Raw genomic sequence first — 42,753 nt, 5'->3', positions numbered from 1 at the left:
GGCGCTTAATCGACGCTGGAGCGTCAAGATCCCTCCTCCGTCGGGACAAGTCTGCTCCCACGCTGGAGCGTGGGGAGCCAGCCAAAAGACACAGCTGACCTGATATAGCCTTAACTGAAGGATGCGTATCCTCTTTAAAAAACGATCACACCGACCTTGGATAGCTGCTCGGGATGTCGACGAGATGCTCCGGCCAGGCCGGAGGGACGGAGAAAGGGCGTGAATGAGACCTATGCGAACTGGATCCTGACCCACCGTTGGTGGGTGATCGCAGCGATTATATTACTGGTAGCGCTGGCCGGCAGCGGCGGCCGGTTGCTGAAGTTTTCGACCGACTACCGGGTGTTCTTCAGCGCCGAGAATCCCCAGCTCACTGCCTTCGAGGCATTGCAGGATACCTACACCAAGAACGATAACCTGCTGATGGTGCTGGCGCCCGCGTCGGGCGACGTCTTCACACCGCGGGTCTTCGCGGCGATCGTCGATGTCACCGAACGGGCCTGGCAGATACCCTACTCGCTGCGCGTCGATTCCCTGAGCAATTATCAACATACCTATGCCGAAGGGGACGATCTGACGGTCATCGATCTGATCGAGGACCCCGCGGCCAAGACCGCGGACCAGATAGACCGGATCCGTGCGATCGCCTTGGGCGAACCCCTGCTGGTGCGGCGGTTGGTCTCACCCCAGGGGCATGTCACCGCGATCAATGTCACCGTCGAGCTGCCGGGGAAAAACCGGGGTGCGGAGGTGCCGATAGCAGTCAAGAAAGCGCGCGAGATCGCCGCTTATGTCGAGCGTACCTATCCAGAAATCAAGGTCTACCTGAGCGGCGTCGTGATGATGAACAATGCCTTCGCCGAGGCCTCCCGGTTCGACATGACGCACCTGTTGCCGCTGGCCTTGTTGTTCATCGTCGTCGCCGTCTTGCTGCAATTGCGCGGCCTGGTGGGCACCCTGGCGACGGTACTGGTGATTTTGTTCTCGGTGATCGCCGCCATGGGGATCGCCGGCTGGTTCGGCGTGCCGCTCACCGGACCCTTGATGTCCGCACCGACCATCATCATGACTTTGGCGGTGGCCGACTGTGTCCATATTCTCACCAACTGGATGCAGGGCCTGCGCCAGGGCCATGAGAAAAAACAGGCCATGGCGGAGAGCCTGCGCCTCAATCTCACCCCCGTCTTTCTGACCTCGGTGACCACCGCGATCGGTTTTCTGACGCTGAATTTCTCGGATGCACCACCGTTCCGGCACCTGGGTACCATCTCTGCGCTCGGCGTTATGATCGCGTTCGTGCTCTCGGTCACCTTTCTGCCGGCACTGGCGACCCTGTTGCCGTCCCTGGTGCGCGAGCGGCGGCGGTCGGACGGCTACCGGATGCTGCGGCTTGCCGACTGGGTGATCCGGCGCCGCCGACAGCTGCTGGTCGGGGTGGGCGCGACCATCGTGACCCTGGTCGCGCTGGTGCCGATGAACGAGAGCAACGACGTCTTCGTGCACTATTTCGACGAACGCATCCGCTTCCGCACCGATAGCGATTTTGTCGTCGCGAACCTGACCGGCGTCTATTTCATCGACTATTCGCTCGACGCGGGGGAGCCGGGTGGCGTTGCCTCACCGGCACGCCAGCGACAGATCGAGGCGCTGGCCAACTGGCTGCGCACTCAGCCGGAGGTGGTGCATGTCAATACGATTACGGATATCTTCAAGCGCCTGAATCGTAATCTGCACGGCGATGCGGACGCCTGGTACCGCTTGCCCGAGCAGCGCGACCTCGCTGCCCAATATCTGCTGTTGTACGAGATGTCGTTGCCCTATGGTCTGGACCTCAATAACCAGATCGATATCGACAAGCGGGCGACCCGCATGAGGGTGACCCTGCACACCCTGTCGACCAAGGAGGTGCTCGCCTTCGAGCGCCGTGTCTACGACTGGATGGAGCGGCATACACCGGAGATTCTCACCTACGGCGCCAGTCCGACGGTGATGTTCGCGCATATCGGGAGCCGCAATATTCGCAGTCTGATCAGTGGCGCAGTCATCGCCCTGATCCTGATCTCGCTGCTGTTGATGGTGGCGCTGAGGTCCTGGCGCTACGGGCTGGTGAGCCTGATTCCGAACCTGGTGCCGGCGGGGATGGCGTTCGGCGTGTGGGCCCTGATCGATGGTGAAATCGGCCTGGGCGTCTCCGTGGTTGCGGCGATGACGATCGGCATCGTAGTCGACGATACGGTTCACTTTCTGAATAAATATCTGCGCGCGCGCCGCGAGCAGGGGCTCGACGCTGCCCAGGCGGTTCGCTACGCCTTCCAGACGGTCGGTGTCGCCCTGTGGGTGACCTCGATCGCCTTGATCGGCGGCTTCCTGGTGCTGGCGACCTCGTCCTTCGAGATCAACAGCGCCATGGGGCTCTTGGTCTCGATTGTGATCGCATTCGCCTTGCTGTGCGACTTCTTATTTCTACCCCCATTGTTGATGCGTCTGGACGGGTGGCTGCAACAGGGGGCACGCGGGCACGGCGATGATGCCCTTAGCCCAACGTCGACGAATGCGTAAGCCAGACAGGTGTATGCCCCGCTTTTTTTCCGGCCCGGATCATGTCCACGACCAGAACTTCAAGAACCTCATCCTTGACTACCCGCACCAGGCGCTGGCCTTCTTCGCTGCGGACGAAGCCGCTGCGATCGGTACCGCCCGGATTACACCCGTGCGCCAAGAGCCCGTAGGGCGGGTCAGGCGCGTGCGCCAAGCGCCGCGATTGCTGCGGCGGTGGGCGCGCCGTCACCCGCCGGATGACGGTGGGTGGCAGCCCGTAGGTCGGGTCAGGCCAGGGCGACGGAAGTGGCTGGCATACGGCGGATGGCGCAAGCTTATCCGCCCTACGCGGGCTACCCCCGCTGTTGATGCGCCTGGATATGTGGCTGCAACGGGGGGAACCCGGGCCTGGGCCTGCGCTCGGCCCGACAACGACGAGTTCGCCTTAGTAAGCAGTGCCGAAGCACTGATCGACTGCTGTGCTAATCTTACCCGCATGACCGCAAAGGTAAGGAAAATAGGTGAGGAGCAAGGTGAGGCACGGATTATGCACCGTCTGTTGAACCGGCTTGATGTTGCGGAAGTTTCCGAATTGCTCGGTCTCTCAGCAGAAGACGTGAAACGCATTGCAGCGGCGGGAAACGATGATAGTTCGGTGCACGGCAGGCATTAATGGGGGGTCGTGCGGACGAAGAAGGTGACGATTTCGGGAAGCCTTATACACGCCCGCCTTGCAATTATCCCCCTTCCATTTGAATGGAGCTGGGCTTCTTTGTGCCCTGATCGATACGGGAGAAAACGATGGCTAGACGACTGGTTCCGATCCTGATCTTGCTGGTTCTCAGCATGCCGCTCGCGGCCGAGACCCCCGCGGAAAAGGGATTACGGGTTGCAAAAGCGGCCGACCGACGTGACAGCGGTTGGAAGGACCAAACCGCCGACCTGATCATGATCCTGCGCAACCGCAGGGGCAACGAGAGTCGGCGCAGAATCCGCACCAAGACCCTGGAAATGCAAAACGACGGCGATAAGAGCCTATCGCTGTTCGACGAGCCGGCCGATGTCAAGGGGACCGCGATGTTGACCTTTTCCCATGGTCTGCGGCCGGACGATCAGTGGCTCTATCTGCCGGCCCTGAAGCGCGTCAAACGCATCACCTCGCGCAACAAATCCGGTCCCTTCGTGGGCAGCGAGTTCGCATTCGAGGATCTGGGCTCGCAAGAGGTCGAGAAGTACCGCTACCAATACCTGCGTGAGGAAGCCTGCGGCAAGGGTTGGCGATGCCATGTGGTAGAGCGCATCCCGGCCTATAAGTATTCGGGCTATTCACGTCAGGTCGGATGGGTCGATACCAAGGAATACCGCCGCGTAAAGTTGGAGTTTTATGACCGCAAAGGCGCCCATCTCAAGACGCTCAAGTGGAAAGGTTATAAGTCCTATCGCCTCTCCACCGGTAACTATTGGCGCGCCGACGAGATGTTCATGCAAAATCATCAGACCGGAAAGTCGACGACTCTGAAATGGTCCAATTACCGCTTTGACACGGGACTTAGCAGCGGCGATTTCAACAAGAACGCGCTGGCGCGCCTGCGCTGATTCCAGGGCGTGTTGACATTTAATAAGGGGTAAACCAACCTTTTGGCTTGTCTCCTAATGGTACAGGATTAACAGGATTTCCAGGATTAACAGGATGTTTTAATTAGGAAAAATAATCCTGTTAATCCTGATCATCCTACCAATCTTGTCCTATTGGCGGTTGGTACGACGATTATGTCAACAGCCCCTAAAGGCGGCACACCCCAATGAATCTCGTGAAAAGGCTGCTGCCAGCGCTGTCGATAACCCTCGCGTCCGCGGCCTACCCCCTGGACTGGTCCGGGAATCTGGCCGTCGAGGCACGTATCTTCCCCTCCGCCGCCCGGTGGTCCGAACAAAAGAACAGTGGCCTGTCGCTCAGCTTTCAGCCCGAGCTCCGCCATCAGTGGCACGACGGCAAGCGAGGGCTCACCTTCATTCCCTTCTTGCGTATCGATAGCACGGATGAGGAGCGCACCCACGCCGATATCCGTGAGTTCAAGTATCTGCACGTGGCCGACGGCTGGGAGATTCGCGCCGGCATCGACAAGGTGTTCTGGGGGGTAACCGAATCCCAGCACCTGGTGGACATCGTCAATCAGACGGATCTGATCGAGAACATCGACGGCGAAGACAAGCTGGGCCAACCGATGGTGCGTGTCACCAGGGTGCTGGGGAACGGCGCCATCGACCTCTTTTTGTTGCCCTGGTTTCGGGAGCGCACCTTTCCGGGCGCCGAGGGGCGCCTGCGCACGCCGCTGGTGGTCGACACCGACCGAGCGCGCTATGAATCCGATTTGGAGCAAAGACACTTCGACTATGCCCTGCGCTGGAATCAGACCATCGGCCCTGTCGATGCGGCGCTCTCCTGGTTCCACGGAACGGCGCGCGCTCCGGATCTGGTGCCCGACACCCAAGCCGGCGCCACCCAAAACGGCGCATCTGGCCTGATACCCTATTATCCCCTGCTGCGGCAGGCGGGCCTGGAATTTCAATACACCGGCGAGGCCTGGTTATGGAAGCTGGAGGCGGTGCACCGTGACACCAAAGGGAAAGATTATCGCGCGGCGGTCGGCGGCTTCGAGTATACCTTTGTCGGCATCCATGACACGCCGCTCGACCTGGGTGTATTGGCCGAATATAACTATGACTCGCGCCGACTCGATGCCAACTCGCCATTTCAGAACGACCTCTTTATCGGTACCCGGCTGACCTTCAACGACACCCAGAGCAGCGAACTACTCGCCGGCGGTTTCTTCGATCTCGATTACCACAGCAGATCGTTTCGAGTGGAGGCAAGCCGCCGCATCGGACAGAGCTACAAGCTCTCCGTCGAGGGACAACTCTTCCTGGACATGGCCTCCCGCGATCCACTGGCGGCGTTCGCAGCGGACGATTTCATCCGGATCGAGCTGACGCGCTATTTCTGATGCCGAAGCGTGGATAGGCGTCTTTAACGCCTAGCCAAAGAGCAAGGATCGTTCCATGCTTTAAACAGTTCCAATCCTTATGGGACGAGGGGAAAACGACCATGGAACGCAAGCTACAAGGACCGCAACCCATTGTATTCCTGAGCAAGGACACCAAGCTGATCGCTGCGGTCTCGGAACGGCTCGTCACGGCAGGCATCGAGATAGTCGCTCTCCCGACTGTCGATGCCCTGACGGCGGATAGGTGTCCGGGGTTGGGAGCGATCCTGGTGCTGGACACCAAGACCCTGCCCGAGGGACAGGACATCGCCTCGCTGATGGGCCATGTGGAGCGACGCTGGGGTAGCCGTCCCATGCTGACCTGCATCGCCCATTCCAGCGCAATCGAGCTGCGGCTGCAGGCCTTGCGGGCGGGCGCGGACGCCTTCTGGACCAGCCCCGTGGCCGCGGACGAGCTGGCCGCTCGGCTGCTCGCGCTCAGCGATACCCCCGGCTCAGATGGCTACCGGATCCTGGTGGTCGACGACCAGCCGGTGGCGGTCAACTTCGCCGTCCGGGTTCTGGAGGATGCGGGAATGCGGACCCACAGTGTCGGTGATCCGCGTCGCGTGCTGGAGATCCTGGAGGCGTTTCGGCCGGATCTCGTGCTCATGGACCTGCACATGCCCGGCGTAGACGGCATCGAGCTGACGGCCCTGATTCGTGAGCACGAAGCGGTCTATGCGACCCCGGTCGTCTTTCTCTCCTCGGAGCTGGATCCGAGTCGGCAGTTGGATACCCTGCGGGTGGGTGGAAACGACTTCATCGCCAAGCCTGTCCACCCGGAGCAATTAGTCGCAACCGTCCGCCGGAACATCCGCACCTTTCGTAGGCGGCAGGGGCGGCAACACCCGAGCGGAGGCGATACCCCGTCCCTACTGACTCGCACTGAGAAGGTCCGTTCAAAGTCAGGCGAACCGGCCGACAACCAGGTCGGCAGCCAGGTCGGGAGTAATCGACCGCCGGCGCCTGCTGACCCCAATCCCGAACGCGTCGCGCAGTTGACCGCACTGGTCCAAGCGGCGCTGCGCTCCGCAGGCCTGCAGTTGGTATACCAGCCCATTATGGCCTTGCGGGGAGAAAGGAAAGCGCTCTACGAGACCGGTCTGCGGCTCAAGCTGCCGGACGGCGAGTACCTACCGGCATCCGCTTTCCTCCCCGCCGCCCGACAGGGTGGTCTGCTGCCGGCCATCGACCGCTGGGTCATGGAGCACGCCCTGGACCGGCTCCGGCAGGAGCAGGCTACCCATCCGCGGCTGCGGCTCTTCCTGCATCAGGGCCTGGAGACCCTGAACGCGGAGGAGTGGCTGCCTTGGTTCCGGAACCGGATCGCCGCGTGGAATCTCATCGAGACGCTGCCGATCCTGCAATTCCAATTCGCTGAGCTCTCCGCCGCGCGGGAGGTCGCCGCAACCCGTTTCGAGGCGCTGCGACACCTGGCGATCGAGACCTGTCTGGATGTGCCCGCAGACGACCCGCAGGTAACCGACCTGATCGACGACCTAGGTATTGCGCTGATACGGTTCCCCCTGCCGCCCACCAGGGCGCCGGACCCGGCGCGCTTAACGGAGCTGGTTACGCGCGTCCACGCGGTGGGGGCCAAGGTCATCGTCGCCCACATCCAAGATCCCCGGACCATCGCCCGCGTCTTCGGCTGCGGCGTTGACTTCATTCAAGGAGACTTCCTGCACCCCCCCTCCGCGGAGCTGGACTTCGATTTCGGTGAAGCGGCCTTGGCCTGACCGAGGCCTACACAGGTAGTGGTTAATATTTAAATGACTTGTTGGGCACGCCACCGTCCCTGGCGGCTTTGCCCAACCTACGAGCTGACCGAGGCCCGCACAAACTAAGGGCTGCTGACATTTAGCTTGGGTGCTGCAGCTCAATGCCACTAAGTTAAGCATTACTGGTCGACAAACAAGAGGAGAAACGACGAATCACGCGAATCCGTGCGAATGGATTCGCGCCGATTCGCGCGCTTCGTGGTTTTCTCCTCCGCATCCTGATCGACCACGACAAGCGGTCAGCAGCTAACTTAATGGCATTGTGTCGCAGCTATACTTAACATTCAGCCACTGTGGTAACAGAGTGAAAAAATTCAACCGCGTCACGGCTGGATGGTCGCAAGGCTACCATTAACCACGAAATGATCAAAACCCCATCTTCTCGCGTACCCAGCTGTACCACTTCTCCAGCAGCAGCGTGGCCTCAGCAGAGCCGATTCACGACAGACTCCCTCTCCGACAGGAAAAACACCCGGCGTTATAATTGACGATGACCACATCATAATTACCGGAGGATTCCGCTGGCATCAAAACGTGCCTTCCAACTATTTGCGCAACGAAATGCCTCTATTTCACCCGCCTTAAACCTAAAGGTGAGTGCTGCTCGCACAACCTGATCCAAATCGTGACCCTCACCCACAAGAAACACCCCCGGTTCGTGCCATCTGTTCACCATCTCACCAAATGATGTAGAGATCACGGGAAGACCAAGCGCCCTGTATTCGTAATACTTGATCGGATCCACCGATGCCGTCAGTGCGTTTTGTTTGAACGGAATAAGCCCTACCGAAAAACCTTGTATTGCCTGGATAGCCTCAGCATGAGAACAGGGAGGACGAAGCTCAACGTTCTCGGGTAAGGGACCGGAGGCAAACTGATGAACGGGGCCAATCAAGCGCAGCAGTATCGTAGGATTGTTGCGAGCCAGTGAAATTACCATAGACCAGTTAAACCAATAACCAATGGTACCCACGTATCCCAAAACTGGCTGTGCAGGACGCTTGGGCAAGGCACTTACAAGTGGTAACTGGTTGATATCACAGCCATTCGGTACCGGAACAACCTCTTTACCCAACGACCTCATGCGGTTAAGGGATGTACTTGAAGAGACAAGAACGTTTCCCACTCGGTGCAACAATAGAGACTCACTCTTTTTCATCGCAGAGCGTGACCAACCTGAATAAAAGGCAGAGAAATCATCCATCACATCATAAAAGGAGGAAATGCCCGGCACGCTGGTCAACACCCGCAAAGCCAGCCGACTGGGTTTGCCTACACCAATCCAGCATGGCCCTTCTGATGCAAACACAGATGTTCGGTCGAACACCTTGCGCCATAACAATGTGTTGATCCTGTTCACCACAGGCAAGGGTTCAATCGGTAAAGCTCGCGGCGTCAAAATTTTCAGCCAACTCGGGGCCTTGGGTGAAACCCCGCGCGATTCCCGGTTTACCCTCAAACAATCCACCACCCGAGGCAAACGAGTAGGGTAAGGATCAACCCACAGCACCTCGCCGGCGGTGCGATCATGAAACCACTCAACAAACTTTTGCGGCCGTTGCGCAAAACTTTGCCAAGGCACCGGCGACAGATAAACCAATCGCATCAGGCAAAATGGTCTCTCAATACGTCTACGATACGTGCCGCTGCATACCCATCCCCATAGGGTGAAATACCACGCGCCATCTCCTTATAAGCACTTTCATCGTCGAGCAACCGCTGTACCTCGGGTACGATGTGTTCTTCATCCAAACCCACGAGTTTAACCACACCCTGCTCAACGGCTTCCGGGCGTTCTGTCTCCTTGCGCAATACCAGAACTGGTTTACCCAATGCGGGCGCCTCTTCCTGTACACCACCTGAATCACTGATAATGAAGTAAGCATGCTTCATAGCCGTCACGAATGGCGCATAGTCCAGGGGCTCACAAAGATGAATATTTGTACAATCCACCAGCCGATCGTACGCAACATCTTTTACATTCGGATTAGGATGCACAGGATAGAGGAATTGCACATCAGGATTGCATTCCGCAAGGGTGCGCAGTGCCCGGCAGATATTGTTGAATGGTTCCCCGAAATTCTCCCGACGATGAGCAGTAACGAGAACCAATCGCTTATCCAAATCCAGATCAATGCCGAGTTCCGGATCCATTGCAGCAGTAATCATCAAGGCATCAATTACGGTATTGCCTGTGACCACAATCTCCCTGTCAGCGATACCTTCACGTAGTAGATTATCGCGTGATCTCTCCGTAGGAGCAAAGTGCCAATAGGCAAGCCTTCCTGCAATGACTCGGTTAGCCTCTTCCGGAAAAGGATTCTGCAGATCCCAGGTGCGTAGTCCAGCCTCGACATGCCCGAAAGGAATCCGGTGGTAGAAGCAGGCCAAAGCTACCGTCATTACCGTTGTTGTATCGCCCTGTGCCAATACTGCATCCGGTTTCTCTGCTAGAAGCACATCATCCAGATCAAGTAGAATGCGGGCCGCCAAGGTTGTCAACGCCTGATTAGGGCGCATAATGTCAAGATCAATATCCGGCCTAATACTAAAGAGATTCAATACTTGGTCCAACATATGGCGATGCTGGGCAGTGGCAAGCACATGGACTTCAGCCCATGGCTCTTTCTTTAACGCCAATATCACCGGCGCCATCTTTATGGCTTCCGGTCGTGTACCTACTACACAGAGAATCTCCTTATTGTTCATTATCAAGTTTCAACTCGATGGCTGGTAGTAGATCACTTGACTACCGGTCGATTCGAATTTGAAGGGGACCTGTATCAACCTGCTAAGTGCTTTCTTGACCGAAGCCTGTTTTTCCGGCTCGACAAAAAGCACCATAAACCCACCGCCACCGGCACCGAGTAGCTTGCCTCCAATTGCCCCTGCCTGTCGTGCTTTCAAGTACAAATCATCTATCTGTGAATTGCTGACCTGATCCGATAGTGAACGCTTGTGTTCCCAGGCGGAATGAAGCATCTCACCAAAATAGCGAATATCCTGCTCCGAAGTGAGAATATCCATGGCATCATCAACCATCGTACGCATGCGATGAAGCTCATCCGATTTCCTCTTAAGATTCGCAACCTTTGATTTTGCGATGCTGGAAGCAATGCGCGAAAACCCGGTAAAAAAGAGCATCAAATGATTATTTAAAAGCACTTTTCGTTCACCCGGCATAATCACCGGGGTAACGTTGATGCCACCATCAGTAGCAAAGAAAATCACATTAAAACCGCCATGAGCCGCCGCAGTCTGATCCTGAGATCCGACCGTCTCTTTCAATACCTCTTGCTCAATCCATATCGCCTCTTGTGTTAGCCACTCTTTGGACACACGTTTGCCTTCGAATGCCTGTAACGAATTAAGTATCCCCACCACGAAGGACGAACTTGAACCCAGACCGGAACGGGCAGGCAGATCGGCATCGCAGTGAATTTCGAGGCCCTGCTCCAGCCCCGACGTCTCCAACACCGCCCGCACGGCCCTGTGCTCGATATCTGCAATTTCGCAGGCATTCTCAATCTTGGAATAGGCGATACGATATTTATGGTCGAAAAATGGCGGCAGCTCACGGCAGGTGATATAGCAATACTTGTCAAACGATGTAGAGAGCACTGCACCCCCATGGCGTTTATACCAATCGGGATAATCGGTGCCCCCACCGAAGAAGGAGATGCGGAAGGGTGTACGTGAGATAATCACGTTGTCGACTCAGGGGAAAGATATGGCATAGACCGAAGAATATGTTCCTTGGGTTCATTAAGAAGGCATGGCAATGAAAGAACCGCTCGCCAGTCACTTTCGGCAAGGTCTATTTTTCCAATCGAATACAACAAAGTCCCCCTGTTATAACGGACCCAAAACTCATCCGCCCCTCTTGCCAACGCCTTATTATAGTAATCCAGTGCCAAGTCAGAATTTTCTCCGCTTTGATGGAGTGCGAGCGCGTAATAATAAATGATCTGACCGTCGTCAATTTTATCAATAAGCGGTTCCAGAATTTCCACAACAAGCTTGGATTCTTGTGCCGACCCTAACGAATTGGAAATTGCCATATTCAATTCAGTAGTCACGTGTTCAATGTCGCTATTCACACGCTCCCGCTGTGCTATTAAAGCAAGATACGTTAGGAGGAAAGTTTTCCTGGGATCGGGCTGCTGCCTTCTATCAGCTATCAAAAAGCTTGCTATTATCTCTATATTCTTCAAGCCTTTGTCACGCATCACTTTGCGATAGCTGCGTACCTTTGCTGAAACATCTGGAAGCCGGTTTAGCAACTTGATAACTGTTTCGGTTAGGCTTCCTCGCAAAGCGCTTTCAAGATCAACCACAAATTCACTAAAATTAGCATCTGTCATTATCGGGCGAACCTTTTTAGAATAAGATAATGCACACACCGGCACACCAGATGCGAGGGACAGTATCACCGAATGAAACCTACATGCGATGACCATATTGCACACCGACAGACCATAAGCTACATTTTCAGGTTCGAGTGGGGAATCCCATATATGCGAGAAATTAGAAATGTTAGCTTTATTGATAACTCTTCGCATAATAGGAATGTCATTTCCCAAGTCTCCGAATTCTTCTGCTGCCTGAAACGGTATGAAAAGAAATTCGCAATTAAATTTAGCCTGGATATCTCTCAGATCACCAGCTAGCCAATCTTCCCAAGCACAACTCTTAGCTGGATACCTCCAGTGTTCATAATCCCAGTGGCGAAGCGAAACGCCAACCAAGAACCTATTATGGTTACGAGCTTCTTGTCTGATATGATCAACATAGTCAGATCGCCGAGTTCTCGTCCTTGATGCTGGACACATCGTTACCGTAGGAAAATTAGCGCTAATGCCGCATGATTTTATTACTTCCAAAGATCCCGAGTCTCTAACTGTCGCTACGGTTGCAAGTCCGAACGCGCGAGCAATGTCTTGTTTTGCAATATCTGAATAAATGGGCTCGACTCCAACACCGCAAATAAAACAGGGGATCTTAGCCAGATTACATAGATAGGGGATCATGGCGCAGAAAACATTGTAGCCCTGAGCATTTCCGAGCCTTGTTTCAGTGCACCACGGATCGTATTCATTGTAGGCACCACCGCCAGCGACTATAACCAAATCACTGGATTTCACGCTTTCAATTACTCTTGACAGATCATCAAATTCAATTGCGTCAATACCAAAACGTTCAGTTGTTCGCTTAGGTCGATAAGATGTAGCTGTTATTTCCACGTTTTGGCCAAAACATTCCTTTAAATCTGCCAACAATGCTGAAAGAATGGCATCATCGCCAACAATCCCATAGCCCCAGTAGCCGACAAGGAACAGCATCTTGCATCTCGTACGCTTATCCTCATATTTGGCTAATTGGTGTGTTAAGCGACCAACCTCCTTGGCATAAACATCTCGTTCTTGATGCAATCGGCGCAGCGCGGGAAATCGCAGCACGAGTTTCTTAAGAACCTGTTTCATCGATCACTTTTCCTGAAAGATAACTACGCACCATTTCTTCCGTTTCCGGTAACTCCACATATCTCGACATTTTCTCTGTCGCGATCTCACATTTTCCTCCTGAACCAGAAACCGCCACCCTCGCCGCAATATCCTTTCCTAAACAGATACTGAACTGGTAAAACAGTTTCAAAACTATCGTTCATCATTAGAAATGCCGCCAGAATGTACTGCTCATTCCAATACAACCTATCACACCGGGAAGGGTAGGGAAACGGGAGAAAAATATCATGCAAGTGAATCATGACGCCCACATTGACTGCAGGTAATATTTCCAAAAAAAACCTAGTCGTGTCAGTCCCGTCAAAAACCAAGTGGCTTCCATCAAGGAATAGAATATCTCCTGCTTGCAAACTCTCAAATTCGCGAAGAGGAATATCCAAAAACGACTTTTTAATCACGCGATCTGCGATATTATCAACATCCAAACGAGGGTTAGGGTCAATGCATACTATTTCACAATCAAGGGCATTGGCCTTGATCGCCTGACGAGCGAATCTCGTGCTATTACCAGAACCGATTTCCAAGTATTTTCTGGGCTTGCAATCTACAATAACTCCCCCCAAAATCTGGCCGTCAGTCTCATTGAAATATGGATTCGGTATATACGGAGATACCCCGTCGTCATAATCGAGAATTTCTCCAATATTTGCATCCATATACGTTTCAAGATTGTTCTTGAAGATTTCAAGCATACTCTCGAAAGAACGAACGAAATGTGGAATACTACCTTGCTCTGAATCTGAGAAGGGTGGGGACAACACATATTCACCGTCAATCGGTACAACTATTGCCGGGTGAGAATAGTCTTCGGGTAAAAAGATACGACCAACTGTGTAATATGGAACCCATGAGTACATACCAGGGAACCTAGTTTTATCATACCTTGTTTCATACTTTCTAATTTGCTGTGTCAGCGAATCTACCGCGTATGATTTCTCCTTCAACACCTGCTGAAGTGCATTATTTTCCGACTCATATTTGGCCGATTGTTGTGTTAATCGCTCAACTTCTTTGGCATAAACAGCGCGCTCATCATAAACTCTTCGCAATGACGGGGATAGAAGCGCTAGTCTCTTAATATATCTCATAAATCACACCTCTTTTTTTGACTTGAATTGGTGATTTCGTATTCTGTCGCGGCATACCCGTGGCAGGACTACCTGTTTTCTCATTGCCTCCGCCGGTTTTTTCCAGAGAAATATTGATCTGAGTAGACATAATCATGACTGATTGTATGCACCAGTCTCATAGAACCACTCAATGGTCTTTCTAAGCCCTAGATCAATCGAACTCAAAGAGTAACTTTGCAACGCTCCACAAACCTTTTCTATGTTAAGACACTTTGATTTAGCACCAACATAACGACTGGTGTCGTATTCAATCTCGTCACTCGGATAGCCGACTTCTTCACAGATAATCCCAGCAAAAGTACGTATGGAATACTCTTCGCCCGCGCCAATATTAAATACCTCGTTATCAAACTTTTCCGTTAATTGCCAAAGTATACGAATGAAATCATCCACCAGAACCAATTCACGCTTCTGATAACCATCACCCCATAGCACTACGAGCTCGCCATACTCCTTGCCACGGATGATCTTGCGGATCAGGTCAAAGATGAAATGCATCTGACGTCCATCCGTGTGATAGCCAGGCCCATATAGGGTGGAAGGCACAGCACAGAGATAACGTAGACCATATTGCTTGCTCAAGGCTCGCGCTCCCTGATACAACATGCGCTTTGTCATTGCATAGGTGTACAGACTATCGATTGGTTCGCTGAGCATGTATTCCGATTCACGCAACCCACCTTCAGGCGCATAGACACAACTCGTGCCCATGAAAACCAATTTGGCCTGCGGTTGCTGCGCTGCCCACCAAGAAAGTGCATTGGTGTTGATCTGCTGATTAATGATCCACTGTTCACCAGGATGCCTAATACAAAAATCTCCCGCCTGAGTCCACGCAGCAAGATGAAATAGCAGATCATATTTCTCGGTCGAGAACGCGTCCAGGCTATCTGCCTTTCGAAGGTCGCAATTGCGAGAGTTCAAACGAACAAGCCGATGACCCATGGATTCCAAATACGAACATAGCGCGGTGCCGAGGAAACCGCTACTTCCGGTCACGATAATCTTCATGCGCACACTTTCGGATTAACCGGAAAATAGAACTCGACCCCCTGGTCCATCAACGCCTTGTTGTTGGCAAGAATCTCTTTCTTAAAGTTCCAGGCCAGCACATAGTAGATATCAGGCAATTCCTTCACCTCATCTTCGATCAGCAATGGAATATGCATGCCGGGTGAGTAAAGGCCCCGCCGCAACTCGTTCTTCTCTACCAGATACTGAATCAGATCAGGCCCGACACCAAGGTAGTTGAGCATCGTGTTACCCTTTATTGGCGCACCGAATCCGTAGACCTTTTTGTCTGCTGCCTTAGCCGCACGCAGATAAGCCAAATTCTCCTCCTTCATCTGCTTGATACGACGATCAAACTTTCGATATGCTGCAACCGAATTACAACCAGAGGCTTTTTCTTCTTCACGCATCGTCAGCAAACGTGGTTCTGGTTCCCGTGTGCCCTCGTGTGAAATAAAGCCAATGATCGAGCCACCATGAATCGGTGCCAGATACGCATCAAACATCGAGAGTCCGTGTCGATTGAGTAAAACCTCGATCGTTTCAAGCGTATAATAAAGCAAGTGTTCATGGTAGATCTGGTCAAATGCCGAGTTTTCCATGATGCTCTTCATATATAAAAACTGCACCACGAAAATACCATCTTGCTTGAGTCCCTGCTTAATGGCCCTGCAAACTGAATGCAGCTCTTCCAAGTGAAAGAAAACACCTGCAGCATTGAAAACATCAAACTGCTTTCCGATCCCTTTCATCGTCTCTTCATTGAAGAAGGCATTTAGAGTCGGAACACCGGCTTTATTCGCAATGCGCGCTGTCGTCTTGGACGGCTCCACCCCCAGAACTTCGTAACCCAAGGCCTGGAAGTGTTTGAGTTGCGTGCCGTCGTTGGAACCGATATCCAGCACCCTCTTGTCGGCGCGCCCCCTCATAAATCGGTTATCCACCTCTTGTGCAATACCGAGGAAGTGCTCGGATAGTGATTTGGTGACACCCGAGAGATAGGTGTGATCACTATACATAACCTCCTTCTTGACTGTGAAGTCCAACTGAGAGGTATGGCAGTCGTGGCAATAAAGAAGACGCAGTGGATAAAACGGCTCTTTACCAACGTCCTCAGGTTTCAGGAAGTTGTTGCACCGGGGTTGCTCACCGAGATCAACGACCAACTCGAGATTTTGAGAATCACATACTCTACAATCCATAGAGACCTCCCTTAACCCACGCTTCGTAAACCACATAGATAGGCATTAAGCATCACCCAAGCAATCCGCCTGAGCCGGAAAAAGCATTTTTTCATTTACCAATCCTTGATATTAAAACGCTTATCAAATTTACTAAACTGAATGTCCCAACATAGCTCCGTAGACGTGGCGTGCTTGCAGTTTTTTAACATCTCATCATACACAGAAGATTCCATAACTCTTTTCGCCTTTCTGATACCATTAATAAGTTGATGCCTCTCCCATCCATCTAAAACCAGACCACATCCATACCGCTCAATGAGCACCTTGATCTGAGGGTGCGGCGCTGAAATGACAGGAACCCCAGCGGCGATGGATTGGAAAAATTTATTTGGTGCGGCATTCAGTAATGCATGTCTTACCGGCAGCCATAACAGCAGAGAGAAGCTGTATTCCGGCAATACCTTATCCAGTGCAACCTTTGGTATCTGTCCATGCCATTTGACTCGATTCCGCTTCCCCAGCCTTTTAAGATGATCTAATTTCTCTTTCATTTTATCTTTTGACGTTCCCTGTAAATCACCATAAACATCTACCGGATAAGGTGCCATTTCCGCATCAAATATATATTTGCCAACAGATATATCGGCATCGAGTGTACCCGCATAAATAAAACGTTCATTTTTATCTTTATTTACTAGGAAGCTATCAGAAGACACATTGTAAAAAATAAAAACCCTCCTCCATTGTATTTCAAGGAGCTCTATATCGTACTGCGCGCGATTCGATTCCGGAAATAACCAAATATCGATTTTTTCTCCCTGCCGCTTCAGTTGCTCAACTCTGCACGAGGCATTTTTTGCCATCGATATCGGCTCTAGGTCTTCCAGTGCCAAATGAATCAATTTTTTTGGTTTGTATTTGAGGCCATCGATAAAATCGAACAAAACATAGTTCGTTATAATGACAATGTCAGGGCGTATCTCATTAACAACTTTTACGCACTTATTAATATACTCGCCACGTCCAACTGCCGTATACGGATGTATGGATGTGGCCACCGTTTCTAGTGTTATATTTGATAAATTCAAATCTATAACAGCGCGCTGTGGTAACAACGGTTGTAAAATCTGACTCGCCGCTTGCAGCTCCCTGCCAATTGATTCTGTCAATTTTGCTATCTGCGGAGATCCATAGCCAAGAACAGTATCCGCGATTGTCATTATACGGAGCATTATTAAATACCCATGCTAAGCCACCTTACAAGGACCTCAGAACTATGGAAATCTCTCCATTGTGTGGTGATTTCTTTAATATCTCTTGAGTAAGCCTTGTATCTTGTTATGACTTCAGCGACGGCAACCGAAAAATCCTCATCGGTGCAATAGAATGCTCCCCCTTTGAAAAGCGGCACCGCTGAGTCAATATCCATCTCATGCACTTGTATCGATATCCCGTACACACTGGCGTCAGATAGGGAGGTAACATTTCCGCGCCCGTCATCCAACTCGAATTCCAAAAGGAATCTTTCTTTTTTTGGTAAACGTAGGAGGCCATAAGAATCCTCGGATCTCAGATCAATTGCAAACTGCCGAAAAAAGACCGCGTTTTGATTTGCCGCCAAAATTGTTTCCGGAGAACTCTTCCAGTGAATGTGTATGTAACATCCAGGCCTTGCGTCTAATTGACTGACCTCGATCAACAGCCAAATAATATCTGACTTCGAATGCGCATAGATCACCGACCTAGAGTATGCCGGAAGCTTTTCCAACGTCACAGACTGCAGTTTTGAATGCGTATAGACTACAGACCTAGAGTGTGCTAGAAGGTTTTCCAACGTCACAGACTGCAGTTTGGGCTGTGTTCTCAGTAGATCGCGATAATACGTTTGATTGACTTCAAACAGTTCCTGAGACATCCATGATTTATCAGCCGCTACGAAAGGTATGCCTGTAACTATTGCTTCAGCGAATATTCCTGAACTTCGTGCATAGTAATTACCAGCATCGTATGGCATCAGGAGGATATCCGCCTGATTGACTAAGTTCGTATACTCCCGACTCTCAAAAGGACCATCAAGTAGGTCAACAAGCCCGTTTGGTTCAGCTGCAAGCACTGCTTTAGCAACCTGTGAACCTGGTTCACCACCAGGAACGTTGAAATTGCTCTGAAACGTGTAATGGATACTTTCTTCAGTAAAACCAGCCGCTCGTAAATCGGCAACCAGGCGAGGCAACAGTGGATACCCCTTTTCGTCCCTTGCATCACCGATGTATGAGACATTGATTGGCTTTTCGTCGCTTTGCGTTAGCCGATTCAATGAATCATCAAGCGGGATGGGAAGGGTCGTAAACTTGAATATTCCAAGACGCCTGTACTGCTCGGTGAGCGCGTCTGTATCGGTGTAAAAATTAAAGATCGCTTTTTTCTCACGAATGATCGATTTGCATAACGAAAAAGTTTGTAATGTCTTAAATCGTGACTCAATCTGATCTTGATAGCTCGGCTCACGTCCATGGAAAATGTCTCGGCGGAATAACAAGTGCCACGAAAGAGATTCCATTGGTGACTTCTTCACAGCCAAGGCGACGCCAACTAGTTCAATATTTCCCAGTGTTGGTATCAATACCAGGTCTCCGCTTCCCGCATTAGCTTGCTTAATCAGTCGCTGAATATCTTTCGCAAACTGTCTTGCATAACTATCTGAACGGAACAGCGATCCGCGCTGATGCACTAAGATATAAGGAAGAAATGGCAGTGAAAGTAGTACGACGACTACAGCGCCAACAGACATGCGCACTAGCCGTACGATCCGTCGTAGCGTTATCAAGATGACCGATGCTGATAGTTTTTTGCGAAATTGGCTGAGTTTAAAGTTAAGTTTAAAAAGAATATACCCAGAAAGAATCGTTCCTGTTGATATTCGTATGCCGGCGGTTATCGTTCTATACCGCTCCAGGATTTCAGGTAGGGAAAAACCCTGTGCCGCTGTCATATACGCGTACCCTAACGAACTATTCATCAGTCCGCATAGCAGTTGATTCTTTGTTGCAATTATCTTTTTTATAAACCTGCGCTTACCTGGAGTAAGGCGAGTGTATTCGCTTTGAAAGTTTTCCCAAAAGGTATAGGAGAACCCTTTTGCAACGACATCGATATGCTCACTGCTAATATCTTCACAGTCCTTGTGCACTCCTAGGATGGTCTTAAAGCCCTCTTTCTTGGCCGCTCTTAAAACGCGCAACGCATATTCAAGATAATGCCCGCCCGGATCTTTGAGTGAGTGGTCGATAAGGATAAATTTTCTCATCTGTCTGAAAATATTGTTGGTTTTAACTGTTCGGCGCCTTGTGTACGAATTGAGAAAAACATTCCCCCTCTAATCTCTAATGAATCTGCGCCCTGTCTACGATCACCTCTGCAAATGCAAAAGCGCTGGTAAAGGCGGGAGATATGGCATTCAGCACGTGGAGCGAGTCATCGGTAGTTGTCAAGATGTAGTCCATCTCCAATCTACTTGTTTTGGTATTAACCAGCTGTGGTCGGATGCCTGCCTTCTTTGTAGGCACCATCTCCTTCGCTAAGAGCGATGGCACGAGTTTACGCGCGGCATTTAGGAAGTTTCGCTTCCAATATTTACTCATTTCGGCATGAACCAGTTTGCGGAAGTTGTCCTCGTTATTGAGGTACATTCCGGCAATTTGGTAGCCGATGTCCAGCGACTCCGCCAAGTTGATACCCTGTAACCAACCATAGTTTTCACGGCCAAAGGCGGGGATGGCGGTTGGTCCTACGTAGACATCTCCGCTAATGACTCTTGTGAGATGAACCCCCAGGAATGGCATATCGATATCCGGCACCGGGTAAATATTGGCTCTTACCTTATGATTGGCAGCCAGACTCAGCTTCCAATAGATACCTTTGAAGGGGACCAGGGCAAATTCCTGTGCGAGTCCAAACTGTTTGGCAATGGTATCCGCATAGGCGCCTGCACAATTGAATAGAAAGCCATAACCGACATCGCCCTGTGTGGTATTCAGTTTAGACCGTTGCAACGGTCCTCTTGCTTTACAACCGAATAGAAATCTGACTCCTTGATGTTCAAGTTTCTCTTTCAGCCTGAACAGAATCGCTGAGGAGTCAATCACAGCCGTAGTAGGGCAATAGATCGCTGCTGCTCCCGGAGCTGCAAAGGGTTCAAGCGCTTTCAATTGCTGCTGGTCGATCCGTTCAGCCGGGATTTCATTCTCCCTTGCATTTCGCATCAATCTTTCAATAGTCGGCAATTGCTTTTCCGATGTAGCCAAGATGACTTTTCCGGACGGGTTAACTGCTATACCTTCTGCCCGAGCGAACTCTACCATTCGCCGACCGCCAGTTGCGCACACTTTTGCCTTCAGCGTATCGCTTCCATAGTAGATACCACTATGCATAACACCGCTGTTGCGGCCGCTGGCATGTGCGCCTGGATCAGACTCTTTCTCTAACACGGCAACCCGGGCGGCAGGTTGTCGCTTGCGCAACTCTGCCGCCACGGTTAGGCCAACGATGCCTGCCCCGATAATGACGAAGTCGAAGTTCTGTGCCATCTACCGGTATCAGACGTTACCGTAGCGCGCGTTGCGGATCATGGTATATCCCTTGATCAACTCGCTTATGCCGCGGTCGAGCGAGAACTCGGGCTTGAATCCGGTTGCCTCTATCTTATCGTTCGAGACAATGTAGTTGCGCTGGTCCGGATCTTTTCCGATCTTCTCCTCAACAAAGATGAACTCCGGCAACTGCTTCTGAATCTGTTCGCAGAGCTCTTTTTTGGAGACATTGGCATTGGAAAGGCCAACATTGTATATTTCGCCTTTCATGGTGTCGTAGTTGTTCAACGCATGCCGAAAAACACGGGAAACATCGCGCACATGGATGTAGTTACGCTTGAAATGGCTTTCGAAAAGCACCACAAAGCGGTCGTAAACTGCACGATAGGTAAAGTCATTAACGAGTAGGTCGATACGCATGCGGGGCGACATGCCAAAAACGGTAGCCAGCCGGAAGCTGATGGCATTGGGGTGGTCCATTAGTTGCTTTTCAATCTCCACCTTCTCGATGGCGTATTGAGAGAGGGGTCGCAATGGTGACTCTTCGTTGCAGTAGTTGTTCTCATCCCCGGTACCGTAGGCGCTATTGGTCGTGGGCATGAGTACGATTTGCTCCTTGGAGAGGAGTTTGAGCATTAGTGTAATGGCATCGTGATTGACGGTCGTAGCACCAACCGGGTCTAGGCTGCACAGTGGTGCACCTACCAGAGCAGCAAGGGGAATGATGACATCAGCATCTTTCATGAGTGATACCATGGTCTCTTTAACCCGGATATCCCCTTTAACTACTGAAAAATGTGGGTGATATGCGCAGTGGTTCAGGCTGGTCTGCTTGAACATGAAGTTATCAAGCACTGTGACCTTATGACCAGCAGCGAGCAGATCGGGCACCATGGTCGAGCCCAGGTAGCCGGCACCGCCGGTAACAAGAATGTTGTAGGACATCTACTTCACTCTTTTTTCGTTTGATGTTGAAAAAGGGCCTCTTCCACGCATTCACACAGGGTATGTGCGAGGATAATGTGGAGTTCTTGTATTACGCTGGTCCTAGTACCCGGCGCGACGATACAGTAGTCGGCCGTTGCTTTTGCCGGACCTCCGCCTTGTCCTGCGAAAACGATGCTTTTCACGCCTGATGAGCGGCACTGGTCCAACGCTTTAAGGATGTTGCTCGATTTTCCGGAAGTGGTGATTCCCAGAAAAGCGTCGTTCCGCTGAGTTTTTCCAGCTAACTGACGTGAAAAATGGAGTCTGCAATGTTCCGCGATAGGGTCTGGGCGTAACTCATGTCCTTTTCTTTTTCAATATTCGCGGGACTAATGCGTAGTCTTCGGGAATACCAATATCAAGAAAGGTGACATCCTGAATGCTGGCCGCTACATTTCCTCCTTTGGCCATAGCTGCGAGAAAGTCCTGCTCCAGTGAAAATTTATCCGGAAAGTTCCGAAGCTGGCCGGTCACCGCTTCGGTATCAAGCAGGTAATAGCCCCCGTTGACCAGACAGCGTGTGCTGGCTTTGAGGCCAAATTGGGTAATGTGACCATGATCATCGACGCCAACACCGCCATAGCGATCATTTCTCTGCATTGGCTTAAGGGCAATCGTCACTGGCTTTTTGGCGAACATGGCATCGGTCACCAGTTGTGGTAGGTTGACCTCGTACCATGTATCACCATTAGCAAGGATGACCTGTGGGTTTTGCCAGTGGGTCTTTAGCAACACTTGCCGGAGCCCTCCACCGGTACCAAGTGGCGTCTTTTCCGGAACATAATCTATGTTGCACCCATGGTACCAATGGCCAAAATGGCTCTCGATAGTCTCCGCGAGGTATCCAACCGACAATATAAATCGTTGAATGCCCTGTTCGATCCAGTAGTCCATCAGGTATTCCAGAAATGGACGTCCTCGTACGGGTGCCATTGGCTTTGGAACATCGCTAACAACCGTGCGGAGACGCGTTCCCAGGCCACCTGCTAGAATGATGGCTTCGGTCGGGGTGTGCTTAGTCATTCGTCCGTTCCCGCAGCGATGCGTTCGTTATACAGCTCGAACTTTATATCTCACAGAATGCCTTGTTACAAAATTTTCGGATCATGGCCTCGTTAGGGGATGCAAGCACGAGAACCTCAGCTAAGTCGCTTAGCCGTTTTTCGGCCTTGTCTATAAATGCGGTTCACCGGTGCCAATTACCTCATCCATCAGCAAAATATCAGTATTCGTGGAGGTTACCGTGGCAAACGCTAGCCGCGTGATCATGCCTGACGAGCAGCTCTAACACCGCTCTTGCTTGCAGCAAAGGATAACTCTTGTTTGGTATATAACCACACGGAACCTGACATCTCCTCGCGGCAGCTGCTCACTGCGTTAGTGTTGGCGATGGCGGCGAGCGTCGAAGCCGTTCGACCAGACCGGTCTTATCCGCGAAAGATCAAGCCCGCCAAGCTCCACTTAACAAAAGGGTTTTGAGTGATGATTATTGAAAAGAAAGTACATACGTGCCGCAAATGTCACAGCAAAGTGCTGACCAAAAATAACATAAATGTATGCGGCAACCTGCAATATCATTGTAAAACCTGTGGCGCCTACGGCGTACTTGAACCCCGAGAGCCCTATACGGAGAAAGAGCAGGAGCTTATTATAAAGGCTTATTAGGAATTAGCCGTTTCTTGCCTAAATTCAACTAACAAAGAGGCTGAAAAAACTGAATTTTTCAAGATTCCCAAAAAGGCGAGGTGAGTTTACTGGCCCAAAGGGCAAAACTCAAAGCATGTCAAAACCCCATCTTCTCGAAGAAGCTCTTGACGCCGTCGAGCCAGGAGGTGGCGTGAGGGCTGTGTTTACTGCCCCCGGCCTGAACTGCTTCGTCGAGCTCGCGCAGCAGCTCCTTTTGGCGCTCGGTCAGGTTGACCGGCGTCTCGACGACCACGCGGCAGATGAGGTCACCGATAATGCCGCCGCGCACCGGCTTCACGCCCTTGCCGCGCATCCGAAACATCTTTCCGGTCTGGGTCCCGGCGGGGATCTTGAGCATGACCTTTCCGTTCAGGGTCGGCACTTGCAGCTCACCGCCGAGGGCCGCGGTGACGAAGCCGATGGGTACCTCGCAGAACAGGTGATTGTCCTCGCGCGTGAAGATAGGGTGCTCTTTGACCAGAATCTGAACGTAAAGGTCCCCGGGCGGTCCACCCTGCTCCCCCGGCTCGCCTTCGCCGGACAACCGGATGCGATCACCGGTATCGACGCCCGCCGGGACCTTCACCGAGAGGGTCTTCTGCTCCTGGACCCGGCCCTCACCCCGGCAGTAGCTACAATGCTCCTCGATGACAGTGCCTTGGCCGCGACACTGGGGACAGGTCTGCTGTACCGAGAAGAAGCCCTGTTGCATCCGTATCTGGCCGCCGCCGCCGCAGGTCGGGCAGGTCTTGGCGGAGGTCCCCGGTTTGGCACCGCTGCCCCCACAGAACTGGCACTCCGCCAAGGTGGGGACGCGGATCTTGATTTCCTTTCCCGCTACCGCCTCTTCCAGGGTCAGGGAGAGATCGTAGCGTAAATCGGCGCCCCGATGCACGCGCCGGCCCCTACTCCGGCCCCCACTGCCGAAGATGTCCCCGAACACGTCACCGAAAATATCGGAGAAGCTGCCGCCACCGAAATCCCCTGCCCCACCGAATCCGCCGCTCGTCTCCACCCCGGCATGGCCGAATTGATCGTAGGCCGAGCGCTTCTTGGGGTCGTTCAGGACCTCATAGGCCTCCTTGGCCTCCTTGAACCTACGTTCCGCTTCCGCCCCGGGATTACGGTCCGGGTGGTACTTCATGGCGAGGCGCCGGTAGGCCTTCTTCAGGTCGGAGTCGCTGGCGTTGCGGCTGACACCGAGCACCTCGTAGTAATCGCGTTTGGACATGGCTCCAGAGTGGGCAGTGGGCAGTGGACGGCGGGCAGATATCAAACCTCAGGATCAATGGAGCATCCAAGCAAAAACGGCGCATGGGTAAGGCACCCATGCGCCCCTGTCCACTGATCACTGAGAAGCTGTCTGGTTAAAAGCAATCCTGAATGATTCGGCGTTGTCGGAGGATTCGACGTGTTGCGTTCGACGCACCAAGGCGCGTTGATTGTCTGCTTAGGTCATGCCAGCGTCTTAACGCAACCTACACCCACATGACCCCCCGCGCGGCCTGCGGGTCTGGATCCGTTTTAACCAGACGGCTTCTGACTACTGATCACTTACTTTTGTCGTCCTTGACCTCTTCGAACTCGGCGTCCACCACGTCGTCCTGATTACCGCCGGTCTCGTCCCCACCGGCCTTGGGACCCATATCAGGTCCCGCCGCGCCGCCGGGCGCCCCGCCCTGCTGCTGGGCATAGAGACGCTCGGCCATCTTGGCGGAGGCCTCGCCCAGGGTCTTGATTTTGCTGTCGATGGCGTCCTTGTCCTCGCCCTTCATGGTCTCTTCCAGGTCTTTGATGGCGGACTCGATGGAGGCCTTCTCGTCGGACTCCAGCTTGTCCCCGAGCTGCTCCATGGACTTGCGGGTGGCGTGGATCATGGTATCCGCCTGGTTCCGGGCCGCCACCAGCTCATGGAATCTGCGGTCGTCTTCCGCGTGGGCCTCGGCGTCCTTGACCATCCGCTCGATCTCGTCGTCCGCGAGGCCGGATGAGGCCTTGATGACGATGGACTGCTTCTTGCCCGTGGCCTTGTCCTTGGCCGAGACATTGAGGATGCCGTTGGCATCGATGTCGAATTTGACCTCGATCTGGGGTACCCCGCGGGGGGCGGGGGGGATATCGGTCAGGTCGAATCGACCCAACGACTTGTTGTCGGCTGCCCGCTCGCGTTGTCCCTGCAGCACGTGCACCGTCACCGCGGTCTGATTATCGTCGGCGGTGGAGAAGATCTGTTGGGCCGAGGTGGGGATGGTGGTGTTCTTCTCGATGAGCTTGGTCATCACCCCGCCCAGGGTCTCAATCCCCAAATTCAATGGGGTCACGTCGAGCAGCAGAACGTCTTTGACCTCGCCGCCGAGTACGCCGCCTTGAATGGCAGCGCCGATGGCCACCGCTTCGTCGGGGTTGACGTCCTTGCGCGGCGCCTTGCCGAAAAAGGCCTCCACTTGCTCCTGGACCTTGGGCATCCGGGTCTGGCCGCCCACCAGGATCACCTCGTCGATGTCACCCGCGGTTACGCCGGCATCCTTGAGGGCGACCCGGCAGGGCTCGATGGTGCGCCCCACCAAATCCTCCACCAGCGACTCGAACTTGGCCCGGGTGAGCTTGACGTTCAAGTGCTTGGGTCCGGCCGCATCGGCCGTGATGTAGGGCAGATTGATGTCGGTCTGGTGGCTGGAGCTGAGCTCGATCTTGGCCTTCTCGGCGGCCTCTTTGAGACGCTGCAGGGCCAAGGGATCATTGCGCAGGTCAACGGTTTGATCGCGTTTGAATTCGGCCACCAGGAAGTCGATGATGCGCAGGTCGAAGTCCTCGCCCCCGAGGAAGGTATCCCCGTTGGTCGAGAGCACCTCGAACTGGTGCTCGCCTTCGATCTCGGCGATCTCGATGATGGAGATATCGAAGGTACCCCCGCCCAGATCATAGACCGCGAGCTTTTGATCGCCCCGCTGCTTATCCATACCGTAGGCCAGGGAGGCGGCGGTAGGCTCGTTGATGATGCGCTTGACATCCAGGCCCGCAATCCGGCCGGCATCCTTGGTCGCTTGCCGCTGGGAGTCATTGAAGTAGGCGGGCACGGTGATGACGGCCTCCTTGACCTCACCCCCCAGATAGTCCTCAGCGGTCTTCTTCATCTTCTGGAGGACCTTGGCGGAGATCTCCGGCGGGGCCATCTTCTTGCCATTGGCCTCGACCCAGGCGTCGCCGTTGTCTGCCCTGACGATTTGATAGGGGACCATATCCTTGTCCTTCCCCACCACCTGGTCATCGAACCGCCGGCCGATCAGTCGCTTGATCGCGAACAGGGTATTCTGCGGATTGGTAACCGCTTGCCGCTTTGCGGATTGGCCGACCAGGACCTCATCGTCGTTGCTGAAGGCAACGATGGAAGGGGTAGTGCGGTCGCCTTCCGCGTTCTCGATGACTTTGACCTTATCCCCCTCCATGACGGCGACGCAGGAGTTGGTCGTACCCAGGTCAATGCCGATGATTTTGCCCATGATGCTCTTATCTCCAAGTTGAGTTCTCGTCGCTCGACGCGCCTTCTCTGCCGACTCAGTTGGGGTAAAACCCTGTGGTTTTCAAGCCTGTTCCGATGCCGGGGCCGCCGCGACAATCACCATGGCCGGTCGCACCAGCCGGCCATTGAGCAGATAGCCTTTCTGGATCACCGTGACCACTGTGTTAGGGGCCGCATCTTGCGTGGGCTGTATGGTCATGGCCTGGTGATACGCGGGGTCGAAGGGCTCGTCCTTCGGGTCGATCTGCTCGACGCCGAATTTGCCCATCACGTCCGCGAGCAGCTTGAGGGTCAGCTCCGTGCCCTCGCGGAGCTTGGCAAGGTCCGCGTGCTCGTCCAAGGCTGCGGTGTGGCCGAGCTCCAAGCTGTCGCGTACCTGCAGCAGCTCGCGCACGAAGCCGTCGAGGGCGAACTTGTGCGCCTTCTCCAGCTCGTTGGCCTGACGCCGTTTCAGGTTTTCCATCTCGGCGCGGACCCGCAACAACTGGTCCCAATTTTCGTCTGCCTTGGCCCGTGCGTCCTCCAGCAGGGCGGTCAGACGCTCCGGCGTAGCATCCTCGGCCGGGTCGGCGTCATCCGCCGCTATCGCTGTCTCTTCGGCTTCCGCTGCCACTACGCCCTCCGTCACCTCTGTCGTCTCTGTCGTCTCTGTCGTCTCTGCCGTGTCCTGCGCCGATTCGTCCTGCCCTTCCGGCTCCTGTTCCGGCTTGTCTGTCTCTCGCTCCGCTACCATCTGTGAATCTCCCCACTGGTTCCCGGACCCGGCGCCGGATCCAGCGCCTAGGGGCCGTTGACATTTAGCGAACCACATCAGCCAGGTAGTTTGGAATGCGTCATACCCGACATCGGGATCAGAATCGAAATCGGGATTCCGATTGCGATCCCGACTTACCTGGCTTTCCAACGTTTTGGCTAGCTGGCCCAATACCGCGCTGGCACGGACTTATGTTTTAATGATAAGTTCGGAGCGCGGTATTGGGTCGGCGCTGAGCCAGTTGTTGGGCGATTCGGGCTGGTATATTACACCTGGTTCCGTGAACTAAATGAACCGCTTATAGAATAATCCCCTTATAAAACAACAGGATAATGGAAAAATTCATTCATTTTTGGACTCACCCAGCAGGTGAAATAGCCAATCTTTTAAAATCCAAGTAAAATCATAGAGTTAACCGAAATCCCGGATTTTATCTCACGGATTCACGTTACAGATAGTTAGAAACGCTTATAACTTCCGTCGGAAAATCGACGGAATGTTTCCCAGACGTCTGGAGGTTCAGTAGGAGCTCCAATACGTATTAGCCCGTCAAATTCCCAACGGTTTAACGGATTGCTGCCAATCCAGATGTGAGCAACCTCCTTTCCATGGGAGTCAATGACTTGCATGATCCAGTTGAGTTGGCCCTGAGGGCCAGCCGCTAACCGAAGATTTGCAGCGTTTGGTACGCGGCCGACCTCTCGGAGGATATTCTTTTCCAAATCGGTTCTGAGGTCACGCCAAGGAATGAAAAGCGAGTCATACCTGCAAATAGGACCTCGTGCTAATCGCTGCGTATCAAGTACCCACTGTCCCAAGCACATTCCAGCTGTGCCGTGACCGTCATTATCTAGAATCCACTGAACCTGCTGTGGTTTCTGCGCAGCAATCGGATCACTTTTTGTTTCGACCAGTCTGTCGACTGCGACTAGAAGACCGGTAACTGCGGTAACTAGCCCAGCCACAGCCGTAAGCACGCCTGGAAGCGTAGTCCACCAGCTATTAGGCTTAGAACTCTTATTTTCCATCGCGAGTTACGTCAAGAGACCGCCCAACAGTTGGTTGAGCGTAGACCCTAGGTTAAATGTCAACACACCCTAGCGACTTTCGGTCACCTCAGAAATCGGGTACGCTATTGTTGTTTCAAGGCCGCCGTCAACAGACGCGCGGTCATGTCCACAAGAGGAATGACCCGCGGATAATTCATTCGCGTCGGCCCGATCACCCCCAGCACGCCGATCACCTGATCGTCGCTACCATATGGCGCCGTAACCAGGCTACAGTCGTCCAGCAACTGATAGCCGGACTCCTCGCCGACGAAGATCTGCACCCCCTCGGCCGCGATGCAGCGATCGAGCAGATGCAGGATCTGACTCTTCTCCGTAAAGGCGTCGAAGAGCTGTTTGAGCCGTTCCACGCTCGCCAGCTCGTTGAATTCCATCAGGTTGGTCTGCCCGGCGATAAAGCAATCGTCGGTGCCCTCGGCGGCTTCCACCACCCCTTGTGCCATCTCTACCGCCTGCAACATGACCCGGTCCATATGCTCACGGGTGGTCTTCATGTCTGCCACCAGGCGCCTACGCACCGCATGCAGATCCTGGCCGGTGAACATGGCGTTCAAACAGTTTGCCGCCTGCTCGAGCTCTGCCGGTAAATAGCTGCGATCCGTATTGACAACCCGGTTGTGGACTTCGCCTTCGCTGGTCACCAGAATCGCCAGCACCCGACCCCCGGACAAGGACAAAAACTCGATCTGGCGGAAGGCACCGTGCTCGTGGCGCGGCATCATGACCACCCCGGCGAGACGGGTTACGCCGGAAAGCAGCTGGGAGGCGCGCTCGATCAGCGTGGAGGCATCGCCGAGGTCGTTCAGCTGGCGACGCATCGCGGCCACTTCCTGTTCGGCCAATCGCTTGACGGTAAGCAGGGAATCGATAAAGAGCCGGTAACCCAAGTCCGTAGGCACCCGCCCGGAGGAGATATGGGGCGAGGACACCAGCCCCATCTCCTCCAGATCCGCCATCACATTGCGCACCGTCGCCGGGCTCAGCTCCAGGCCCGTTTCCTTCGACAGGGTCCGGGAGCCCACGGGCTGACCATCCCGGATATAGCGTTCAATCAGGACCTTTAGAAAATGCTGGGCGCGCTCGCTAACCTGGTTGTCACCGCCGGCAGTACTCGTCATCAAGACCCTCTCGCGGGAAATCGAAGCTCGACCACAGCGAGCAGGTTAGCACTCGATTTATACGAGTGCTAACAGGGCAATGTAGGGTTTGCACGTAAGGCTGTCAACTTTGGGTAGTGCTTAATGGGTAGTGGTGAACTTCTTGCTGAACCTCTCTCTTCTTCGATGGGATAATTGCACGATCACTATATATTGAGCACTACCCAATTTGTACGCAGATGTACTAGCGCATCTCCACCAGGGTCCCTACCGGGACCAGATCAAAGAGCTCGATCAGATCCCGATTGCGCACGCGAATGCAACCATGGGAGCAAGGCACTCCCATGGGTTCCGTGTCCGGGCAACCATGGATATAGATGTAGCGACGCAAAGTATCCACGCACCCGCCGCGATTGCGCCCGGACTCCAACCCGGTGAGCCAGAGGATGCGGGTCAGGACCCAATCCCGTCCGGGATATTGCCCTGCTAGCTCCGAGCCATAGATCTCGCCCGTTGCCCGTCGCCCCACAAACACCGTCCCCTCCGGACAGTTGGCCCCGATGCGGATGCGCACCCGGTGCAACCCGCGGGGCGTGCAACCGCTGTCCCGCTGCTCGCCGGGGCCATTGCGGGCGGTAGAGACCCGATACCGCCCGAGCACCCGCTCCCCCTCCCGGAGCGCCAGGCTCTGAGTGGCAAGATCGATCAGGATGCGCCTGGTGATAAGGGGCATTTTTCAAAGAGCCAGTCTGCAATCGTCTGAGCAGCTGTCCGGTCAGAAGCAACAAATGGTATTAGGGGTTTTACTGTACTGCATTAGAACCACGGATGGACACGGATAAACACGGAGGCTCTTTATGGATTCCGGACTGCTTTGGAGTGCGCCGGCAAAGCGGCGCGACCGAATCGAACCTCAGCGACGGGGAATAGCAACCACGTTGGCCGGGAATCTGGGCTCTGAACTCTACGCGCGCCGCGGCGACGGCGCTTTCCCCTGGCCGCAACACCTGTGTTGGAGACGGATGCATCGCCAAATCCAAAGCGGCGGCAGGATCGTGCCACTTGGCCGACCCCCTGCTTATGCCTTGCGCTGTCGGTTCCAGTAAGCATCGGGGTGAAGTTGCCGCCGCACTCCAAAACGTCCGGTAGTACCTTCCATGAGCGTGAACAGTCCGGAATCCATAAAGAGCCAACACGGATTGTGATCTGTGTTTATCCGTGTCCATCCGTGGTTCTTCGGTGCGGTTCGTTCTGGTACAAGTCCAATTTTTTCTCGTTCCCACGCGCTGCGTGGGAACCTGGTTGCTCCGCGCCGCGGAGAGAATCAGGATCCGTTTTAACCAAACAGCTGCTCAGTCATCCGCCATGCGCTCCCGGGCCCGCGCGATGGCTGCGCGCACCTGGATCGGGGCGGTACCACCGATGTGGTTCCGGGCGGCTACCGAGCCATCCAGGGTCAGCACCGCGAAGACGTCCTCGGCGATATCCGGGGAAAACTGCCGCAGCTGCTCCAGGGACAGCTCAGAGAGGTCTTTGCCCTCCCGGATACCCAGGGCCACCGCCTGGCCGACGATCGCGTGGGCATCACGGAAGGGAATACCCTTGCGCACTAGATAATCCGCCAGGTCGGTAGCGGTGGCAAAGCCCTGACGCGCCGCCGCGCGCATGCGTTCCGAATTGCACCGCAGCGCCCCCATCATATCCGTGAACACCTTCAGCGAGCCCTTAAGGTTGTCAACCGTGTCGAACAGGGGTTCTTTGTCTTCCTGGTTGTCCTTGTTGTAGGCCAACGGCTGGCCCTTCATCAGGGTCAGCAATCCCATCAGGTGCCCGAAAATGCGCCCCGCCTTGCCGCGCACTAGCTCGGGCACGTCCGGATTCTTCTTCTGGGGCATGATGGACGAGCCGGTGCAGAAGGCGTCTGAGAGCTCGACGAAGCCGAACTGGGCGGAGGACCAGAGGATGAGTTCCTCGGAGAAGCGCGACAGGTGCATCATCAGGATCGCGGCGGCGGCGCTGAACTCGACGATAAAGTCTCGGTCCGAGACGGCGTCCAGGGAATTCTCCGCCGGGTGTGCGAACCCCAGCAGCTCCGCCGTATAGTGGCGATCGATGGGGTAGGTGGTGCCGGCCAGGGCGGCCGCCCCCAGGGGCAGGATATCGACCCGCCGGCGGCAATCCGCGAGACGCTCACGGTCGCGCTGCAGCATTTCGAACCAGGCCATGAGATGGTGGCCGAAGGTGATGGGTTGGGCGACCTGCAGATGGGTGAAGCCGGGCATCACCGATTCGACCTCGCGTTCGGCCAGCTCCAGGATCGCACCCTGCAGGCGCCCGATCTCGACGCGGATGGTGTCGATCTCGGCGCGCAGGTAGAGCCGTACGTCCGTCGCCACCTGATCGTTACGCGAGCGCCCGGTATGCAGCTTCTTGCCGGTGTCACCGATGTCCCGGGTGAGCGCCGCCTCGATATTCATGTGTACGTCCTCGAGGGGGATCGACCACTCGAATCCACCGGCTTCGATGCGCTCGCGGATGCGGATCAGGCCGTCGACGATGAGGTCGCGTTCTTCTGCGGTCAGGATGCCCTGGCGAGCCAGCATGGTGGCATGGGCGATGGAGCCTTCGATGTCGTAGCGGTAGAGCCGGTGGTCGAAACCCACCGACGCGGTAAAGGCCTCCACAAAGGCATCCGTGGGCTCATGGAAGCGTCCGGCCCAAGGCTTGTCAGAGCCGGGTTCATTATTCATCGCGGCGTGGAGGGAAGCATGCTAGGCTGGTGCAATAGCACCGGAGTACCGATAGCATGGGAATCATTTTTTGCCGCAAATGAACGCGAATCAACGCAAATCGCCAGAAATCGATTCGCTGTCATCAAGGGTTCTCGATCTATCTGCGTGCATTTGTGCTTATTTGCAGCTAAGAAAAAAGGTGCCCCGACAATCATCACAATCTCGTACCCCGTTTCCGAATCTTCTGCAGATGTTTTTCACAGATCATGAAAATGTGCTGTCTGTGCGGCAAAAACAAGATATGATTTTTGATCCCATGGTCCGTGACCACAGAGGGCAACCGTCTGTTGGACAGGAGAAGACAGAACTTGTCCTTTCCCTACGAGTATCCCTTGAAGTCGGGTAATACAATCCCCTTCGTTTGTACTCTGTTCGGAGCTGACAAGAATCAGACTCCATCCCCATTTGGTTTTCTCTGAATGAACATTCCCATCTCGGCCAACAGCAAAAACACAGGGAGATGTCATATTGGTTTTTATAGCTCCGATTTTAGCTTCACCCTTATAGTGTACTATGCACTTATCATCCGAGCGCGATATAGTGAGCTCGAAATCGCCAACCACGATTTTCTTTTCAGGCATTCCGTTTTGCGTTCGGTCAGTCTCCTGATCGTAGGGAATTTCATGATCGTTTCCCCAGCAGATCAAAACAAGGAAACATGCAAAAAGTGCAAATATTCCGCGGGCCATTATAACAACTCCCAAAACCATACCTTTTGACAGGCTCCAAAATAATCTCCGGTTTTGGTAATCCCTTTATTCCAAAGATCGATGTGATCACCTCGTCCACCTCGAAATCCTTTCAGGTTTTCGAAGAAAACAATTCCTTTCTTGTTCGTAATGCTGCTCTGCTTGTTTGTAACAAGCCGTGGTGGCCGAACATTCCTCCACAGATAGTTGGCAAGGCCGTCCGCCCCTCGGGCATGACCATGTTTGCAAACAGGATGCTTATAGCCGGCCAAACCGAACCCCGTCTTTTCCAGTGCAATCGAGAACCGTATTGCACATTGGTTTTGCCAAGGCCCATCACATGGTCGTAATAGTTTTGGGTAGTTAGTCCATAATGATTGAAATGAAAGGACCATGATATTCCTCTCAATTAAAATGTATTGAACATCGAAAAAAGTAACTATTCGGGTACAATTATGTTCTCTCGATGCGGCGCTTGTGGTTCGACAATAGGAATTCTTTTTTGCCGCAAATGAACGCGAATCACCGCAGGTCGGTCAAGTTGGCTCGCCATTATCGATAGCTCTTGATCCATTTGCGTTCATTGGCGTTAATTTGCGGCCAAATCTCTCGTGGGGATCTCTACCGCGACTTCTCTTCTTCGGCACTCGGAAGCCGAATCTCCACGAAGGCTTCATCGCGCAGCCGGCGTAACCACAGCTCGATCGCCGTATCGGCTTTACGCTCCCGAATCACCTCGCGGGCTTTCAACCGCATGGCCTCGTCCGTGGTGTCCTGGGTGCGGCGCTCGATGACCTGGACGATGTGCCAACCGAAGCTGCTCTTGAATGGCGCACTCACTTGATTCGGCGCCAGGGTGCTCATTGCCTTTTCGAACTCGGGTACCGTATCTCCCGGGCCGAGCCAACCCAGATTACCGCCTTTGAGCGCAGAACCTGTGTCGTCGGAGTGGGAACGGGCAAGGGTGGCGAAATCGTCGCCGCCCAGGATGCGGATCTGCAGCTGCTCCAGGTGATTCCTGGCGTCGTCGTCGGACACCACCTCGTTGGTGCGGATGAGGATGTGGCGGGCGTTGATCTGGTTGACGATCTTAGGGCCCGAACCCTTGAAATCGGCCAGTTTGATGATGTGATAACCGCTTGGACTGCGTAACGGCTCGGTGCATTCCCCCTTGGTCAGCGAGCGGGCCGCCTTCTGTGCCAACGTTGGGACCTGGCCCAGCGGGAACCAGCCGAGATCGCCGCCTTCCAAGGCCCGCCGTCCATCGGAGAAACGGATCGCCAGCTGTGCGAAATCGGCGCCGCCGCGTAGGCGCTTGACCAGGTCTTTGGCCTTGGCCTCGGCCTTCCTGACCGCTACGGTGGGGGCATTTTCGGAGACCGCGACCAGGATGTGCGAAAGCCTCACATCGCTACGCTTGATCAGGCGGCCGGATTCCCGTTTTAGAAAACGATCGATCTCTTGATCCGTGACCCTGATATTCGTGACGACCTCGTGGGTCTGGAGGCGGGTCGTAATCAGTTTGAGGCGCGTATCCGCGGCAAAGTCCTCGTAGTGCACGCCCTCGGACTCGAGGGTAGCGCGCAGCTCCTCCAGCTTCATGCCGTGACGGGCGGCGATATTGGTGATGGTCTCGGTCAGCACGGCGTCATCGATCACGATGCCTAAGTCCTTGGCCTTCTGGAGTTGGAGGCGTCCGAGGATCATGCGTTCGAGGACTTGACGCTCCAGGTCCGGACGCGGCGGGAGCGTCATCCCCCGGTCCCGGATCGCAGGGATCGCTAGGACTATCTGGTGCTCAAGCTCACTGGCGACGATGACATCGTCGTTGACCACCGCCACGATAGAGTCCAGCTCCTCGACCCCCCACAGGGCATCGGCGGGGACGAGGGAGCAGATCAAGATGACGAATAGGGCCCGGATCGGTAGGCCCTGCCCACTGGTGCCCCGAGTACGGCAGCACCGAAGTACCGGTAACACAGGAATCATTTTTTTGCCGCTTGCGTTGATTTGCGGATAATCCTTCCGTGAATATCTGCTCGCTCAACACTATCGGTAATTGGGAGCATCCGTACTTAGTGTATGGAATAACCATAGATACTGCGCTCGAAGAATTTGTCCACCTGTTGTCCGATCGAGCCGAGCCCCGCCAGCTCTACCTGGAGCATGACACTGTTGGTGCCGGCGCTGTCCGGCTCGTTCTTCAGATGATGGCCCAGCAGCCGTACCCGCCAGCAGCACTGACCGTACTCGAGGCCGGCGAAGGCCTCCACCGTCTGGCTGTCGAGCAAAGAGTAGTGCCAGCGACCGACGAGTTGGAACCCTCGATTGACCGGTAGACTGAACGACAGGTCGGTATTCTCGTATAGCTTCTCCTCGCCGGTGCCGAGATCAAACCGATAGGCCAGGTTGAGCAGCCGATTGTCTGGTGTCTGGTAGCGTAGCTCCAGGGTCTGCTTTCGCAAGCGATCGGTCTCCTGGTCCGAGTCATATTCGAAGCTCGCGCGACCGGTCCAGTTCTGCAGGAGTCGGGCGCTCAGAAGCCCCGCAATCGGGGACCTGCCCCCCTCTTCGGGCGGACCGGAGACCTGCACGTCCCGGTCGCGAGCGTACAGGATTTGGCCGATGCTGGCCCGCAGCAGCTCCTGCCCCGAGTCCCTGGCGAGGGTTCGTGATGTAAGGCCGAGGGTAACCTGGTTCGCATCGCCGACGCGGTCCCATCCCGTGAACCGATTCAGTCGGAACAGACTGTCGTAGCTGAAGCTCTGTTCGGCGGTGTCAAAAACGGGGAGATCTGCCTGCTCCGTGAAGGGAGTGTGGAGATAAAAGACCCGGGGCTCGAGCGTCTGCAGCGATTCCCGACCAAACCACTTTACCGCACGCTCGAACACCAGCTCCGCATCCAGGTTGAAGCTCGGGATCGCATAGGAGGGACGTGCATCCTTGTCCGGTTGCCGGTCCTTAAGGTCGTATCCGGCCAGATGGAGATTCAGCTGCGGGATCAGATGTCCGTAGCGCCTGCGCAGTGGCCAACGGGCGAAGGGCTGGAGGGCGGTGCGGTGCCCATGCATGATCGTATCGTGATGGAAGTAGTCGTACTCGCCGCTGACGCCCAGCTCGATTCCGGGGCCAACCCGATTGCGCGGATTTATCCCAAAGACCAGCTGGGGCAATCGTGCATAGGGTTTGGACTCGGGCCCAAGGGTTTCATCCAGGGTTTGGAATTCTTGCAGCCGGGTGAGCAGGTACCAGCCGTCGCCGGAATAGCTTAAATCGCCCCGGCGCTCGAGGTTGCGCGCACTGGTTTGCTCCAGCTGGGCACTGAAATCCTCGAGATATTGGTCGTCGGAGACGGCTCTGTAATCCAGGGCAGTCGACCAGCGTGGACCGAAAGCACCCGCCTGCTCGATCCGTAACGCCCAGCGCGTGTCTCGGCTGTCGCGCTGGTTGTCCCGGGGCAGGAGCTCGCCGGAGAGTCGCACCCTCTGGTGGGGCGACAGGTACCTGAATTCGGTCTCGAGCATCGGGCCACGTTTGGTCATATGGCGCATAAAGAAGGTTGCGTCCATATGGGGGGCGATATTCCAATAGTAGGGCACGGTGACATCGATACCGTTGCGGTCCGAGCTACCGAACGTCGGCACCAGGAAGCCGCTCTTGCGCCGCTTATCGATCGGAAACGATAGATACGGGGAGTAGAAAACCGGCAGGCCACGTACCCGTAGCGTGGCGTGGCGTGCCACGCCCCATCCTTTGGCCTGATTCAGCTCCAATTCGGCGGCATCCAGGGACCAGGCCCGCTGTCCCGGTCGGCAGGCGGAATAGACGATATTTCGATACCGGGTCAGGGTCGGGTCAACCAGCTCTGCCTGGTCGGCGTTGCCGCGGGCATTGAGCTTCCCCGTGAATCGGTAGTAGACATCGGAGAGGCTACCTTGGTCCGATGCCAGGTTCATCCGTGCCCCGTCGGCGATGAGCCGGACCCCTGGGTCGGCGAGAAAGATGCTCCCCTTAGCCACCAGGTCCGAGGTGTTGTGGTCGTAAACAACCCCGTCCGCCGCGACGAATCGGTTGCCTTGGACCCCTCGGACGTCCCCTCTCAGCCACAGCAGATCACTCTCCTGATCATAATCGAAGGCATCGGCGCTCAAGGACAAGGGGTCCTCTGCGGTCGGTGGCGGCGGGCGCACTGCCGGCCCAAGCCTGACCGGGCGGAGACCGCAATACTCCCAATCCAGGCCCTCATGGAGGAGATCGGTATCGACGGTCGCCTGAGTGGACACGCCAGTGGCCGCCTCCGGGGGCATTGCAGTGGATGTGCGGACCGGGGGTTGCGCCAGTGTGGGAGGCCCTTCTCGACCTTGACCCACGCAGCGCCGATCAACACCACCCGCTCCCGCACCGCAGCTCCGACCCTCGCCGGCACAAACGGCACAAGCGGTTGCCAGCAACAGAAAGATCCCGACGCAGCAGGCAGGATTGGGATGACAAAAAGACATGCTATCGTTTAAAACTACGAATCACGCGAATCAGCGCGAATCAATTTTCGCGTGGATTCGCGTGATTCGTAGTTTTTCCTCAATCGACGATCTCCGCCTTCTCGATGATTACATCCTGCATCGGCACGTCCTGGTGGCCGTGCCGGGAGCCGGTCTTGATGCCCTTGATGGTGTTCACTACCTCCATACCGGCGGTCACCCGGCCGAAGACGCAGTAGCCCCAACCGTCCTGGCCCGGATAGTCCAGAAAGGCGTTGTCGGACACGTTGATGAAGAACTGAGCGCTTGCCGAGTGGGGCTCCATGGTACGGGCCATGGCGACGGTGCCGGTGAGGTTCTTGAGCCCGTTCTTGGCCTCGTTTCGGATCGGCGTGTGGGTGGCCTTCTCCGTGAAGTCGGTCGTCATGCCCCCACCCTGGATCATGAATCCATCGATCACCCGGTGGAAGAGGGTGGCGTCGAAATGGCCTTCGCGGACATAACGTTCGAAGTTGTCGCAGGTAAGGGGGGCCTTATCCGGTTCCAGCTCGATGAGGATATCGCCGTGGTTGGTAGTCAGCTTGATCATCGGGTCGTTCCGGGTCAGCCGTCCAAGCGCGTGATCTTTTCGATGACGACGCCATCCTTCGGCACATCTTTCGAGAACACATCTTTCCCGTCTTTCGAGAAGGCTCCGGTGGGAGTGGCAGCGATCTCGTCCACCACCTCCATGCCGTCGGTTACCTTGCCGAAGACCGCGTAGCCCCAGCCCCGTCGATCCTTGGACTTGTGATCCAGAAAGGCGTTGTCCTTGTGGTTGATGAAGAACTGGGCAGTAGCCGAGTGGGGCTCCATGGTACGGGCCATGGCGAGGGTGCCGCGTTTGTTTTTCAATCCGTTATCCGCCTCATTCTTGATGGGAGCACGGGTAGCCTTTTTCCGCATCTCCTTGTCGAACCCGCCGCCCTGGATCATGAAGCCTTTGATGACCCGATGGAAGACAGTCCCGGTGTAGAAACCCGCGTCCACATACTCCAGGAAATTTGCTACGGTCGCCGGGGCCTGGTCGGGATAGAGCTCGACGGTGATGGGCCCCTTACTAGTTTCAATCCGTAGCTTGGGGTTGTCCGCCAAGGCCGCGGGGGCGGCGCCGAGCAGGATGAACAGGGTGGCGGCAGCTGCGAGTAGTCGGCACATGGTAGGGTTCCTCCGGCCTGGTTGTTGATCGATCGTGTCTCGACATGTCGGGCTATGGCGCGTCCGGATTCATCGGCTCAACCGATACACCGGAACACGCGCCTAACCCGACCTACAGAACTACCGGTAACCTTAGAATCAGCTGCGTCCTTTACTTCTTCGTCTTACCGGGGGTAGGGGCCGTCGGAGGGGTGGGGGTGGCAAAAGGGGTGCCGTAAGGGGCACCCCAACCGCCATAGCCCGGGTAACCGCCCCAGCCGCCGTATGGGCCACCCCAGCCGTAGGGTCCGTAACCGTACCGATCGCGATAACGGTTGTAGCCGCGGCCCGAGCCGCGGCCGCCGCCGCTCATGTTCATGCTGAAATCGCCGTAACCATCGCCGAACATGTCGTTCCACCAGTTGTTGTCGTTATAGCCGGAGCCGGGCCAGCCACCCCAGCCGGGCCCACCACCCCAGGGGCCGCCACCACCCCACCAGGCCTGGGCGGAGCTCATGGAGAAAGCGGCGACGCCGGCAATGGCGACAACGCCCAGGATCTTGGAAAGTTTTTGCATAGTCTGTCGCTCCTGATCGAGACAGAGGAGTATCTTCCGCGGAAACCGCGACCACAGACCTCATGGAGGTAACGGCATGGTGATTGGAAGATCGCGTCGAATGACGCAGTGCAAGTGTAAGCCAACCAGCGGCAGATGGGAAATTGCGATCGGCCCGCTAGCGCAACCGATTTCGATCCCGATCCCGATTTCGGGCATGGCGCATCTCTCTACATTTAACCAAACAGCTTCTTAGAATTGAGGCACTCAAGGGAATTTGTTAGTTTGTCAGCGGTATCCGGGCCGGTTCTTCTTCAATCCTCGACGCCTTGTCGGTATGACCAAATGCATCTTCATTACGGGTGGTGTGGTGTCGTCGCTGGGCAAGGGCATTGCGTCCGCATCCCTGGCGGCCCTGCTGGAGGCGCGCGGATTACTGGTGACCATGATCAAGCTGGATCCCTATATCAACGTGGATCCCGGCACCATGAGCCCATTTCAGCACGGCGAGGTCTATGTGACTGACGACGGTGCGGAGACCGATCTGGATCTCGGGCACTACGAGCGATTTCTGCGCACCCGCATGGGGCGCAACAACAACTTTACCACCGGCCAGATTTACGACAGCGTCATCAGAAAGGAACGGCGCGGCGATTACCTGGGCGGGACGGTGCAGGTGATCCCCCACATCACCGACGAGATCATGCGCAGCATCCGCCTGGGGGCAGACGGGGCGGATATCGCCATGGTAGAGATCGGAGGCACGGTGGGGGATATCGAGTCGCTACCCTTCCTGGAGGCGATCCGCCAGCTGCGGGTAGAGATGGGGCGCGAGAACGCCCTCTTCATGCACCTGACCCTGGTCCCCTACATCAAGACCTCCGGGGAGATCAAGACCAAGCCCACCCAGCACTCGGTCAAAGAGCTGCGCTCCATTGGCATTCAACCGGACATCCTGCTGTGCCGTGCCGAACGCTATCTGCCGGAGGCGGAGCGCAAGAAGATCGCGCTCTTTACCAATGTCCCGGAGGCGGCGGTCATCTCCGCCGTGGACGCGGACAACATCTACCGCATCCCCTTCCTGCTGCACGCCCAGGGGCTCGACGACCTGGTGGTGGGGCAGTTCGGGCTCACGGCACCGGCGGCGGACATGCGCGAATGGGAGCGGGTGCTCCAGGGCTTCGACCGGCCCGAGCACGCGGTGACGGTAGGCATGGTGGGCAAGTACACCCACCTCACCGAGGCCTATAAATCCCTTTCCGAGGCCCTGGCCCATGCCGGCGTCCACACCCGCACCAAGGTAAAGATCGTCTATCTGGATTCGGAGCGGATCCAGGACGAGGGCACCGGATGTCTACAGGGTCTCGACGCAGTGTTGGTCCCTGGAGGCTTCGGTGAACGGGGGGTCGAGGGCAAGATCGCGGCGGCGCGCTATGCCCGGGAGAACCTAGTGCCCTATCTCGGCATCTGCCTGGGGATGCAGGTGGCGGTCATCGAGTATGCGCGCAACCTGGCCGGTCTGGCGGGGGCGCACAGTACCGAGCTCGATCCCGCGACACCGCACCCGGTCATCGCCCTGATTACCGAATGGCAGGAGGCGGACGGTCATATCGAGCAACGCGACGCGGATACCGACCTGGGCGGTACCATGCGCTTAGGGGGACAGAACTGTCGGTTGGAGCCCGGCAGCCTGGCCCGTAAGGTCTATGGCCGGCCCCAGATCCGCGAGCGCCATCGGCATCGCTATGAATTCAACAATCGCTATCTGGACCGCATGATGGACGCCGGGATGCGCTTCTCGGGCTGGTCTCTGGACGGCAAGCTGGTGGAGATCGTGGAGATCCCGGATCACCCCTGGTTCATCGCCTCCCAGTTCCACCCCGAGTTCACCTCCACCCCCCGGGACGGCCATGCCCTCTTCCAGGGCTTCATCGCGGCCGCGCTCGGGCGGCACGAGGCAGCGGAGAAGGCGACATGATGCGGCTACTCGATTATGAGGTGGGGCTCGACCGCCCCCTGTTCCTGATCGCCGGCCCCTGTGTCATCGAAGGCGTGGGCTTGGTGCAGGAGAGCGCCGGGGCGCTCAAAGCGCTCACCGACGCGCTCGGCATCCCCTTTATCTATAAGGCCTCCTTCGACAAGGCCAACCGCTCGTCCCTGAATAGCTTCCGTGGACCTGGAATGGAGGCGGGCCTGCGGATTCTCGCCGACGTGCGCGACCGGATCGGGGTGCGCGTGTTGACGGACGTCCACCAGGACACGCCGCTGAATGAGGTAGCCGCGGTGGTGGATGTGCTCCAGACCCCGGCCTTCCTGTGCCGCCAGACCGACTTCATCCGGGCGGTGGCCGCTCAGGGACGACCTGTCAACATCAAGAAGGGGCAGTTCCTAGCCCCCTGGGATATGCAGCTGGTGGTCGAGAAGGCGCGTTCCACCGGAAATGGGACGATCATGGTCTGCGAGCGCGGCGTCTCCTTCGGTTACAACAACCTGGTCGCGGACATGCGGGCCCTGGCCCTGCTGCGTGCTACCGGCTGTCCGGTGGTGTTCGACGCCACCCATTCCGTCCAGCTGCCCGGAGGCCGGGGAGACAGCTCCGGCGGTCAGCGGGAAATGGTGCCGGTGCTGGCACGCGCCGCGGTCGCCGCCGGGGTCTCGGGGCTGTTCATGGAGACCCACCCCCGACCCGAGGAAGCCCTGAGCGATGGCCCCAATTCCTGGCCCCTGGGCCGCATGCGAGAATTGCTGGAGACCTTGATGGAGCTGGATCGGGTAGTCAAATCCCGTGGTTTTCCCGAGGACGAACTTTTAGGGTCCGCAAATGAACGCGAATGAACGCAATCAACCACTATGGACTGAAAGTCCATAGTTTCAACTATGGTACGCTTCGCGTACTAAAGTCATTGAAGCAATGAAATGGACCGAGAACCGTCGCTGGTGGCGAATCGATTGCGACCGATTTGCTTGATTCTCTCGTTCCCACGCGCTGCGTGGGAACGCGGAAGCTCCGCGCCGCGGAGGGTTGCAGGCTGGGGTGAGGTACGGAACCCCAGCTTCTTCCGGCATACGAGCCCGTAGGGCGGGTCAGGCGCGTGCGCCAAGCGCTGCGATTGCCGCGGCGGTGGGCGCGCCGTCACCCGCCGGAT

Annotated in this window: 34 protein-coding genes; 7 read left to right on the top strand and 27 right to left on the bottom strand. The window is 55.3% G+C overall.

Features of this window, described 5'->3' with window-relative positions; all coding sequences use genetic code 11:
- Positions 1–219 precede the first annotated feature (219 nt).
- The 5 genes from BQ17_RS17290 (at position 220) to BQ17_RS17270 (ending at position 7,324) form a co-directional block, all read left to right on the top strand.
- A complete protein-coding gene (locus BQ17_RS17290) occupies positions 220–2,559 on the top strand; it encodes an efflux RND transporter permease subunit (RefSeq protein WP_089729205.1) in 2,340 nt (779 codons plus the stop codon).
- A 13-nt stretch (positions 2,560–2,572) separates the two neighbouring features.
- On the top strand, positions 2,573–3,211 hold the full coding sequence (locus BQ17_RS17285) for a hypothetical protein (RefSeq protein WP_089729203.1): 639 nt from the start codon (positions 2,573–2,575) through the stop codon (positions 3,209–3,211).
- A gap of 128 nt (positions 3,212–3,339) precedes the next feature.
- Positions 3,340–4,134: an outer membrane lipoprotein-sorting protein gene (locus BQ17_RS17280; protein ID WP_089729201.1), complete on the top strand. Its 795-nt coding sequence runs from the start codon at positions 3,340–3,342 to the stop codon at positions 4,132–4,134.
- A gap of 206 nt (positions 4,135–4,340) precedes the next feature.
- Positions 4,341–5,543, top strand: coding sequence for a hypothetical protein (locus BQ17_RS17275; RefSeq protein ID WP_218068334.1), 1,203 nt, complete (start codon positions 4,341–4,343; stop codon positions 5,541–5,543).
- Between the two features lie 101 nt (positions 5,544–5,644).
- On the top strand, positions 5,645–7,324 hold the full coding sequence (locus BQ17_RS17270; protein ID WP_089729199.1) for a response regulator: 1,680 nt from the start codon (positions 5,645–5,647) through the stop codon (positions 7,322–7,324).
- 547 nt (positions 7,325–7,871) lie between these two features.
- On the opposite strand, the gene BQ17_RS17265 is transcribed toward BQ17_RS17270, so the two are convergent.
- The 26 genes from BQ17_RS17265 to BQ17_RS17150 all read right to left on the bottom strand — a co-directional run bounded on the left by BQ17_RS17265 (position 7,872) and on the right by BQ17_RS17150 (position 39,628).
- Positions 7,872–8,972 (bottom strand): glycosyltransferase family protein, encoded by a 1,101-nt coding sequence (locus BQ17_RS17265; protein ID WP_089729197.1) that lies wholly within the window; start codon positions 8,970–8,972, stop codon positions 7,872–7,874.
- Positions 8,972–10,075 (bottom strand): non-hydrolyzing UDP-N-acetylglucosamine 2-epimerase, encoded by a 1,104-nt coding sequence (gene wecB, locus BQ17_RS17260; protein WP_176722497.1) that lies wholly within the window; start codon positions 10,073–10,075, stop codon positions 8,972–8,974. Before wecB ends, BQ17_RS17265 begins: the two co-directional genes overlap by 1 nt.
- 9 nt (positions 10,076–10,084) lie before the next feature.
- Positions 10,085–11,074: a GHMP family kinase ATP-binding protein gene (locus BQ17_RS17255; protein WP_089729195.1), complete on the bottom strand. Its 990-nt coding sequence runs from the start codon at positions 11,072–11,074 to the stop codon at positions 10,085–10,087.
- Positions 11,071–12,849, bottom strand: a complete 1,779-nt coding sequence (locus BQ17_RS17250; RefSeq protein ID WP_089729192.1) for a polysaccharide pyruvyl transferase family protein — start codon at positions 12,847–12,849, stop codon at positions 11,071–11,073. Before BQ17_RS17250 ends, BQ17_RS17255 begins: the two co-directional genes overlap by 4 nt.
- 86 nt (positions 12,850–12,935) lie before the next feature.
- Positions 12,936–13,979 carry a class I SAM-dependent methyltransferase gene (locus BQ17_RS17245; RefSeq protein ID WP_089729190.1) on the bottom strand — a complete coding sequence of 348 codons (1,044 nt, stop codon included), beginning with the start codon at positions 13,977–13,979 and terminating at the stop codon, positions 12,936–12,938.
- A gap of 132 nt (positions 13,980–14,111) precedes the next feature.
- Positions 14,112–15,032 carry an NAD-dependent epimerase/dehydratase family protein gene (locus BQ17_RS17240; RefSeq protein ID WP_089729189.1) on the bottom strand — a complete coding sequence of 307 codons (921 nt, stop codon included), beginning with the start codon at positions 15,030–15,032 and terminating at the stop codon, positions 14,112–14,114.
- Positions 15,029–16,234 (bottom strand): class I SAM-dependent methyltransferase, encoded by a 1,206-nt coding sequence (locus BQ17_RS17235; RefSeq protein ID WP_089729211.1) that lies wholly within the window; start codon positions 16,232–16,234, stop codon positions 15,029–15,031. The genes BQ17_RS17240 and BQ17_RS17235 overlap by 4 nt, the downstream gene beginning before the upstream one ends.
- A gap of 95 nt (positions 16,235–16,329) precedes the next feature.
- On the bottom strand, positions 16,330–17,436 hold the full coding sequence (locus BQ17_RS17230) for a glycosyltransferase (RefSeq protein ID WP_141699344.1): 1,107 nt from the start codon (positions 17,434–17,436) through the stop codon (positions 16,330–16,332).
- Between the two features lie 14 nt (positions 17,437–17,450).
- Complete coding sequence (locus BQ17_RS17225; RefSeq protein ID WP_089729184.1) at positions 17,451–19,523, bottom strand: hypothetical protein; 2,073 nt, start codon at positions 19,521–19,523, stop codon at positions 17,451–17,453.
- 76 nt (positions 19,524–19,599) lie between these two features.
- Positions 19,600–20,802 (bottom strand): L-2-hydroxyglutarate dehydrogenase, encoded by a 1,203-nt coding sequence (gene lhgD, locus BQ17_RS17220; protein WP_089729182.1) that lies wholly within the window; start codon positions 20,800–20,802, stop codon positions 19,600–19,602.
- A gap of 9 nt (positions 20,803–20,811) precedes the next feature.
- Complete coding sequence (locus tag BQ17_RS17215) at positions 20,812–21,750, bottom strand: NAD-dependent epimerase/dehydratase family protein (protein ID WP_089729180.1); 939 nt, start codon at positions 21,748–21,750, stop codon at positions 20,812–20,814.
- 5 nt (positions 21,751–21,755) lie between these two features.
- Entirely contained in the window at positions 21,756–22,073 is a 318-nt protein-coding gene (locus tag BQ17_RS24405; RefSeq protein WP_141699345.1) for an SIS domain-containing protein, read from the bottom strand.
- 16 nt (positions 22,074–22,089) lie between these two features.
- Positions 22,090–22,815, bottom strand: a complete 726-nt coding sequence (locus BQ17_RS17210) for a nucleotidyltransferase family protein (RefSeq protein WP_089729179.1) — start codon at positions 22,813–22,815, stop codon at positions 22,090–22,092.
- 760 nt (positions 22,816–23,575) lie between these two features.
- Entirely contained in the window at positions 23,576–24,709 is a 1,134-nt protein-coding gene (gene dnaJ, locus BQ17_RS17205; protein WP_089729177.1) for a molecular chaperone DnaJ, read from the bottom strand.
- A 319-nt stretch (positions 24,710–25,028) separates the two neighbouring features.
- Positions 25,029–26,978 carry a molecular chaperone DnaK gene (gene dnaK, locus BQ17_RS17200; protein WP_089729175.1) on the bottom strand — a complete coding sequence of 650 codons (1,950 nt, stop codon included), beginning with the start codon at positions 26,976–26,978 and terminating at the stop codon, positions 25,029–25,031.
- An 81-nt stretch (positions 26,979–27,059) separates the two neighbouring features.
- The gene (grpE, locus tag BQ17_RS17195; protein WP_089729173.1) at positions 27,060–27,731 is read right to left on the bottom strand and encodes a nucleotide exchange factor GrpE; all 672 of its coding nucleotides are present in this window, start codon (positions 27,729–27,731) and stop codon (positions 27,060–27,062) included.
- A 1,153-nt stretch (positions 27,732–28,884) separates the two neighbouring features.
- Complete coding sequence (gene hrcA, locus BQ17_RS17190; RefSeq protein ID WP_089729171.1) at positions 28,885–29,937, bottom strand: heat-inducible transcriptional repressor HrcA; 1,053 nt, start codon at positions 29,935–29,937, stop codon at positions 28,885–28,887.
- 223 nt (positions 29,938–30,160) lie between these two features.
- Entirely contained in the window at positions 30,161–30,649 is a 489-nt protein-coding gene (locus BQ17_RS17185; RefSeq protein ID WP_089729169.1) for a L,D-transpeptidase, read from the bottom strand.
- Positions 30,650–31,268: 619 nt separating this feature from the next.
- The gene (gene argH, locus BQ17_RS17180; protein WP_089729167.1) at positions 31,269–32,666 is read right to left on the bottom strand and encodes an argininosuccinate lyase; all 1,398 of its coding nucleotides are present in this window, start codon (positions 32,664–32,666) and stop codon (positions 31,269–31,271) included.
- A gap of 239 nt (positions 32,667–32,905) precedes the next feature.
- The gene (locus BQ17_RS21060; protein ID WP_133512413.1) at positions 32,906–33,397 is read right to left on the bottom strand and encodes a hypothetical protein; all 492 of its coding nucleotides are present in this window, start codon (positions 33,395–33,397) and stop codon (positions 32,906–32,908) included.
- The gene (locus tag BQ17_RS24400; protein ID WP_207787526.1) at positions 33,397–33,792 is read right to left on the bottom strand and encodes a type VI secretion system amidase effector protein Tae4; all 396 of its coding nucleotides are present in this window, start codon (positions 33,790–33,792) and stop codon (positions 33,397–33,399) included. The genes BQ17_RS21060 and BQ17_RS24400 overlap by 1 nt, the downstream gene beginning before the upstream one ends.
- Before the next feature lie 226 nt (positions 33,793–34,018).
- A complete protein-coding gene (locus BQ17_RS17170) occupies positions 34,019–35,377 on the bottom strand; it encodes a peptidylprolyl isomerase (protein ID WP_256091659.1) in 1,359 nt (452 codons plus the stop codon).
- A gap of 95 nt (positions 35,378–35,472) precedes the next feature.
- Positions 35,473–37,680: an LPS-assembly protein LptD gene (locus tag BQ17_RS17165; RefSeq protein WP_176722496.1), complete on the bottom strand. Its 2,208-nt coding sequence runs from the start codon at positions 37,678–37,680 to the stop codon at positions 35,473–35,475.
- Between the two features lie 295 nt (positions 37,681–37,975).
- Positions 37,976–38,464: a peptidylprolyl isomerase gene (locus BQ17_RS17160; RefSeq protein WP_089729161.1), complete on the bottom strand. Its 489-nt coding sequence runs from the start codon at positions 38,462–38,464 to the stop codon at positions 37,976–37,978.
- A 14-nt stretch (positions 38,465–38,478) separates the two neighbouring features.
- Positions 38,479–39,072, bottom strand: a complete 594-nt coding sequence (locus BQ17_RS17155; RefSeq protein WP_089729159.1) for a peptidylprolyl isomerase — start codon at positions 39,070–39,072, stop codon at positions 38,479–38,481.
- Between the two features lie 151 nt (positions 39,073–39,223).
- The gene (locus BQ17_RS17150; RefSeq protein ID WP_089729157.1) at positions 39,224–39,628 is read right to left on the bottom strand and encodes a sulfur globule family protein; all 405 of its coding nucleotides are present in this window, start codon (positions 39,626–39,628) and stop codon (positions 39,224–39,226) included.
- Between the two features lie 316 nt (positions 39,629–39,944).
- Between BQ17_RS17150 and pyrG the strand changes: the two genes are divergently transcribed.
- Together pyrG and kdsA are read left to right on the top strand one after the other, a co-directional pair.
- Complete coding sequence (gene pyrG, locus BQ17_RS17145) at positions 39,945–41,585, top strand: CTP synthase (RefSeq protein WP_176722495.1); 1,641 nt, start codon at positions 39,945–39,947, stop codon at positions 41,583–41,585.
- Positions 41,582–42,442, top strand: coding sequence for a 3-deoxy-8-phosphooctulonate synthase (kdsA, locus tag BQ17_RS17140; protein ID WP_218068333.1), 861 nt, complete (start codon positions 41,582–41,584; stop codon positions 42,440–42,442). The genes pyrG and kdsA overlap by 4 nt, the downstream gene beginning before the upstream one ends.
- 65 nt (positions 42,443–42,507) lie before the next feature.
- On the opposite strand, the gene BQ17_RS22910 is transcribed toward kdsA, so the two are convergent.
- Positions 42,508–42,753, bottom strand: a 246-nt coding sequence (locus tag BQ17_RS22910) for a hypothetical protein (RefSeq protein WP_218068332.1), incomplete at its 5' end; no start/stop codon positions are given.

It is taken from the genome of Candidatus Thiosymbion oneisti, assembly GCF_900092655.1.
Taxonomy (GTDB): Bacteria; Pseudomonadota; Gammaproteobacteria; order Chromatiales; family Chromatiaceae; genus Thiosymbion; species Thiosymbion oneisti.
This window is presented reverse-complemented; position numbering and strand designations above follow the sequence as displayed.

Bases quoted from the DNA above. Each gene is read 5' to 3' on its own strand.
- BQ17_RS17245 (WP_089729190.1), bottom strand. From the start codon at position 13,979: ATGAGATATATTAAGAGACTAGCGCTTCTATCCCCGTCATTGCGAAGA.
- BQ17_RS17265 (WP_089729197.1), bottom strand. From the start codon at position 8,972: ATGCGATTGGTTTATCTGTCGCCGGTGCCTTGGCAAAGTTTTGCGCAA.
- BQ17_RS17285 (WP_089729203.1), top strand. From the start codon at position 2,573: ATGCCCCGCTTTTTTTCCGGCCCGGATCATGTCCACGACCAGAACTTC.
- hrcA (WP_089729171.1), bottom strand. From the start codon at position 29,937: ATGACGAGTACTGCCGGCGGTGACAACCAGGTTAGCGAGCGCGCCCAG.
- lhgD (WP_089729182.1), bottom strand. From the start codon at position 20,802: ATGGCACAGAACTTCGACTTCGTCATTATCGGGGCAGGCATCGTTGGC.
- BQ17_RS17150 (WP_089729157.1), bottom strand. From the start codon at position 39,628: ATGCAAAAACTTTCCAAGATCCTGGGCGTTGTCGCCATTGCCGGCGTC.
- BQ17_RS17275 (WP_218068334.1), top strand. From the start codon at position 4,341: ATGAATCTCGTGAAAAGGCTGCTGCCAGCGCTGTCGATAACCCTCGCG.
- BQ17_RS17270 (WP_089729199.1), top strand. From the start codon at position 5,645: ATGGAACGCAAGCTACAAGGACCGCAACCCATTGTATTCCTGAGCAAG.
- BQ17_RS24400 (WP_207787526.1), bottom strand. From the start codon at position 33,792: ATGGTCCTTTCATTTCAATCATTATGGACTAACTACCCAAAACTATTA.
- dnaJ (WP_089729177.1), bottom strand. From the start codon at position 24,709: ATGTCCAAACGCGATTACTACGAGGTGCTCGGTGTCAGCCGCAACGCC.
- BQ17_RS17185 (WP_089729169.1), bottom strand. From the start codon at position 30,649: ATGCCCCTTATCACCAGGCGCATCCTGATCGATCTTGCCACTCAGAGC.
- BQ17_RS17155 (WP_089729159.1), bottom strand. From the start codon at position 39,072: ATGTGCCGACTACTCGCAGCTGCCGCCACCCTGTTCATCCTGCTCGGC.
- grpE (WP_089729173.1), bottom strand. From the start codon at position 27,731: ATGGTAGCGGAGCGAGAGACAGACAAGCCGGAACAGGAGCCGGAAGGG.
- BQ17_RS17215 (WP_089729180.1), bottom strand. From the start codon at position 21,750: ATGTCCTACAACATTCTTGTTACCGGCGGTGCCGGCTACCTGGGCTCG.
- BQ17_RS17160 (WP_089729161.1), bottom strand. From the start codon at position 38,464: ATGATCAAGCTGACTACCAACCACGGCGATATCCTCATCGAGCTGGAA.
- BQ17_RS17235 (WP_089729211.1), bottom strand. From the start codon at position 16,234: ATGGATTGTAGAGTATGTGATTCTCAAAATCTCGAGTTGGTCGTTGAT.
- BQ17_RS17210 (WP_089729179.1), bottom strand. From the start codon at position 22,815: ATGACTAAGCACACCCCGACCGAAGCCATCATTCTAGCAGGTGGCCTG.
- dnaK (WP_089729175.1), bottom strand. From the start codon at position 26,978: ATGGGCAAAATCATCGGCATTGACCTGGGTACGACCAACTCCTGCGTC.
- kdsA (WP_218068333.1), top strand. From the start codon at position 41,582: ATGATGCGGCTACTCGATTATGAGGTGGGGCTCGACCGCCCCCTGTTC.
- BQ17_RS21060 (WP_133512413.1), bottom strand. From the start codon at position 33,397: ATGGCCCGCGGAATATTTGCACTTTTTGCATGTTTCCTTGTTTTGATC.
- pyrG (WP_176722495.1), top strand. From the start codon at position 39,945: ATGACCAAATGCATCTTCATTACGGGTGGTGTGGTGTCGTCGCTGGGC.
- BQ17_RS17240 (WP_089729189.1), bottom strand. From the start codon at position 15,032: ATGAAGATTATCGTGACCGGAAGTAGCGGTTTCCTCGGCACCGCGCTA.
- BQ17_RS17250 (WP_089729192.1), bottom strand. From the start codon at position 12,849: ATGAAACAGGTTCTTAAGAAACTCGTGCTGCGATTTCCCGCGCTGCGC.
- argH (WP_089729167.1), bottom strand. From the start codon at position 32,666: ATGAATAATGAACCCGGCTCTGACAAGCCTTGGGCCGGACGCTTCCAT.
- wecB (WP_176722497.1), bottom strand. From the start codon at position 10,075: ATGAACAATAAGGAGATTCTCTGTGTAGTAGGTACACGACCGGAAGCC.
- BQ17_RS17225 (WP_089729184.1), bottom strand. From the start codon at position 19,523: ATGAGAAAATTTATCCTTATCGACCACTCACTCAAAGATCCGGGCGGG.
- BQ17_RS17230 (WP_141699344.1), bottom strand. From the start codon at position 17,436: ATGACAATCGCGGATACTGTTCTTGGCTATGGATCTCCGCAGATAGCA.
- BQ17_RS17280 (WP_089729201.1), top strand. From the start codon at position 3,340: ATGGCTAGACGACTGGTTCCGATCCTGATCTTGCTGGTTCTCAGCATG.